This window comes from Phyllobacterium myrsinacearum (assembly GCF_002980555.1).
In the GTDB taxonomy this organism is placed as follows: Bacteria; Pseudomonadota; Alphaproteobacteria; order Rhizobiales; family Rhizobiaceae; genus Phyllobacterium; species Phyllobacterium myrsinacearum.
In genome coordinates this window covers 399107-456777 of record NZ_PVBT01000001.1, presented here as the reverse complement: position 1 = coordinate 456777, position 57671 = coordinate 399107, and the positions used below count along the sequence as shown (strand labels likewise).

Genomic DNA, 57671 nt, shown 5'->3' with positions numbered 1-57671 from the left:
CGCCGAGCAGACCGACCCTGCGGTTTTCAGCGTGGAAAGCCTGGTGGAAACGCCGCCGCCGGTCTGGCTGCGCAACAGCGGCCGGAAATTGACCATCGGCTTCGACCCGTGGCTACACACCATTGCCGAGACCAAGGCATTGCGCGAAGCGCTGGAAGCCAATGGCGGCACGCTGGTTGCAGTTAAGGACAATCTGGTCGATCTGGTCTGGGAGGACCAGCCGGCCCCGCCGCTCGAAGCCGTGACGATCCAGCCGGAAAAATATGCCGGGAAACTCGCCAGCGACAAGCTGAAGGAACTGGCCGAAGCGGTGGAAAAGGCCAAGGCCGACGCAACGGTCCTGACCGATCCCTCCTCCATCGCCTGGGCCTTCAACATTCGCGGCAATGATGTCAGCAACACGCCGCTGCCGCTGTCCTTTGCCATCATCCCCGTATCGGGCGAACCGCTGCTCTTCATCGACAAGCGCAAGCTGCCCATCGAGACGGAGGCCTATCTCACCCAGCTTTCGGCGTTGCGCCCGCCATCCGCCCTTGAAGCGGACGTCGCCAGCCTCGGCGCACAGGGCAAGGCCGTGATGCTCGATCCCGCGCTGGCGGCGGAAAAACTGCGGCTCGTGGTTGAAGCTGCCGGCGGCAGGGTTGTTGAAGGTACGGACCCCGCCCGCCTGCCCCGCGCCCTGAAAAACGCGGCGGAGCTTGCGGGCGCGCGCAAATCGCACGAACGCGATGGCGTTGCCATGGTGTCGTTCCTGGCATGGGTCGACGCGCAGGCACCCGGCACCATCGACGAGATCGATGCGGCAAAGAAGCTGGAGGAAACCCGCCGCACCGTGGCCGAAGGGTTCCAGATGCCGCTCGAAAACCTCTCCTTCGACAGCATTTCCGGCGCAGGCCCGAATGGCGCTTTCGCCCATTACCGCGTCAACACCCAGTCCAACCGCAAATTGCAGGATGGCGAGCTCTATCTCATCGACAGTGGCGGCCAGTACCGTGACGGCACGACCGATATCACCCGCACCCTGCCCGTCGGCAAGCCGACCGAGGACATGAAGCGCAAATTCACCCTTGTGCTCAAGGGCGTGATTGCCATCACCACCGCGCGTTTCCCCAAGGGCACGCGCGGCATGGACATCGATGTGCTCGCCCGCATCGCCCTGTGGAAGCAGGGCTATGATTATGGCCACGGCACCGGCCATGGCGTCGGCTCGTTCCTGTCCGTGCATGAGGGGCCGCAAAGCATTTCCAGGCGCGGCACGCATGAATTGCTGCCGGGAATGATCCTGTCCAACGAACCCGGTTACTATAAGCCGGGCGGTTACGGCATCCGTACGGAAAACCTGCTCATCGTTACGGAACCGGCCGTGCCAGAAGGCGGCGATATCCCGATGATGGGTTTCGAGACCATCACGCTGTGTCCCATCGACAAGCGGCTGATCGATACCAGCCTGCTCATCCGGGAAGAACTGGTATGGCTTGATGCCTACCACGCACAGGTGCGCGCGGCCTTGCTGCCGCACACCGTTGCTGCCGACCGCGACTGGCTGATCAAGGCAACCGAACCGCTTGGATGATTCAGATGGGGAGCTGGCGCAGCAGGATGATCATGGCTGCGCCGGCGAGGAACATTGTCAGCGCGTTGAACCGCAGGGACACCAGCCCGGCAAACACCAGCGCGACGACGCCGCGCCAGTCCGCCGTGGCGATGGCGGGGGCCACCAGCGTCGTCAGAACCGCGGCCGGCACGGCATTGAGCGCCACCTCCACGCGCGGGTGAACGCGGTCGAAGCGTGACAGGACGAGATGACCGCCGATACGGGTCAGGAATGTCAGCACGGCGCCGGCAAGGATGATCCAGAAGATTGTCGACATCTCAGTTCTCCCCCGCCGTTTTGTCCGGTTTTGCCACGATCACGGCGGTCAGGATACCGGCGAGCGCGCCGATGCTGACATGCCAGGGCGAACCGATGGTCTTGGCCGCGACAATCGACGCGATGCCGCTGGCAATGACGATGGGCGCCCAGTTGGAGCGTTTGCGGAAGCCCATGACCAGCCCGAGGAAGTAGATGGGCAGCAGCATATCGATCCCCAGCGCGTGCGGGTCCTTGATCAGATTGCCGAAAAGCCCGCCGATCCACGCCTCCACCACCCACATCACATAGATCGGCGTGGCGACGCCGAGATACCATGCAAAGGTGACGCGCGCGCCGGATTCCGCCCGCTTTTCAGTCTCGGCATATTGCGGATCGGTCAGCAGGAAATAACTCAACAGGCTTTCGGGAATAGTAAAATGGCCGATGCGGCGGCCGACGGCCGCCGAATACAGCACGTGGCGGAAATTGACCGCAAAAATCGAAAAGACGATCAGCCACGCCGGAATATTGTGGCCGAACAGCTCGATGCCGACCATCTGGCTGGCGCCGCCAAAAATCGCCGCGCTCATCAGCACCGCCTCGAACACGGTAAAGCCGTTGTCGATGGCAAGCGCGCCGAACAGCAGGCCGAAAGGCGCCGAGGCAATCATGACGGGAAGCCCGCGACGGAACCCCTGCCAGAATTCCACGCCAAAGCCTGCCCGCCGCGCAACGGTGGTTTCATCTTGATATGTTTGTTCGCTCATGATGAGCGTGGTCTAAGGCAGGTTGGCCAGCCTGTCACGTGAGAATTGTTGATCGCTATCATCAATGTTGCTGCAGCGTCGAACGGCCTGGCCAACTGCGTCGATGATGTGCGTGTTCCGACACGCACACCAGACCCGGCAATCAACCGGGCTCAGAACTTCTGGGTCAGCGAAATGCGGAAGCTGCGGCCAACCTCGGCGTAGCGGTCGCTGACCGCTAGATTGATATTGTTCGGGACATCCGTCGCATTCCAGTATTTCTTGTCGAAGACATTGAAGACACCGGCCTGGATTTTCATGCCCTTGGCAAATTTCGGTTCCCAATAGGCTGTCGTATCGACGATGCCATAGCCGGGAGCAACGAAACCGCCGCCGCTGACCTTGTCGCGCGCTGCGGCCATGGTCAGCGAAACATCGGCACCCCAGCTGTCGGCGTTATAGCCAAGGCCGACAATCGCGCGGATCGGCGGGATGGAGTTGAGATACTCCTGGGTTTCGGTGTTTTTGCCCTGCGAGACGGCAACCGATGCCCATGTCACCCAGTTCTCGGCGAAATTGATGCGGCCATTGAGTTCGGCGCCGTAAATCTGCACGCGATTGAGATTGGCATAGCCGGTAATGCCGCCAACCGGATATTCGCCGCCGGGCGGTGCGATGGTCACGGTGTCGATGAAGTTGCGGTAGTAGTTGTTGAAGACGCTGGCCGACAGCGCATATTTGTCGCTCTCATACTTGGCGCCAACCTCAAAACCGTTGCTGGTCTCGGCCTTCAGGCCGGGATTGCCGACGCGGGCATAGGAACCGGGAGCGCCGTAATTCTGGAACAGCTCCATGGCCGAAGGCGCACGGAAGCCCTGGGCCCATTGCACGTAGAAATCGAGTTCGCTGGTGGCGTGATAGGTCGCCCGCAGCTTCGGCGTAAAGCGCGAATCGCTGTTGGATGCCGGCAGAGAACCGTTGAAGTTGGGGCCATGCTCATAGGCCGCCGTCATCTGCGGGTTATGCTCGTACCAGTCGAAACGCCCGCCCGGCGTCAGGGTCAGGCGGCCATTCAGAAGCTCGATGTCGTCCTCGGCATAGATGCCGAATCCGGTCGACTGCACGTCGGGCATGTCGGAGCTGTTGGCATGCAGCATGCGGCAGGTCTGCGGGCCGAAGGGCTGGGGCAATTTGCTCCAGTCGACATTCGGACAGTTATCAACACCCGCTGCATACTGATGCATGTTCTGCCGGTAGATTTCGCCGCCAATGCGGAACTTGTGCTTGATGCCGCCGATGTCAGCTTCCTTGACCACATAGCCGGTCAAACCATAGGCATCAAGGTTCAGCTCGCTGTCGCGTTTATACACACCTGAAGGGAAGCCATAGCGGAAAGGGTCGCCGCGGATGATGCGCGCCCTGGCATCGGGCAAGCGGATGGCATCGGTCGTTTTGTTGAGGGTCTGCTGTGTCCAGTAGACCGTAGCGTGCGCCTCATCGACCCAGCCTCCTTTGTCAGGGGCAATGTAATCGTAGCTGCCGGAAATGCGCTTGCGTTCATAAGTCTCGCCGGACTTGAAGCTGTCGGGCACATAGGCGGACGACGTTCCAATGAAATCGTCCGAATCGGAATCCTTCTTGAAGATTTCACCGGTCAGGCCGAAACGATGACCGCCCTCGACATTCTGGTAGAGTTTTACCAGCACATTGCCCTGATCGTAATCAAGCGGGTTGGCCTCGGTGCGTCCGGTGCCGTAACCGCCGATATCACCGGGTGTATCTTTTTCATGCCCCTGACGATAACCGCCCTGCACGAGGAATTCCGTGTTGCCTGCGCGGGCCGCCACTGCCGCATTGGTGCGCCAGCTTTTGTCGCCGCTGTCATAGGTGCCCTTGGTCAGAACGCCCCAGTTGCGGCCCTCGCCGATAACATCGGACGGGTCGAGCGTGCGCAGCTGGATGACGCCGCCCAGCGCACCCGAACCGTAACGGCTGGAGTCCGTGCCCTTGGTGATGTCAATCTTGGAGAGCCCGTCGAAATCGAAGCCGTCAAGGCCACCCTGCGTCCCGCGCGGATCGGAAATCCACGGCACGCGAATGCCATCGATGGTCGTCAGCACCCGGTCCTGGTCGAGACCGCGCAGATTGACGCTTTTCGACGTCGAGTTGACGTTCACGCCCGCATCAACGCGGCGGCCCAGATCCTGGAAATTGTCGACCATCCGTTTCTGGATGGTTTCCCGCTCGGTCGTCGTCGTCAGCGGCGTCGCCTCGGTGCCGCTCTGATTGCGCTTGAGGACAATCGGCGCCAGCTCGATCGTTTCGCCCGTTGCCGGTGCACTTTGCGCAAATGCCGCGCCCGTGCCCAACCCCACAACCAGCAAGGTACCCGCGCTACCACACATCAGGCGCGCAAGCATGTTCCGTGTCAAAACCATATCCAAACCCCCGAGAGAATGCTTGGCTGGCTTAACGTTGAGCGCGAAGACCGCGCCGTGTTCATGGCTTGCTGAGCGGAAATTGTCTGCGTGTATTCACGCTGTACATTTGTTCAGTACAAAAACATGACTATAAAAGTCAATATTAAATACACCGATTATTTCAGGCCGATTTATTGGCGGGACCGGTGTTGCCGCGACACCACATCTGCCCGGCCGCACTTCAGGAAACCAGCGTTCCCTCGATCTTTTTTCCCCAGTCGATGAGCGGCTTGGCCTTCAATGCAAAGTCGAAGAGTTCGTCGGCAAGCGCGGGCGACGTGATGCCGTCCGGATCAATGGGGTGGCGCACGACGAAATGCCGGTTACGCAGGGCTTCGATGAGATCGGGATCGGTGACCGTTTCGAAGCCGCGCGGCGTGCGCTTCAGGCGGTCGTAATCGCTTAAGGTCAGTCCGCCCTTTTTCAATGCGGCCACCATGGCGCGGTAGTTCTCCGGCTTGTCGACGATGGCCTTGCGCATGGCTGCGAGAAGCTCCGGTTTCTGCTGCCACCAGGCGACGGCGGCATAGCAGCCCTTGTAGTCCTCCAAGCCGATGCAGACGTAGAAACAGCCTGATTCGGCCCATTTGCTGCCGTCGGCCGAAAGCAGTGCGGAGAGATGCCGGTTGTAGGGGCTCTTGTCCTTGGCAAAACGCGTATCCCGCTTGATGCGGAACTGCGATTTCTTGCGGTCTCCCCTGAACGGCAGCCCGGCCTTGTCGAACCGGGCGATGAGATCGTCGATCAGGTCGCCGAGCGGCTCGAGCAGATGGGCTTCGAACAGGTCCTTGTTCTCAACGAACCACTCGCGGTTCTGGTGAAAATCCAGTGCCTTGAGGAAGGGCAGCGCCTTGTCGCCAAATCCCTTGAAAACCGTCTCGCTCATGCGCCCACCAAAGTAAACCAGGCATCTTCATCGATGACTTCGATGCCGAGGGACTGTGCCTGCGTCAGCTTGGAACCAGCCCCCGGTCCGGCCACCACCAGATCGGTCTTTTTCGAAACCGACCCAGCCGTCTTGGCACCGTAGCGCTCGGCCATGGCTTTCGCCTCATCACGGGACATGCGCTCCAGCGAACCGGTGAAGACGATGGTCTTGCCCACAACCGGCGAATTGCTGACGGTGCGCACCTCCTCGTCCAGCGGCGTGACTTCATCAAGCAGGGCAGACAGCGCCGTCCGGTTGTGCTCTTCCGCATAGAAATCGACCAGGGCTTCCGCCACGATGCTGCCGATGCCATCGACCTCGTTGAGCTCGCGCCAGGCGTCATTGCCCTTGTCGGATTTGTCCGCTGGCAGGGTTGCCGCCTGCGCAACGGCTGCAAGTGCCTCGTAGGAGCGATAGGCCTTGGCCAGCCGCTTGGCGTTGACCTCGCCGACATGGCGAATGCCCAGACCGTAGATGAAGCGGCTCAGCGCCACCTGCCGCCGGTCATCAATCGCGTCATAGAGTTTCTTCACCGACACCGCGCCGAACCCGTCGATATTTTCCAGCTTGGCCAGCGAGGCCGCCTGCCGTTTCTTCAGGGTGAAAATATCCGCCGGCGTACCGATATGCAGGGCCGGATCGTCGGATTTGAAAAAGAACTCGACCTGCTTTTCGCCAAGCCCTTCGATGTCGAAGGCATTGCGCGAAACGAAATGCCGGATGCGCTCCACCGCCTGCGCCGGGCAGATCAATCCGCCGGTGCAGCGCCGCACCACTTCCCCCTCCTCGCGCACCGCATGCGAGCCGCAGGCCGGGCAGGTATCCGGGAAGATATAGGCAGACGGGCCGCGCGGCTTGTCCGCGACGATATCGACGATCTGCGGAATGACGTCGCCCGCCCGCTGCACCACCACCGTGTCGCCAACGCGCAGGTCACGCCCCTCGCGGACCGGCAGGCCGTTCTGGCCGATGCCTTTAATATAGTCCTCGTTGTGCAACGTCACATTGGTGACGACGACACCGCCCACGGTGACCGGTTCAAGCCGGGCGACAGGGGTCAGCGCGCCGGTCCGCCCGACCTGAATGTCGATGCCGCGCAGGATGGTGATCGCCTGTTCCGCCGGGAACTTGTGGGCAATGGCCCAGCGCGGGCTGCGGGAGACAAAGCCCAGCCGCTGCTGCAGAGCAAGATCGTCGACCTTGTAGACAACACCGTCGATATCATAGCCCAGCGTCGCGCGCTGTTCCTCGATCTGGTGATAATGCGCAACCAGGCCTTCCACCGTCTCGAATTTCTGCATCAGCGGGTTGACGCGGAAACCGTAGGACTTGAATGCCTCCACCATACCCATCTGCGTTGCCGCAGGCATGGCGCTGACCTCACCCCAGGCATAGGCGAAAAACTGCAGCGGCCGCGATGCGGTGATCGTCGCGTCGAGCTGGCGCAGGGAACCAGCGGCAGCATTGCGCGGATTGGCGAAGACCGGCTTGCCATCCTGCGTCTGGCGCTCGTTCAGCGCGGCAAAATCCGCATGGCTCATATAGACTTCGCCGCGCACCTCCAGCACCTCGGGCGGATTGCCGTTCAACACATTCGGGATGCTCGCCACCGTGCGGGCGTTGAGCGTGACGTTCTCGCCGGTCGTGCCGTCGCCGCGGGTGGCGGCGGTGACCAGGCGGCCCATCTCATAGCGCAGCGACAGGGACAGCCCGTCGATCTTCGGTTCGGCGGTGATTTCAACCGGCGCGCTGGCGCCCAGCTTGAGGAAGCGGCGGATGCGGTCGACAAAATCCTGCACGTCCTGATCGGAAAAGGCATTGTCCAGCGACAGCATCGGAATGGAATGCGTGACCTTGCCGAATTTTTCCGAGACCGTCGCCCCGACCTTGTTCGAGGGTGAATCCTCGCGCTTCAGGTGCGGGAAACGCTGCTCGATGGCAAGGTTGCGCCGCCGCAGGGCGTCATACTCACCATCGGATATGGTCGGCGCATCTTCCGTGTTGTAGCGGTAGTCATGCTGGGCAATCTCCGCCGCCAGGCGGCCGAGTTCCTCCGCCGCTTCTGCTTCGCTCAATTCTTCTACGGGAATGTCTGCCATGGCCTGTCCGACGCTGAAAATACGGATTCGGCGGGAGATTAACTGAAGCGGCGCGCAAATGCACCGTTCAAAATCGGCGGGGTCTGCAGGTTGCGGCCAGCTCCTGCCATGCGCTGCACTCAGGAGGCGGCAGCGCTGTTTTCGCGCAGAAGCCGCACCGCGGCGGCACGTGCTTCGTCCGTGACGCTGGCACCGGCCAGCATCCGGGCAATTTCTTCCTGGCGGTCGCCGGTTTCCATGGCATGGATGGACGTGGCAACACGGTCATCCCCCCTGGCGGATTTGGCGATGAGAAAATGCGTCTGCGCCCGTGCCGCCACCTGCGGCGCGTGGGTGACCGACAGCACCTGCACCCGGTCCGACAGGCGGCGCAGCCGCTGGCCGATGGCATCGGCCACGGCACCGCCAACCCCCGTGTCGATTTCGTCGAACACCAGTGTCGGCGCCGAACCGCGATCGGCCAGCGCCACCTTCAACGCCAGCAGGAAACGCGACAGCTCGCCGCCCGACGCCACCTTCATCATCGGCCCTGCCCGCGTGCCGGGATTGGTCCGCACCCAGTACTCGACCGTATCGATGCCTTCCGGCAGGCGGTTTTCAGGGTCCGCCGCCATCTCGACGATGAATTCGGCCCGCTCCAGTTTCAACGCGGGAAGCTCGGCCATGACGGCCGCCTTGAGGTGGCCGGCGGTTTCGTGCCGTTCCTTTGACAGGATCGCCGCGGCCTCATCATAGGCCGCCCGCGCCGCCACAGCTTCCTTTTCCAGCGCGGCAAGCCGTTCGGCACCCGCATCGATATCCGCAAGATCGGCGTCCATCTTGTCGCGCAGACCGGCAAGGTCGTCCACCGGCACGGAATATTTGCGCGCGGCGCCGCGCAGGGCAAAGAGCCGCTCTTCCGTCTGCTCAAGAACACGCGGATCGAAATCGATGGCGCGGATCGCCTGTTCAATGCCATTCTGCGCTTCGGTCAGGGCGTTGAGCGCCTCGTCGATGGCCTTGACCACCGGCTCCAACAGCTGCGGCGCTTCCGGCACCTTGCGCTCCAGCCGCCGCACAAGGCTTGCCAGCGACGGCACCGGCGAACCGGAGCCCGACAGCACCTCATTGGCATCGTTGACATCGCCCGCAATCTTTTCCGAGCGCATCATTTCGGTGCGCCTGATGGCCAGTGCCTCTTCTTCCTGCGGTTCCGGATCAAGCTTTGTCAGCTCATCGACGGAGGCACGCAGGTAATCCGCCTCGCGCGTCGCCGCCTCAACCTTGGCGCGGTGCCGCACCAGCGTGTTCTCCGCATCCCGCCAGGTCTTGTGCAGCGAGCGGACCGTTGCCGCCTTGGTTTCCAGGGACCCGAAAGCGTCGAGGAGCGAGCGGTGAATGTCGATATCGATCAGGGCGCGGTCATCGTGCTGGCCGTGGATTTCAACCAGTCTGCGGCCGAGCTCTTTCAACAGCGTGACGCTGGCGGCCTGATCGTTGATGAAGACGCGGCTGCGGCCATCCGATGTCTGCACGCGGCGCAGGATGATATCGCCGTCATCGCTGATGTCGTTGTCGCGCAGGAGTGCGCGTGCGGGATGGGCACCGGCCACGTCGAACACGGCCGTCACCTGCCCCTGCTCCGCGCCATGGCGCACCAGCGAGGCATCGCCGCGCGCACCGAGCGCCAGCGACAGGGCATCGAGAAGGATGGATTTGCCTGCGCCGGTCTCGCCGGTGAGCACCGACAAGCCGTCGCGAAACTCAATGTCGAGCCGTTCAATCAGAACAATATCGCGGATCGACAGGTGCGAAAGCATGAATCGCTCAGCTTAAAAGTGGGTCAGGCGCCATTTTTCTTGCCGCCCACAATCGTCTGGGCAGCCTGTGACAGCCAGGAACCGGCATTCTGGCGCGGCTCAAGACCGCCGCTCTGCAGCAGCTTGTAGCTGTCCTTGTACCACTGGCTGTCCGGGTAATTCTGTCCGAGCACCGCTGCAGCCGACTGTGCCTCGCTGGTCAGACCCAGCGCATAATAGGCCTCGGTCAGACGCGCCAGCGCTTCTTCGACATGGCGGGTGTTGGAATACTGTTCGACAACACCGCGGAAGCGCTTGATCGACGCCAGATATTCCTTGCGTTCCAGATAGTAGCGGCCGACCTGCATTTCCTTGCCGGCGAGCTGGTCGCGGCCGAAGCGGATCTTTTCCTTGGAATCGTCGACATATTCCGACTGCGGGAAACGCTCGACGACTTCATTGAAGGCAGCGATGGAGCGGCGTGTCATGCTCTGTTCGCGCGTCACGTCGGGAATCTGGCGGTAATAGCAAAGACCGGTGATGTAATAGGCGTAGGCGGCCTCCGGCTGGGTCGGATACAGCGCGATGTAGCGCTTGGTCATGGCGAGCGAGTCGTCATACTTGCCGGCGCGGTAGTTGGCGAAAGCGCCCATCACCAGCGCCTTGCGGGCGAATTCGGAATAGGGATGCTGGCGGTCGACGGCATCGAACTTCTTGGCAGCCTCATCGAGACGCCCGGCATTCAGATTGGCGAGCGCCTGGTTGTAGAGTACGTCGGCGGGCTCGATCGTATCGACATAGGCCGACAGGTCGAGGTCCTTATCGTTCGAAGCACAACCGGAAATGGCAGTTGCACCGGCAACGGACGCCATAAGAAGGGCCAAACGGGCCTTGCTGCCAAACCCTGCACTCATCGACATTCTGCAACTCGCCATTCTGTCTTAGGCCCCATTCAAGAAATTAGAGCATTCTGCGCAAATCCGATATCACGTTTGCGCATCATGCTCTAGATACAGTCAAACTCACCGTCAGTTGCGCGTTCTTAAACCACAAGCCAACAGAATCAGCAATCTTATTGCCATCTAATCGTCCAAATTTGTGGCGGAGGCAGAAATGAGCTGTGAAAAGAACATATTCCCTTATTTGGGCAGCGACATATGCCCCACCCGGTACATCTGGGCTGCCTCTTCACCCTGCTCCGGCGCATCTGGCCCCCACAACCGGAACCGCACCACTGTCCAGCTATAGGGCTCAAAACCCGCCACAGACGCGAGAATGCGCTTGTGCTCTCCATCGCGCAGCACCCGTTCGCTTTCCTGCTTCCGCCGTTCGCCCAGGGGCACGGTTGTATCTGCCGGCAGGACCTCGCGCGTTGCAAACGCCGCCTGCGACACATCGGGCGACACGAATGCCTGCCAGACGAACCAGGACTTCACCTGCGGCCGGCCGAACGCGTCCGACACGCCGGCAAACCCTTCCCCGCCGAGAAAATTGTTCAAGCCCTCCACATCGTCCCAGAGATAAAACGGTGCGTAGAGGTTGTCGCGGCTGCGGGTTGCATCCGTGCGGCGGGCCGACAGATAGGCCTTGAAGCGCAGATGCGGGTAGTTGTCGAGCAGATGCCCCTTCTCTGCGATCCGCCGGTCGATGATCGCCATGTCATAGTCGGCCGGTAGGATGAAACTGTATTGCATGGCAATCATGATCGTTCTCCTTGTCGTTCCGGTGGTTCAGGCAACCTCGAACATCTGCATGCCGCCATTGCTGAAGGACCATTCATCGCGTGCGGACGTGCTGATGATGATCATGACATCCTCGGGCCGCACGCCGGGAGAAAGTGCCAGCTTCTCGACAAGGCGCTCATAGAAGGCCTTCTTTGTCGCGGTGTCGCGCGGCTTGCCGATAGCGATGGCAAAGATGATGAAATCATCCGAACGTGGCCCGCCGAGATAGTGACGGTCGAAGATGAACTCGTTCGGGCGGTGCTGGTGGATGACCTGGAAGAGATCATTCTGCGGAACATTGAACGTCTCGATCATCGCCTGATACAGGCTGTCCGACACAGCCTTCAGATAATCATCGGACTTGCCCTCCATGAGGGAGATGCGGGCGAACGGCATGGAACGATCCTCCTGTCTGGCGCCCGGCACAGGGTGCGAAGCGCAATTGAACTTGACGGAATGGTTGTAGCACCGCACAATCATCCCGATAATCAGAAAGTATTGGATCGATGATCCTAAAAAAGTGGATTAATGACCATGCGCCGGACCATATTCGACCTGGATGTTCTGCGAACCTTCACGACCGGCGTCGACCTCGGCAGCTTTGCCAGGGCGGCCGACAGACTAGGCCGCTCGACCTCAGCGGTCAGCGCCCAGTTGAAAAAGCTGGAACAGCAGGCGGGAACGCCGATCTTCCAGAAATCCGGGCGCGGCCTTGCCCTGACCGATGCGGGCGAGACGATGCTCGCCTATGCGAGGCGGCTGCTCGATCTCAACGACGAAGCGGCAAGCGCCATTCACGGCATCGAGCTGGAAGGCTGGGTGCGCCTCGGCCTGCAGGAGGATTTCGGCGAAACCCTGCTTCCCAGAATTCTCGGGCAGTTCGCGCGGGCCCACCCGAAGGTGCGCATCGAAGCACGCGTGGCCCGCAATTCGGAACTGCTCGAGCGCGTCACGTCCGGCCGCCTCGATCTTGCGCTGGCCTGGAACAACAGCGTGCTTCTGCCCAACAGCGAGCGCGTCATGGAAATCCCGATGTCATGGGTTGGTCCCGTCAATCCCGACATGGTCTGGCGGATATCCGGCGGCGAGCCCCTGCCGCTGGCTGCGCTCGAGGCGCCCTGCCTGATGCGCACTGCCGCCATCAACGCACTGGATCGCGCCGGCATCGCCTGGCGCCTTGCCTTCATCAGCCCGAGCCTGGGCGGCCTGTGGGCCGCAACCGCGGCAGGGCTCGGCCTCACCATCCGCACGCCGATCGGCTTGCCTGGAACGGTGCGGGCGATCATGCCGGGCGAAAACGGCCTGCCCGTACTGCCAATACTGGGACTGGACCTGCACCGGGCCGATGCGGAGCCGTCGCCGGTCACGGCCCGGCTGGCATCGATCATCCTGCAGGCATTGCAGGATTTGTCGCCCATGGGGGCGAAGGCCGCTTAGGTGGGTTATTGCAGGATTAGCTATACCGCCCAGGGCGCAAAGGCTGGTGCGGGAACGGCTACAAGTGATGCGCCAGACCCCGGGACACCAGCCATTTCGACGATCTCGAACGCGGAATGATCGGACAGGAGTGCCCGCAGCGCCATGGCATTCAGGCGGTGGCCGCCGCGATAGGAGCGGAAGCAGCCGATGAATGGCGCACCTGCCAGGGCAAGATCACCGACGGCATCCAGCGTCTTGTGGCGCACGAACTCATCGGGAAAGCGCAGGCCGCCCGGATTGATGACCGTATGATCGTCGCCGATGACAAGCGAATTATCGAGCGACGAACCGAGTGCCAGTCCTGCCGCCCAGAGCTTTTCCACATCGCGCATGAACCCGAAAGTGCGGGCGGAGGCAATCTCGTCGCGGAACACCGCCGCGCTCATATCCGCGGCAAAGACCTGCCTGCCGATGACGGGCGTGTCGAAATCGATCTCCACCTCGTAGCGCGTGCCATCATGGGGGACGAACTCCGCCCAGGACGCACCGGCCTCGATACGCGATGGCTTGAGCACACGGATATAGCGCCGCCGGGCTGTCTGCTGGTCGAGCCCCGCCGCATCAAAAGCGGCAAGAAAGGCGGCCGAGGTGCCATCGACAATCGGCACTTCCGGCGCGTCGATCTCGATGATCAGATTGTCGATCCCTGCCCCGGATATCGCCGCCATCACATGTTCAACGGTGCTGACGGTCACGCCATTCCGCTTGCCCAGCGTGGTGCTGAGATCCGTCGTGCCGACTTCCGAGATCAGCGCCTTGATGGCATGGCTGCGCCCTTCGCCATCCCGCCGGTGAAAGACGATACCCGTATCGGCGGCGGACGGCACAAAGGTCATGGTGACGGGTGCGCCGCTATGGACGCCGACGCCGGACAGCGAGATGCGTTCTGCAATCGTCGTTTGATAGTCGCGCAACTGAGACCCCATGCCCTGCTCTGTTCCCATGCCCTGCTTTGACCATGTCATCGTAAAATCAATCTGTGCCGTTCTGCCAGAATCAAGGTGAACCGCGGCTCTTTTGCGCCGGACGATACAATCGGCGCGGCGTCAGGCAAAATCACGGTTTCGGCAGTCCCACAACGGTCCTGCACGGACAAGAACTAGGTCGTTCCCAAGGTTTTTCAATAGTTTGAATGAAAAAACCCGCCATTGGGACAATGGCGGGTTTCATATTTCTTAACAATACGTGATCGGATCAGTTGGCCTGGCGGCGCAGGAACGCCGGGATTTCCAGCTGATCGTCTTCCGACGACTGGCGCGACTGGGGCTGAACGCGGCCCTGTTCATCGAGCTGTCCGCGGCGCGGTGCATAGATCGATGCATCCTGCGACAGCGGGCGGCGCGGCTCTGCCGGGCGCATGGCCGGTTCGCGCGGCTGCGCCGGTTCAAGCCGGGCAGTGTCATCTTCGCGGCGGGTCAGGCCAGCGGTCAGGCGCTTCAGCAGGCCCATCGGACCACGGTCTTCGTGGCTGTCATAGGATGCCTGGTCACGGCCGTGATCACGGGCGTTGAGTTCCGCCTGCACAACCGGCGGGAAGTCCGCAACGTTGGGCATGCGTGGTGCCGGTGCAGGCTGGGCGACAGGCGCCGCCTGCATCTGAACCTGCGGCTGGGGCGCCGGCTGATGGACAGGCTGCTGCGGTGCTGCGGCAACCGGTGCATCAAAGACTTCCGGTGCAGGCGCCTGGAAAATGCGGCTCTGCGGACGGAATTCCTGTTCGGCGGGCTGCGGTGCGCGCTGCGGCATTTCCATTTCGGCGGCGCGGATAGCGTCGGCGACAGGATCGGCAAGGCGGGCGGCTGGCTGCTGCACGGCAGGGCGCGGTGCAACGGTCTCAACCCGCGCAGCTGGCTGCGCAACCGGCTTGGCAATCGGCTTCATCGGCTGGCGAAATTCGATCGGCGCAGGGGCCGACTCTCCCAGCTGCTTGTCGATACCCGTTGCCACGACCGAAACGCGGATGATGCCTTCGAGGCTTTCGTCGAAGGTTGCACCAAGGATGATGTTGGCATCCTGGTCGACTTCTTCGCGAATGCGCGTTGCCGCTTCGTCGACTTCGAACAGCGTCATGTCACGCCCGCCGGTGATCGAGATCAGCAGGCCCTTGGCGCCGCGCATCGAGGTTTCGTCGAGCAGCGGGTTGGCAATGGCAGCTTCGGCAGCGGCCATGGCGCGGCCGTCGCCGGATGCCTCGCCGGTGCCCATCATCGCCTTGCCCATCTCGCGCATCACCGAACGCACGTCGGCGAAGTCGAGGTTGATCAGGCCTTCCTTGACCATCAGGTCGGTGATGCAGGCAACACCGGAGTAGAGAACCTGGTCGGCCATGGCGAAGGCATCGGCAAAGGTCGTCTTGTCATTGGCGATGCGGAAGAGGTTCTGGTTCGGAATGACGATCAGTGTATCGACATTCTTCTGCAGATCCTCAATGCCCATATCGGCGGTGCGCATGCGGCGCTGGCCTTCGAAATGGAAAGGCTTGGTGACGACACCCACGGTCAGGATGCCCTTTTCCCGTGCGGCGCGGGCAACAACGGGCGCAGCGCCGGTACCGGTGCCGCCGCCCATGCCTGCCGTGACGAAGCACATGTGCGTGCCCTGCAGGTGGTCGTTGATTTCATCGATGCATTCTTCAGCGGCAGCGCGGCCGACTTCCGGCTGCGAACCGGCGCCGAGACCTTCGGTTACCGCAGCACCGAGCTGAATGAGACGTTCAGCCTTCGACTGCGACAGCGCCTGCGCGTCTGTATTGGCCACAACAAACTCAACACCGCGCAAACCGGCATTGATCATGTTATTGACCGCGTTGCCACCGCCGCCGCCAACACCAAAGACGGTGATCCGGGGCTTAAGCTCGGTAATGTCCGGCTTTTGCAGATTGATGCTCATTTGTTTGTTCCTTTTTCCTTTACCGCTTCGCCGCCGCGGTATCTTTTTTGGGTTTCCCCGGATTGATCAAAAACTCTCTTTCAGCCACTGGCCGATACGCTGAAAACGCCCACCCGTACCCGTCATCAGCGATGATGAACCGGCCTTTACAGAACGCTCTTCAATTCCTGCCACCTGCGGATAGATCAACAGACCGACCGCTGCGGAGAAAGCTGGCCCCTTGGCTGCTTCGGGAAGCCCCGTCACACCCAGAGGACGGCCAATACGTACGTTGCGGGCCAGAATACGGCGCGCCACTTCAGGCAAACCCGCCAGCTGGCTGGCCCCGCCTGTCAGGACAACACGCTTGCCGACAATCTGGCCGTAGCCGGATTGATTGAGGCGGTCGCGTGCCAATTCCAGTGTTTCTTCAACGCGCGCCCGGATGATGCGTGTGAGCACCGCGCGCGGATATTGGTTGGGAACGTCGCGGCCGTCATTGCCGAGCGGCGAGACGCTGATGAGATCGCGGTCATCGGCAGCGCTTGGCAGGGCCGAGCCGTGCATGACCTTCAGCCGCTCCGCATCGTCCATATGGGCGGAAAGACCGCGCGCCACGTCCATCGTCACGTGATTGCCGCCGATGGCGATGGCATCGGCATGGATGAACTTGCCTTCGGAGAACACGGAAATCGTCGTGGTGCCGCCGCCCATGTCGATGCAGGCCGCGCCCATTTCCGCCTCGTCGTCGACAAGGGCCGAAAGGCCGCTGGCATAGGGCGTTGCAATCATCGCCTCGACCGAGAGGTGGCAACGGTTGACGCAGAGTTCCAGATTGCGCAGCGGCGCCGCATCGGCGGTCAGCACATGCATCTCGACCCCAAGCGTATCGCCGATCATCCCGAGCGGATCGCGGATACCCTTCTCGCCATCGAGCGCATAACCGATGGGCAGCGAATGCACGAGGTGACGTTCCGTCGCCAGCGCCTGCTTGGCACCGGCGGCCAGCACGCGGCGGATATCGGACTGGTCGACTTCATGGCCGCCCAGATTGATGCTGGCGGAAAAGCTTTCGCTCTTCAGGCGTCCGGCGGAAATGTTGACGATCATCGAATCGACGGTAAGGCCGGCCATACGCTCGGCCGCATCGACCGCCAGGCGAATGGCCTGTTCAGCCGCATCGAGATTGACGATGACGCCGGACTTGATGCCGCGCGATTTCTGATGGCCGATGCCGAGCACCTCGATGCGATGGGTGCGGCCGGGCAGATGCGCGCTCTCTTCGCGCGGACGCAGCCGGGCGATGATGCAGCACACCTTGCTTGAACCGATGTCAAGAACCGTCAAAGACCGCGTCCGTTTTGCGGAAGCAGCTCCAGCCGACGTGCTCTTTCCGTTCAGAATACTCATATACGCTTCTCCGAACGCTTAGGCGCCTTGTCTCGCGCCTTCAAAAACTCTACGCGCTGCACCATCGCATCTGGTGTCAGCTTCAAAACAACCCGGTCGGCAAGCCGCATGTCGACCGACGAGATCGCCCGGGACAACAACCCGTCCTTCCGGTCCATCTTCACAATATCGGCCAGCGCCTGATCGATCCGGAATTCCGGTAGCATCACCGTCACGCCGTTCTTCAGGATCAGATCCCAGCGCCGGTCGCCGATGCGGGCATAGGCCCGGACCTGCGAAACGACATCCGGAAATGCCGCAATCTGGGCGAACAGCATTTTCGCCTGCTTGTCGGCGCCCGCGCCCATGATCAGCGGCAGCGCCGAATGGCGGCCGGACGAATAGGGCACGATCACGCGGCCGTCCTCATCGATGATCGAAAGATCATCGCCGTTCTGCCAGACAGCCAGGGCGGAGCGCTCATGAATCGAAATCTGGATCGTGTTCGGATAGACCTTGAACACATCGACGGATTCAACCCATGGCAGGGTTGCCACGGCCTTCTGCGCATCGGCGGCACTCAGGCCGACCAGCGAGGTTTCGCCATCAAGGCCCAGTGCGCCGAGCACGTCGATCTCGGACGTTTCCTTGTTGCCAACCACCTTCACGTCTTCGATGGCGAAACCGAAGGTCGAGGTGGTCACCTTGACAACCTCGGGGGCATGGCCGCCAAGAATGGCACCGTAGGCGCCGGTCAGGGCCAGAAAGACGACGGCACCGAGGGTTCCCGTATGGTTGGGGATATGAACCTCCCCTTCAACCATGCGGGTGAAGACGCGCACAGGCTTGCGCAGGAATTTCGGCAGGACGAAGCGGAAACGGCCAAAAGCCGCCATTCTGTCCGAAGACACTGGCGCCACACCCCGGGGGCGTCCTTTTTTGCCCTTCAACGCAAACACGATGCGTCCTCCACCATCCAACTCAACAATTCACCGAAGGTATGCCCCGCGGCTTTGGCGATATCAGGTACAAGAGATGTTGGAGTCATGCCCGGCTGGGTGTTTATCTCCAGCCAAATCAGTTCGCCATCTTCGGAAAAACGGTCGTCGTAACGGAAGTCCGACCGGCTAATCCCTTTACATCCAATTGCCTGATGCGCCTTGAGTGCTAGTGTTTGTATTTTTTGGTAAATTTTTAGTGAAATTTTAGCCGGACACACATGATTTGATCCGCCTGCAACATATTTTGAATCATAATCGTAGAACTGATGACCCACGGGGATGATTTCACACACCCCGATGGCCACATCGCCCATCACGGCGCATGTCAGTTCGCGCCCATGGATGTAGCGCTCGACCATGACGGTGTTGCCATATTTCCATTCCGCCGAGGTGATCACCTGCGGCGGATGCGACTGATCCTCCTTGACGATGACGACACCGAAGCTCGATCCCTCATTGACCGGCTTGACCACATAGGGCGGCTTCATCGGATGCTTCGTGGTGAAATCGAAACGGTTCATCACCCTGGCTTCGGCCACGGGAATACCGGCAGCCTTGGCAATGGTTTTCGCCTGCTCCTTGTCCATGGCCAGCGCCGACGCGAGCACGCCGGAATGGGTATAGGGAATTTCCAGATATTCGAGGATACCCTGGATCGTGCCGTCCTCGCCGAAAGGACCATGCAGCGCATTGAACACCACATCGGGGCGCAACTCAGCCAGCACGCTGGCAATGTCACGGGTCACGTCGACACGGGTGACCGGATAGCCCTCGGCCTCCAAAGCATCGGCGCAGGCATTGCCGGAGGAGAGACTCACCGGACGCTCCGATGAAAACCCGCCCATCAGCACCGCAACATGCTTTTTCGCCATGGAGGCAACCCCTTATACACATCCCCATCAAAGCCGAAAAAAGACATGAGTCTCCGCAAGCCCGGCGATCAGGACCGCAGGCACCAGAGGCTGATTGAAATCAGCCGACTCAAATCAGTTAACGCTTGCCCCTAAAGAATCAGAGAGTTGATTCCGTGACAAGTCCCCTTTGATTCAACAATGAAATTTGGCGTAAAAAAAAGTGTTCCCGATTCGATTTCAGAAACAAAATCAGAGGCAAACGCGCCCCTGATTCATCGTAAAAAAATTTCGGCTTTTGCTATAAAAGCTGCCCCATATACTCCTGCACTTCCTGGCCAGGCCGGAAAAGTCCCAGACGCTTGATTTCCCAGTGCAGATGGATGCCGGAATTTTGCAGCACGAGCGAGCGGATCGTCTCGCCCAGCGTTTCCAGATCGTAGCCCGTGGCCGTGCCGGTATTGATCATGAAATTGCAGTGCATGGGCGACATCTGCGCGCCGCCGATCATCAGGCCGCGACCGCCCGCAGCGTCTATTTCCTTCCACGCGGAGGTGCCTTCCGGGTTCTTGAACGTGGAGCCGCCGGTCTTTTCGCGGATCGGCTGCACGGTTTCGCGGTGCTGCTGCACCGCCTGCATCGCCGCCTGTATCGCATGGGTCTCGCCCGGTGTTCCCTCCAGCAGCGCCGAGGTGAAGATCAGGTCCTTGGCCGCGCCGCAATGGCGGTAGGCATAACCCATGTCCGCATTGGTGAGGACATGCACATTGCCCCTGCGGTCCAGCGCCCGCACCTCGACCACCCGCTCGCGCGTTTCGACCCCATTGGCACCCGCGTTCATGCGCAGCGCGCCGCCCAGCCCGCCGGGAATACCATGGTAGAAATGGAAACCGGCGATCTTCGCCTCGAGCGCCGCTGCGGCAAGCCGTTTGTCGGGGGTGGCGGCACCCGCCCGCAATTGCGTATCGCCGACGCGCTCGACATCGCCAAAGCCCTTGGCGGAGAGGCGCACGACAAAACCGGGGACGCCGCCGTCACGCACCAGAAGGTTGGAGCCGATGCCGACGACAAGGATGGGATATTCCTCGGGAACGGCCTGCAGGAAGGCTGCAAGGTCTTCCTCGTCGGCGGGCTGGAACATGACTTCCGCCGGGCCGCCGGCGCGGAACCAGGTCACTTTTTCCATGCCCATATTGGGCGTCAGCCGCCCGCGCAGCCCCGAGAAACGATCCCCCAGCTTGCCAAGCAGGGCCTCGCCGTCAATCCTTGAAGACATGATATCCTTCCAGCAGTTTTGGCGTCCGGCTATCGAACCGGACGCAACCGCAAAATCTAAAGCGCAGCCAGCTCCTTTGGCAAGGCATAAGCCCACTGGGTGATGTTGCCTGCACCCAGGAAAACCACGAAATCGTCAGGCTTGGCGATGGTGGCGATCAAGGGCGCAATGTCCTGCGGACCCGTGATATACCGCGCGTCACGATGTGCCGCCGTCTTGATGCGGGACACCAGCGCTTCCGAGGTAACGCCCTCGATCGGGTCTTCGCCTGCGGTATAGACCGGCGCGACGATCACGGTATCAGCATCGTTGAAGCACGCCGCAAACTCGTCAAAGAGGCTCGCCAGACGGGTAAAGCGATGCGGCTGGACAATGGCGATGACCCGGCCCTTGGCAGAATCGCGCGCCGCCTTCAGCACGGCCTTGATCTCGACCGGATGATGGCCGTAATCGTCGAACACATCGACACCCTTCCACGAACCGGTATGGGTAAAGCGCCGCTTCACCCCGCCAAAGGAGGACAGGCCCTTCTTGATGTCCTCGGCCGAAATGCCGAGTTCATGCGCCACGGCGATCGCCGCTGTCGCGTTCGACACGTTGTGCCGGCCGGGCATCGGCAGCCGCAGGCCCTTGATCTCGGTGGTCTCACCGGTCTTGCGCTTGGCAATCTGCACGTCGAACTGCGATGCCGGACCATCGACCACGAGATTGACGAAGCGCACATCGGCCTGCGGGTTTTCACCATAGGTGATGACGCGGCGGTCCTCGATGCGCGAGACCAGCGACTGCACTTCCGGATGATCGAGGCACATGACGCCAAAGCCGTAGAACGGCACGTTCTCGACGAACTGGCGGAAGGCTTCGCGCACCCGGTCGAACGTGCCGTAGTGATCGAGATGTTCCGGATCGATATTGGTGACCACGGCGATATCGGCAGGCAGCTTCAGGAAGGTGCCGTCGCTCTCGTCGGCTTCCACCACCATCCATTCGCCCGCGCCCATGCGCGCATTGGTGCCATAGGCATTGATGATACCGCCATTGATGACGGTCGGATCGAGATTGCCCGCATCGAGCAGCGTGGCCACCATCGACGTGGTCGTGGTCTTGCCATGCGTGCCGCCAATGGCGACCGCCTGGCGGAAACGCATCAGTTCGGCCAGCATTTCCGCGCGGCGCACGATGGGCAGCAACTTTTCGCGGGCAGCGACGAGTTCCGGATTGGTCTTCCTGATCGCCGTCGACACCACGATAACCTCGGCGTCGCCAAGATTATCCGCATTGTGTCCGACAAAGACCTCGATGCCCTTGTCACGCAGACGCTGCACATTGGCGCTGTCCGCCTGATCGGAACCCTGGACCTTGTAGCCGAGATTATGCAGGACTTCGGCAATGCCGCTCATGCCGATACCGCCGATACCGATGAAATGAACAAGACCGATGTTGAGCGGCATCTTCATGGACGCACTCCTTTTTTGAAAACTTCAGAAGGAGACGAGGTCATAGCGAACTCATCTCACCGTAAGGGATTGGCCGGATGCAATAGCCTCTGTGAGGTCTGCAAGCAACCGTGCGGCGTCCCGCTTGCCCGTCGAGCGGGCTTTTTCCGCAATAAATGCCAGCCGGGTCGGTTCGTGCATGGCGCTGGACAGGATATCTGCGATCCGCTCCGGCGACAGTTCCGACTGCTTGATCACATCGGCGCCGCCTGCCGCCTGCAGCGCCGCCGCATTGGCCGCCTGGTCATGGTCGAGCGCATGCGGGAAGGGAACCAGAATGGCCGGGCGGCCGATGGCGGCGATTTCCGACACGGTCGAGGCGCCGGAGCGCGACATGACGAAATGCGCATCGGAAATGCGCCGCGGCATATCCTTGAAGAACGGCGCAACCTCGGCCTTCACGCCCATCGCCTGATAGACGGCGCGCACCTGCGCCTCGTCTTCGGCACGCGCCTGCTGGGTGACGACGAGACGCGCCCGGTCCTCCGGCGACAGAAGCTGGATGGCAGCGGGAATGGCTGTTGAAAAGTATGATGCGCCCTGACTGCCGCCAAACACCAGAAAATGAAACGGCTGGTGCGCCTGCGACGCCTTGTAGGCCTTGCCGACTTCCGCCAGCACAGCCGGACGGACGGGATTGCCCGTCACCACGATCTTGCCGGCGTAGGGCCCCTCGCCCTGCGGCAGGAACCCGCCGGCAATGGCATTGACGCGGGCAGCCAGCGCCTTGTTGGCGCGTCCCATCACGGCATTCTGTTCGTGGATGAGCGTCGGGATTTTCAGCGCCGTCGCCGCATAGAGCGGCGGCAGCGTCGGATAGCCGCCGAAGCCCGCCACCAGTTTCGGCTTCAGGCGGCGGAACAGTTTGCGCGAATCGAGATTGCCCTGCCAGAGCGTCCAGAACGTGCGCGCCAGGGAGATCGGGTTGCGCCCGCCAATGGTGGCCGAGCGCACCACATGAATCTCCTTGGCCGGAAAGCTTCCGGCGAACCGTTCGGCGCGGTCGTCGGTTGCCAGATGGATATCCCATCCGCGCCCGATCAGCTCATGCGCCAGCGCTTCCGCCGGAAACAGGTGTCCGCCCGTGCCCCCGGCACACAGAAAAATAGTCCCCTTCGACATCAGTTCCTCAGATAGCGTTGGCCAGTGACGGCGTTTTCGTGTTTGCCAGCGTCGCCGACCGCCTGCCCTCGGGTCTGCGCCTTGTCAGCGCCAGCAGCAGTCCCGTCGAAATGGCCACCGAGATGAGCGACGAGCCGCCATAGGAGATGAACGGCAGCGTCATGCCCTTTGCGGGCATCAGGTGCAGGTTCACCGAAATATTGATGATCGACTGGAAGCCGAACAGGATGACGAGGCCGGAGACGGCAAGGCGGGTGAAATCGTCCCGCTCCTTCAGCGCGATCGACAGGCCGCGAATGACGATGAAGGCGAAGATCAGCACGATCAGCAGGCAGAGCGCAATGCCGTACTCCTCGGCGGTCACCGAGAAGATGAAGTCGGTGTGGCTGTCAGGGATGATGCGCTTGATGGTGCCTTCGCCAGGGCCCTGCCCGAGCCAGCCGCCGCGGATGATCGCCTCGCGCCCCGCATCCACCTGGAATGTATCGCCTTCGCCGGTCATGAAGCGGTCGATACGTCCGGCCACGTGCGGAAAGATCGTGTAGGCACCGAAGAAACCGGCAACGCCGAGAACGCCAAGGCTGATGATCCACAGCCACGGCACACCGGCCATGAAGAACATGGCGCCCCAGGTGATGGCGGTCAGGATGGTCTGGCCAAGATCCGGCTGGGCCACCAGCAATGCCGCGACAACGCCGAACAGCACCATGGAGAAGAAGTTGCCGGGGATATCCTTGCGCCGCTCATTCTCGGAAAACAGCCAGGCGCAGACAATGACGAAAGCCGGTTTCATGAACTCGGACGGCTGGATGGAGATGCCCGCCAGCGACACCCAGCGCCGTGCACCCTTGACTTCGATGCCGAAGAACAGCGCGCCAACCATCGCCAGCATGGAAAGACCGAGCAAGATGATGGCAAAGCGCCGGATGGTGCGCGGTGCCATGAACGACACGGCGAACATCACGAACACCGCAGGCACCATGAACATCGACTGGTGCTTGACGAAGTAAAAGCTCTCAAGACCGATGCGCTCGGCAACGGCAGGGCTTGCGGCGAAGGAAAGCAGGATGCCCAGCCCCATCAGGCTGAGACAGGCAGCCAAAAGGAAACGGTCAATCGTCCACCACCAGTCGGCGACGGGTCCACGGTCAATGCGGCTTACCATCAGTTTGCCCCTTCAATCGGTGAAGCGCCTGCGAGCGCCAATACGGCGGAGCGGAATGCCTCGCCGCGTTTCTCGAAATTCTGAAACTGGTCGAAACTGGCACAGGCGGGCGACAGCAGAACCACAGCTTCCTGCGATCCGTCGCTGGCCGCATCGCGCGCGGCGTGTTCCACCGCGGCGGCGATCGTGCCTGAAATTTCGTAAGGTGCCGCCTCTCCCAGCGTTGCCGCGAATTGCGGTGCCGCCTCGCCGATCAGATAGGCCTTGGCGATACGCGGGAAAAAGCCCGATAGCGAGGCAATGCCGCCTTCCTTGGGCAGACCGCCGGCAATCCAGTAGATACGCGGGAAGGATGACAGCGCGGGAGCAGCCGCATCCGCGTTGGTCGCCTTGGAATCATTGACGAACAGCGTCCTGCCCTGCCGCGCCACCTGCTCCATGCGGTGCGCAAGGCCAGGAAAGGTTTTGAGGCCCGCATTGATCTCATCCGCCGAGAGACCGGCCGATCGGCAGGCGGCAAAGGCTGCCAGCGCGTTCTGCGCATTGTGTTCGCCGCGCAGCGACCCGATGCCCTGCAGCGAGGCGACGGCGGTTCTCGTGCCGTTTTCGGCGAGGTACAACGTTGCCCCTTCGGCGAAATAGCCATTCGGGATCGGCAGGCGTTTCGAGATGCGGATGACCGGTTTGCCCGCACGTTCCAGCCGGTCGGCAATCGCCGCGCAGAAACTGTCGTCGACACCGACAATCGCCGTCTCGCTGCCCGCCACCAGCCGCTCCTTGATCTCGGCATAGTGTTGCATGGTCCCGTGCCGGTCGAGATGATCCGGCGTGAGGTTCAGAAGGATACCGGCGGTCGGATTGATCGACGGTGCCAGATCGATCTGGTAGGACGAGCATTCCACGACATAGTGGCGGCCATCCGCCGGTGGCTCCAGCGTCATGACGGCGGTGCCGATATTGCCGCCCAGCTGCATGTCGCGGCCCGACGCCCGGATGATATGGGCGATCAGCGCCGTCGTCGTCGACTTGCCGTTGGTGCCGGTAATGGCGATGAACGGGCTGTTTTTTCCTGCCAGATTGCGCTCGCGCACGAAGAGTTCGACATCGCCGATGATTTCAACACCTGCGGCGCGGGCGATATCCACCGTCCAGTGCGGACGCGGATGCGTCAGCGGCACGCCGGGCGACAGGACGAAGGAGGAGAACTGCTTCCAGTCGGCCAGCCGCAGATCACTGGTTTCGATGCCGGCGCCTTGCGCCCGTGCAACGCTCTCGGGATTGTCATCCCAGGCAATGACCCGTGCCCCGCCGGCGGCAATCGCCTTTGCCGTCGCAATGCCCGAACCGCCGAGCCCGAAGAGCGCGACGGTCTTGTCCTGCATGGAATGGGCTGCGATCATGCAACTGGCCTTATCTGAGCTTGAGTGTGGAAAGGCCGATCAGCGCGAGAATGACGGCGATGATCCAGAAGCGGATCACGACCTGGCTCTCGGTCCAGCCCTTCTTTTCGAAATGATGGTGGATCGGTGCCATCAGGAACACGCGTTTTCCCGTCAGCTTGAACGAGGTGACCTGGATGATCACCGACATGGCTTCCATGACAAAAACGCCGCCGATGATGGCCAGAACGATTTCGTGCTTGGTGGCAACGGCAACGGCACCGATGAGACCGCCCAGCGCCAGCGACCCGGTGTCGCCCATGAAAATGGCGGCGGGCGGCGCATTGAACCAGAGGAAGCCGAGACCCGCGCCGATGACAGCGCCGAGAACCACGGCGAGTTCACCCGTGCCCGGCGTGAAATGGATCTGCAGGTAATCGGCAAAGATCGCATTACCCGCGAGATAGGCAATCACTCCGAACGAGGCGGCGGCGATCATCACCGGAACGGTGGCAAGACCATCGAGACCGTCGGTGAAATTGACGGCATTGCCCGCGCCAACCATGACAAAGGCGGCAAAGGGAACGAAGAAAATGCCGAGATTGAGGATCAACTGCTTGGCAAAGGGGAAGGTCAAGGACGAAGAGAACGGTTCCTGCCCCGCCCACATGATGGCAAGACCGGCCAGCGCAGCGACCAGAAACTCGATACCAAGGCGCGCGCGGGCGGAAAAGCCCTTGAACGACTGTTTGCTGACCTTGAGATAATCATCGTAGAAGCCGATGGCTCCGAAGCTCACGGCAACCAGAAGCACGACCCAGACATAGATGTTGGACCAGTTGGCCCACAGCAGCGACGAGATCAGGATACCGGTCATGATCATCAGGCCGCCCATGGTCGGGGTCCCGGCCTTCTTGAAGTGGGTCTGCGGGCCGTCCGCACGGATCGGCTGGCCGCGCCCCTGACGGACACGCAGGGAGTCGATGATGCGGGGACCGAAGAGAAACACGATCAGCGCCGAGGTGATCAGCGCGCCGCCGGTCCTGAACGTGATGTAGCGGAACACGTTCAGAAATTGGATATGTTCCGCCAGACCGGCCAGATAATAAAGCATAGACTATGTCCCCATCCCCGTAAGCTCACTCGGCAGGACCGGCGGGCTCCACGGCGTTGTACTTCTGTAGGATTGCCTTGACGATCCGGACAAAACCGATTCCTTTCGATGATTTGATCATGATCACATCACCGGCCCTGATCGTGTTCAGCAGATTTGACTGCAATTCGTCGACGCTCTGCCCGTATTCGGCGTGAAATTCAACCGGCAAGGCAGCTTTCAACGCCGCCATTTCGGGTCCGCCAAGAAAAACCATGTTGATATGATTGGCCGTGATGACCGGCGCGAGGTCCGCATGCAGCTTCGGCGCCTGTTTGCCGAGTTCGAGCATGTCGCCGAGCACGGCAATGCGGCGCCCCTTGCCCGTGGGCACGGCAGCGGCAAGAAGCTCTATCGACGCGCGCACCGATGCCGGATTGGCATTGTAGCTCTCATCGATCAGCGTGAACGTGCCATTGCCGATTTCGAGCAGGTGGCGTGCACCGCGCCCGCTCTCCGGCCGCAGCGATGCCAGCGCCAGCGTCACCTTGGTCATGTCGGCGCCGGTCAGATGCGCCGCGCCGAGCACCGCGAGAACGTTCTGCACGATGTGCCTGCCCGGAGCGCCGACCTTGACGACGGCTTCGGAACCGGCAAGCCGCACGGTCATGCAGGAGCAGGCATCATGCAACTTGAGCGCACGCAGACGATAATCCGCCCGGGCATTTTCACCAAAGCTCTTGATGTGTTCGACACCGGCATTGCGCGCCAGCGTTTCCAGGAGCTTGTAGTGCTTGTCGTCGCGATTGAGCAGGGCATAGCCGCCGGGCACAAGCCCTTCAAAAATCTCGGCTTTTGCCGTCGCGATTTCCTGCAGGTTCTTGAAGTGGCCAAGATGCGCCGGAGCGATCAGCGTGACGATCGCCACATGCGGGCGCACCATCTTCACCAGCGGGCGGATTTCGTCCGCATGGTTCATGCCGATTTCGAAAACCCCGTAATCCGTATCCTCGGGCATGCGCGCAAGCGTCAGCGGCACACCCCAGTGGTTGTTGAACGAGGCAACTGATGCATGCACCTTGCCCGAATCCGCCAGGACATGCCGCAGCGCTTCCTTGGTGGTCGTCTTGCCGACGGAACCGGTCACGGCGATGATCTGGGCATGGGAGCGTTCGCGCGCCGCAAGGCCGAGCCGCGTCATGGCCGCGAGCACGTCATCGACCACGATCATCGGGGTCTTGAGCTTGCCGAGCGCAGGCAGCTTCACTTCCGCAACGACGAGCAGCGCTGCACCGGCGGCCACCGCCGCCGTGGCAAAATCATGCCCGTCGAGCGCGTCGCCCTTGATGGCAAAGAACGCCTCGCCCTTGCGCAGGGTGCGCGTATCGATGGAAATGCCGGTAATGCCCTCCGGCAATGCACCGACCGGGCGGCCGTTCATGGCCGCAATCATGTCTTCCGAGGTCCAGAGCAAACTCATGGATTGCGCTCCCGGGCCAGACGGTCCTTCAGGGCCTGGGCGACTTCCGTGTGATCGGAGAACGGCAGCACGACAGTGCCGACGGTCTGGCCTTCTTCGTGGCCTTTGCCCGCGACAATCAGCGTATCGCCGGATTTCATCATGGCAACAGCCACGCGGATCGCCTCATGCCGGTCGCCGATCTCCTGCGCGCCGGGAGCGGCAGCGAGAATTTCAGCGCGGATGGTGGCGGGAACTTCCGAGCGCGGATTGTCATCGGTGACGATGACGACATCGGCAAGCCGCGTGGCGATTTCGCCCATCATCGGCCGCTTGCCCTTGTCGCGGTCGCCGCCGCAGCCGAACACCACGATCACCCGCCCCGTCGTGAACGGACGGACCGAGGTGAGCACATTTTCCAGCGCGTCGGGCTTGTGGGCGTAATCGACATAGGCGGGAGCGCCCTCTTCCGTCGCACCGACAAGATCGAGCCGCCCGGGCGCGCCCTTCAGCCGCTCAAGGCCGCGCATGGCGGCGGCAGCGGGAACCCCGGTGGCAATGGCAAGCCCTGCGGCCACCAGACCATTGGCCACCTGAAAATCGCCCGCCAGCGGTAGCGTGATCTCAAAGATCTCGCCGGCGATCTGCACTTCGACGTGCTGGCGGAACCGCTCATGCTCGACACGCTTCAGCGTGATGAACTCACCCTTGCGGCCAACGGTCAGCACCTTGCAGCCAGCCTCGGCGGCCGCAGCGATGGTCGGCTTGGAAAAGGGATCGTCGGCGAAAATGACGGCGGGCGCGCCCTTGGGCAGCAGTTCCCTGAACAGACGCAGTTTGGCGGCGTGATATTCCTCGACCGTCGCATGATAATCCATGTGGTCGCGTCCGAGATTGGTGAAGGCACCCGCCGCCAGCTTCACACCATCGAGGCGGCGCTGGTCAAGGCCGTGCGACGATGCCTCCATGGCGGCGTGGGTAACACCTTCCTCAACCAGCTCGCTCAGGAGCTTGTGCAGTTCGACCGGATCGGGCGTGGTGAGTGAACCGTAATCATTGCGTGCCGGCGAAACCACGCCTGTCGTGCCGATGCTGGCCGAGGCGAAACCGGCATTGGCCCAGATCTGCCGGGTGAAGGACGCCACGGATGTCTTGCCGCTGGTGCCGGTGATGGCCACCATGACATCGGGTTGCACCCGGTAGAAGCTGGCAGCCGCAAGCGCGAGCGCGCGGCGCGGATCGTCCACATAGATGATCGGGGCAGAGACATTGCTCAGCTTGGAAGCGCTGGCGGCGACGATGATCGCAGCACCGCGTTTTGCCGCGTCCGCAGCATAAACACTGCCATCCGCCTTCGATCCCTTCAGCGCCGCAAAGAGGAAGCCGGGTTTGACCTGACGCGAATCCGACGTCAGTCCATTGATCGTCGTTTCCCCGAATTCGGAGATCGCCAGGGCAGGTATGCCGTTCAATTCTTTCAGTTTCATGACCGAATCTGCTTTACTCATCACTGTCGTAGGAAACCTGCAATGGCGCGACTTGTTGGCCGAAATCGGGCTTTACCCCGAGAAACGATGCGGATCTGCGGATAATTTCCGCCACCATGGGCGCTGCATTGTAGGCCGCGATACCGCTGCTCTGCCCCTCGGCAGGCTTTGGTTCATCGATAATCGTCAGCACGACATATTCCGGCTTTTCGATCGGGAAGGCCGCCACGAAGGCGTTGAACCGCAGGTCCTTGGCATAGCGGCCATTGACAACCTTGTCCGCCGTTCCGGTCTTGCCGCCGACGCGGTAGCCCTTGACGTTGGCGTTGCGGCCCGAACCGGTATCGCCGTTGAGCTTGTAGAGATAGCGCATGTCATCGCTGGTCTTCGGCTTGATGACCTGCTCGGCAACGGCTTTGGCCTCTTCCAGCGTGCGCGGCAGGAAGGTCGGTTCGATCAGCTTGCCGCCATTGACCAGCGCCGCGGCGCCAACAGCCGTCTGCAGCGGTGTCGTCGCCATGCCGTGACCGAAGGAGATCGTGATCGAATTCACCTTCTTCCACACTTTCGGCGAATAGGGCTTGGCGACCTCCGGCAGTTCCGTCTTCATCGGATCGAGCAGGCCGAGACGGGTCAGGAACGCCCGGTGATTTTCGATGCCCACCGCATCGGCTTCCCGTGCCGAGCCGATGTTGGAGGAGAAGACGAAGACTTCCGGCAGTGTCAGCACACGCGCCTTGCCGTGGAAATCGTGGATGGTCTGACGGCCGATGGTGATCGGGCGCGTCGCGTCATAGGTGGTGTTCAGCGTCGCCCCGTGATCGAGCGACATGGCCGTGGTAAAGCTCTTGATCGTCGAGCCCATCTCGTAGAGGCCAGCCGACATGCGGTTGAGATGGTCCTTGTCCAGCGCATTGAACGGGTTGTTCGGATCGAAATCCGGCGCCGAGGCCATGGCCATCACTTCGCCAGTGTTGACGTTGAGAACAACGGCACCGGCCGCGATGGCGCGGTATTTCTGCATCGCATTGACCACGACGTCGCGCACCACATGCTGGACGCGCAGGTCGATCGACAGGCGCACCGGCGCCAGCGAACGCCCGTCGGCAAGGCCGACATCGCGCAGGTCCGACAGGCCCTGCGAGTCGATATATTTCTCCATACCGGCAATGCCCTGATTGTCGATATTGACGAGACCAAGGATATGCGACGCCGTTGGGCCGCCGGGATAGAAGCGTGATTTCTCCGTGCGGAAGCCGATGCCCGGAATGCCCAGCGCCATGATCTGGCTCTTCTGCTGCGGTGTCAGGCCGCGCTTGAGCCAGGCAAAGCCTGCGCCGCTCTTCAGACGGCTATAGGTCTGTTCGAAGTTGAGATCCGGCAGGACGGTCGACAGCAGCTCATAGGCCTCATCGGGATCGATGATCTTGCGCGGCTCGGCATAAAGCGATGCGGTCTTGATATCGGTTGCCAGCACTTCGCCATTGCGGTCGAGAATATCCGGCCGCGAGGCAAGAACGGTACCGGTCGGGCCGTTATAGCCGGTGGTATCTTCCTGCATGCCGTAGAAAATCAGGCGTCCGCTGATGACGCTGTAAATGCCGACAAAGCAGATGATGGCCATCATCACGCGGTTGCGTGCGCGATTGCCTGTCTTCTTCTTGCGCGCATCCATTTCGAATGCCGGTGCCGTCCCGTTTTCCAGCTGCGCTGTCTTCCGCTTGATCCAGATGCCCATCTTAATGCGCAGCCCCCTTCGGTTTCGCGCCGGGGACGGCCGCAACGGTGGCCCTGCGCACGCTGCCGGTCTTCATCGTATCGGTCTTTTTCACGGCTGGTCCCGCATCGGCCTCGGTGATGAGGTTGGCGACATCGTCGATCTTTTCGGCGGCGGGCTTGGCTTTCGGAATCTCGTTGATATTGGCGATCTGCTGCGCCTCAACCGGCTGCAGGTTGAGCTGGCCCTGGAAGGAGGAAACCAGCTTTTGCAGACGGTTGGGCTGTGTCAGCAGGCTCCAGTCGGCCTTGAGCAGGTCAATCGTATCCTTCTCGTCGGCGATCATGCGCTGGATCTTGTGCACTTCCGTCATCTGCTTTTCAGCATCGTGCTTGATTTTATAGGTGATGCCGGCCGCTGCGATCATCAGCCCGATCAATATGATGTCGAAGGTGCGCAGCATGGATCAGCTCCTCGCCGTTTCATGAAAATGCGGAAGATTGGGCAGGCCGTAGATCGCATGATCCTCGGCCAGCGGCGGGTTTTCGGTGCGGATGGCAGCACGCAGCTTGGCCGAACGGGCGCGTGGATTGCTTTCTGTCTCCGCTTCGGTCGGCGCAACCACGCCTTTGCCGATGGGGGTGAAGCTTGCCAGGCGCACCTGCACCTGCGGCAGATGACGCGAACCGCCGCTCGAACCGGCGCGGTCGTTGAAAAAGCGCTTGACGATGCGGTCCTCGAGCGAATGGAAGGTCACCACAACCAGGCGGCCGCCCGGCTTGAGTGCCCGCTCGGCCGCATGCAGCGCGCGGACAAGTTCGCCGAGTTCGTCATTGACGAAAATGCGCAGCGCCTGGAACACCCGCGTCGCCGGATGGATCGGAATCTTCGGATTGCGTCCGACCAGCGCCTCGATGGCATTGGCGAGGTCGCGCGTGCGGTGAAATGGCTCGCTGGCGCGGCGCTTTTCGATCATGCGCGCGATGCGGCCGGCATGACGCTCTTCGCCGAGGAAATTGAAAATGCGGGCGAGATCGCCCGTCTTGAGGCGGTTGACCACGTCGGCGGCGCTTGGCCCTGAACTTGACATGCGCATGTCGAGCGGACCGTCCTTCTGGAAGGAAAAGCCGCGCTCGGCCTCATCGATCTGCATGGAGGACACGCCGATGTCGAGCACAATGCCGTCGGGCGCGCCCTGCAATGCAACCTGATCCAGTGTCGAGAAAGTGCCCTGCACCAGCGTGAGGCGGCCCGCATGGGCCTTTTCCAGCGCCCGCCCGGCTTCGATGGCCGAGGGATCGCGGTCAATCGCGGTAACCGATGCACCGGTATCAAGGATACGGCGGGTATAGCCGCCCGCGCCGAATGTGCCGTCAATGATGTGCTGGCCGGGACCAGGCTTCAGCGCGGCAATGACTTCATCGAGCAGGACGGGTATGTGGCGCGTTTCATCCTGACCGCCCGCACCTGCCATCACCTGTTTCCTGTCTGATTGTCCAGATTTTCCAGCCGCCGCCGCTCCATCAGGCGTTGGCGTACCTTTGCCCGATGCGCTTCGAACTGCTCCGGCTGCCACATCTGAAAATGCGTGTTCGCCCCCGCAAAGGTCACATCGTCCGTGATTCCCGTATGCTCGCGCAGGAAATCCGTCACCGTGATGCGGCCATCCGCGTCCAGCTTGAGAAAGCCGCCATCCGCATGCAGGTAGAAAGACATATCGTCTGCCATTTCGGCGAAGGGATCCTCGCTCTCCAGCCGCTTGTCGAAGCGCGTCAGCAGATCCGGTCCGCCCGCATCGAGGGCAGGAAGATGCAGGGAGCGCAGCGCGTACAGTTCCGTGTGGCCGGCCTGCTGGATGATCGAACGGAAATGCGCCGGCACGGAAACCCGTCCCTTCGCATCGATCTTGTTCGTCACATGTCCGAGGAACCGGTTCAAAACGCAACACCGCCGTTTCCGCCACGAAGGCCTGTTTCATTTCTACCCCTGCTCCACCCCTGGGAGCCCCATCAATAGCCGCGGAAGCATTGGCCGAACGGGCCGAATGCAAGCCCTGGCATGCCAAATCCAATGTCGGGAAACACCGTGTCGACTGAACGCTACTGATGAAACCAATCGATATCATGGGGCACTATGGGCGTCAATGGGATTAGAGAACACATGGTGGGAGCGCGCCTGCAATCAAGCACACTTCCGGCGATTCTGAATTTATGGCTCATTAAGCTTAATGAACGGTTAGGAAATGTGGTTCGGTGAATTCACCATGCGGGAGGTGGGTTGGCCGCAAGATGGAGCGCAGCTGATCGCCCCTTGGTCAGCAACTGTGTTTAAGTTTGGATTGTGATTTGCCAACCTAGCCCTTTTTGATCATCGCGTTCAGCGTGAAGATGAGGCTGCGCACGACGGCGAAGATAGCCGGTTTGAAACGCTGTCCCCTTGCTCAGACCTTGGTATGGAAAGCGGCCGACGACTTTAACAAACACAGCTAATGCAACCTGTACCAACAGAAATTACAGGACGAATGTCGTGAATCTCGTGGATATTTGAGAGCGCGGAGAGACGTGACGTACCCCTCCCCGAAAGCGTTGGGGACCCGCAGCGCAGGTAGTTTTGGCGGCCGCATCTTTACGACAACGAGTTTACCTCTTGTCTATCTGACTTCCCTGCAAACCTCTAAGCCCGATAACCACCAATAGACCTAGAAGCATCAAGGCAGCAGCGACAAAAAAAGGAAGACCAGGCATGTTGAGTCCGATTTCAGGATTAACACCGATTGCAAAGAGTTTAGCAAAAAGTCCAGGCCCTAGAAGGCCGGCTAAAGCGAGGACGCTAGAGTTCGCTCCCTGTAGTCGCCCCTGCTCCGCTGCATCGACTTCCTTCGTCATTAGCGCATAAATTGATGGCTGGGCCAGACTCCAGAACTCCATGATAGGAATTGCGGCAAGAAATATAACTCCGGCGCTCGCGACCCCGTAGATCCACAACCCAATTGTACCGGCCAAAAACCCCACTATCGCGAGTGTTTTCTCGGACACTCTATTCGACAAGGGGCGCATGACGCCGCTCTGGATTGCGATATAAACCGCCCCAACATATGCGAGGGCCATCCCAATCTGTGTCACTTGCCACTGGTAGCGATAGGTCATGTAAAGAACGGCACAAGCGGGCAGTACTTGCTGGGCCATCTGCATGATAAAACTTAGAAAACCCAGACGCGACAACTGGTTGCTGCGTCGGAACAACCGCAACGAAACCAAGGGATTGGCTACTTGCAATGAAAAAGGTACGCGCAAACCGGCCGCCAACGATTCCGGTAGAATGATTAAGCCGTAAATGAAATTTGCCAATCCCAACAATGCAGCCACAAGAAAAGGAAGCCGAATATCATATTGCCCCAAAAATCCGCCGATAGCAGGTCCGACAACAAAGCCAAGTCCGAAAGCCGTACTTAGCACAGCAAACGAGCCCGCTCGTTTGTCACCGGGGGTGACATCGGAAATGTAGGCATAAGCAGTGGAGACCGTAGCAGAACATATCCCCGATAATGCTCGGCCGATGAAGAGCACCCATAAGGCAGGTGCAAACGCCATTAAGAAATGATCCATTGCAAGGGTAAGATTGGATAATAAAATAATGGGCCGCCGACCAAAATGATCTGACAATCCTCCGACGACAGGAGAGGCGATAAAGTGTGAAAAAGCCCAGACGGAAATAAAAACGCCAAGCAGATCGGCAGCGCGCGAGAAATCGTTTCCCAGAAAACCCAATACTAATTGGGGCAAGACAGGAACGACCACCCCCATCGAAACCACATCCAACAAAACCGTTATGAAAATGAATATCAGGGCAGGCCGTCGAATGGATAGGACCGCTAAAGTGCCCACAAAAATCACCGTGCGTTAAAGAGATAATTGCTGCTTCGGGGAAACCACGTTTACTGCGCTCTCTTATTCAAAGCATTAAACAAATCCCTCTCGATTTCCTTCTTGAGATTAGAGAGCGATTGCTTGTCGTTCTCCCGCAACGCACGAAAATCACCAGATCTGCTTTTCACGATATCGTTGAAGTCGTTCCACAAGGCTTCAACAATGGGGTGTTTGAATTTCCAGAAATACTCCCCCTCGATCATATCTCCGAGAAGCCCTTGATTTTTCAACCCGACAGCAATCGGTGTTCCGGGTAGAACCTGGAGTCTCGACAGGAAATCCTCCTCGGCATATGTCGAGAAATTTGCAGCAAAGAACTCTATATTCTTCTTGATTTCTGATGGAGTCGTTGTGGGTGAGAATATTATCATTCCTGGTATCGCTTCAATTCCGAGGCGGGACAGAAGTGTCAACGTACTCTCGTATATCTCCATTTTTTGATCTTTTCTGTAATCAAGAAGCATCGAGTTTTCCGCAGCTTCAAAGCCAATGTATACGCGATAAAGGCCGACGTCTCTCAGTGTTGCGAACAGTTCCTCACTCACCGAGTCAGCACGACAATCGAACATGAACTTAACATCTAGCCTTTGTGCTTTTAGCAATCTGGCGAACTCGACCGCTCGTTTGCGCGCAAACTTGTTTGGGAGAAAGTGCTCGTCGGAGAAAGTGAACAGCCGATCCCCATTGTCATAGTGGAACTGAATCTCATCTGTGATGCTTCGAGCAGATCTGTAGTTCCATGGTCTCTCGATTGAGTTTTGAGAATAGACATGGGGGACACAAAAGGCACAACGATAAGGACAACCGCGCGAACTCGAAATCCCAACGGCCTTATATCCAAACTCTTGCGCGGTCCGGAGATACTTGCGGTCTGGCCACTCGAGATCATCGAGTGCAGCATAATGCACGAGTGCCGTACCCTTCGCTGTCCTCTTTTCCGCTGAGGGTCCATACCGCCATAAAATGTAACTTCTTCCGTGTATCTGTCGCCCCGCCCCTTCAAGCAGGTCAAGGATTGCCAGCTCGCCATCTCCTATACAGATCCCATCAACTGACGGGAGCCATTCAAGAACCAATTTCGCATTGATGGAGGGGTATTGCCCACCGATGATTATCTTCGCATGAGGGAGATGGGCGCGTACGCTATCGGTTATTTGTCTCACAATGCTTACATAGGGATAACGAAGCAATATGCCGACAATGCGTGGTGATCTCCCTACAATCACCGATATCGTCTGTTCGATGGACAACTCTTCGAAGTACGCATCTAAATAGTGGACGGTGAAACCGCGCGAGCGGGACGTCGACGCGATTGATGCAATACCCAACGTCTCACCAATCATGCTCTGAAATGAATAGTTCGTGAACTTGACAGGTGGGAATCCTGTTGGAGGCTTGACCAGTGTCAAGTCAACTTCTTTCGGACCGGCAAGATTAGATACAGGAAAGCAATCCATCAGCCCTCCATAGGCAAAAGTCGTTACGCTGATTTCAGTGATCTGAAGGGGTGCAATCGATCAGTACGCAAACTGATCATAGAATTGATGCTCAAATACAATTCGTAGGAATACCGATAGGCCACAATTGAAGTGTCATGGCATCACCTCGCCGAAGACACTGGCTACGTCCAACGTTTGCAACAGCGATTGGAAACTCAACGAGTCGACAGCCATGCCAGGAAACCGAACGCGTCCGACCCCGGCGCCCCTCATGGTGAGCTTCCTGAGCTTGTCGAACCACGCACCACGCAAAAGCGCAGGCATGCCGCGGCAGAAGGGGAATGAAGTGTCAGCTGGCCTGTAAGCCGGGTTCTGTATGGCCGGACTTGCGTCCGGCGCGGCAGCCATTCATCTTGGACGGATGTTGCCATCCGCCTCCTGCAACCTACCCGGACGACTGACCGGAAACTGATCGCCAGGCTTTCGCCTGACACGCCGTCCCTATTCGGTTTTGCTCCCGGTGGGGTTTACCTTGCCGTTCCTGTTACCAGCAACGCGGTGGGCTCTTACCCCACCCTTTCACCCTTACCCCGTCATTCCTTGCGCCCAACCGGCGATGATCCGGCGCAACGAAAGACGGGGCGGTTTCCTTTCTGTGGCACTTTCCCTGGGGTCGCCCCCGCCGGACGTTATCCGGCACCGTGTTTCCCTGGAGCCCGGACTTTCCTCACATGCCGCCTTTCGGCTTCTGACATGCGCGGCTGCCCGGCCAGCTGACGAAGCGTATAAAAGGGTTTCGTCGCCAAAACGCAAATGAAAAAGGCCGGATTGGTTATCCGGCCTTCATCTTTGTGCAGGTTGCCAACTGTTTAGTTGGAAGCCATTTCCATTTTCACCTTGGCGCAGTAGTTGGCCGAGACCGGATTCATGCGCGTTGCGCCATGGCCGGCATTGTAGCGCAGGATGGTGCCGCAGGTCGTGCCGTTGCCGAGCTTGTGTGCGCCGGCAAGATATTTCATGCCCCAGCGGATATTGGTTTCGGGATTGTAGAGCGCCTGGCGGCTACCGGTATAGCCAAGGCCGCGCGCTGTTTCGAGTTTGATCTGCATCAGGCCGATTTCACCGGCGCTTCCGGTCATGTCGGCACGGTAGTTGCTTTCCACCCGGACCACCGCATTGGCGAGGGAAGCCGGGACGCCGTAGGACGCGGCGTAGGAATTGATGATCGTCGTGTATTTCATCGAACCGGCGGCGGAGGGGATGCTGCCCGTTGTCATCGTGTCGACATTGGCGAGATTGCGGTGGCGGACCTTGGTCTTGAGCCGTACCCTGGTTTCAACAACCGGCCGCTTGGAGGATGCCAGGCTCTTGCCGTGTGTCCGGGCCTTCACCACGGCCTTTTTGCCCTTGCTTTTGGCCTGGACGGTCTTGGCGGATTTCCCGCCTTCTTTTTCCTTTTCCGCTGCGGCCCGTTTGGCCTTGAGGTAGTCCATCAGGTTTGTCGGCTCTGCCGGACTGCTGTATGCTGAATTTGCGCCAAAGAAGGCCGTCGCCCCAACCAGGGCGAGAATCATACCAAATTTTTTTGTCATCGTTTTCCGTCTAAATCGCTTGGGCAATACGAGCGCACTGCCGGACCCCGTTCCGCGCCAAAAATCTAAAAGGGCGTTACCGGAACAATGTCCAAGGATGTGACGGTCCAATGCAGCCGAATATGGGTCGGCCAAATAGCAAAGTGTAACACATTGAAATATATAGGTTGCAGTGCACAAATAAACGCCGGGAAAGCGTTTTTTTACAGAGAGTTAAGCATGAAGCGCGGGAAGTGCAGAAAGCACCTTATGCAGGGTTTCAATGGTTGACATGTCGGCGACTCCGTCGACTTTTTCTGGGCGAAAATGGCGCTGGAACGCTAAAATGCCTAATTCTGTCGACCTTCCGAACACACTGTCGATAGGCACATCATAGCCGTAGAGCGCCAGCATGCTCTGCAAAGCCTCGACCGGCTGACCCCGGTCGCCGAGGGAAAAGAACCGCCCGCCCCGGATGGGCGATGGCGCCACCCAGTGGCCCACACCGGAATTGTAGAGAACCGGCCACGGGAATTTTTCGCCCGGATCGATCTTGCGCGCAGGCGCAATGTCGGAATGGGCGAGCACGTTCTCCGGACGCATCTTGTGGCGCGACACGATCCCCTTGCACAGATCGATCACCGCATCGATCTGCGTATCGCTGAAATCGGGAAAATTGAGCAGCGGTCCGCCATTGACGATCTCGATGCCGATGGAGCAGGAATTGATGTCCGTCTCGCCCTTCCAGTGGCTTTGCCCGGCATGCCAGGCACGCTGGCTTTCGGGAACGAGCTGAACAATGCGCCCATCCTCATGCACGACATAGTGGGCGGAGACTTCACTCTGCGGGTTGGTCAGCCAACCCTCGGCCGCCTCTCCCGTTTCCATGCCGGTATAATGCAGGACGAGATAGGACGGATGCTTGCCGTCCTTGCGTGGGCCAAAATTCGGTGAGGGATGCACTTCCGCGCGTAAATGGTCCGGTTTAAACGCGTTCATATGCCTTCAAATCTTTTTCAACTTTTTCCCAGGCCGCATTGATAGCGGCAATGCGCTGATTGGCAATGGCGACAAATTCCTCGGGCACGCCGCGTGCGATCAGCATGTCCGGATGATTTTCACGCACAAGCGCCCTGTAGCGCTTGCGGGCGTCTTCGAAACTGACATCCCGCGCCAGACCGAGAACCACGAACGGGTCCGCCTGCCCCCGGCCGACATGCCGCGCCAGAATGCTGTCGAACTGTTCTTCGTCGAGCGCGAAAATCTCGGCGACGGTGCCCAGAAAGATCAGTTCCTTGTCATGCAGCGAGCCGTCGGCCTTGGCAATGTGGAACAGGCCGTCGAGGATATCCTCCAGCATCTTGCAGTTCGGCTTGCCCGTGCCGCACAGGGAAGCCAGCTGCGCCGCATAGGTCTCGTAACCCGCCACATCCTGCTTGGCGAGATTGTAGAGCCGGGTCACCTGATCCTGATAGCGGGGCGGAACGTGAAAAATCTCGTGAAATGCCTTGACCTCGACTTCGGTGACAACACCGTCGGCCTTGGCCATCTTGGCGGAAAGGGCAATCATGGCGATGGAGAATGCAACGCGCCGCCGGGTCTCGGGGTCTCCCTCGAAGGCTGTACGCACGGCCTCGATGATGCTGGAGAAAGCATCGATGGCAGTCGTGGTAATGAAGTCGCTGATACGGCGCCAGATTGACATGGTATTGTTTTATTCAAATTCTTTCGCAATTGCGAGAGCGATCTGGCATGCCGGCGGCAGACCGGTTGACGCACCCGTCAAAAATAAAATGGCCAGCACGAAGCTGGCCATTTTCATCAGGGATAGCGGCTCTTACTGAACGCCGAGCGCATCCTTGATAACTTTTTCCGCCGCATCGGCAGAGGCCTTGATCTGGTCGGCCGTCTGGCCGGCAGCCTTGGCCGCATCTTCCGCAGCCTTGCGCGCGGTCGCAATGGCGGCCTGCTTCTGTTCTGCCGTCATGGTTGCGGCCTGCTCTTTCAGCTTCTGCAACGTGTCCGCCGCATTCATCGGCGCTGCCGGAGCGGCGGGCGCCTGCGTCGTGGACGGTGTTGCGGGAGCAGCGGGCTTGGCCGGGGTGGCAGCAGGCTGCTCGGTCGCTGCCGGAGCCTTCTTTTCCTCTTCCTTCTTGCCGCATGCGGTCAGTGCAAGAAGCGAAACCATGCCGAGTGAAATAAGTAGTTTGCTGTTCATGGGTATACCCTCTCCGTTTCAACCAAATACGTCCCTCACGTTGTTATCTTACCTGAATTGAGGCAAAGTTGGGTCTTGTTTTAAAGTTCGGTTAACTTTTCATCGAATAACCGCATAAACGCAGGCAAACCGGCCATTTTCCGGCGGTTGTGCCAAGCCGGTTCTTTTGCAAGACTGGCCCCTCCGATCCCACGCCAGCAGAGTGCCCCGCATGTCCCCTTCCCCCTTGATTCGCGTCCTGACAGCGCAAGATGCCGCCGCCTTTCAGTCCCTGCGCCTGCATGGCCTTCAAAACACACCGGAAAGTTTCGGCTCCAGTTACGAGGATGAGGCCGGCCGCACGCCAACCGAGATTGAACGGATGCTTGACGCCAGACCCAATGCCGTGTTCGGCGCCTTTGCCGGGAGCGAACTGGTCGGCATGGCGGGTTTCGCGACGACGGCCAAGGCCAAACAGAAGCACAAGGGCCTGCTGTGGGGCGTTTTCGTTCATGCGGACTGGCGCGGCCACGATCTTGGCCGGAAGCTCACCCTGGCGGTCATCGATCATGCCCGCGCGCATGTCGACACGCTGCACGCAACGGTCATGGCAGCCAACCTGCCCGCCCGCACCCTCTATCTCGGATTGGGCTTCACGGTGTTTGGTTTTGAAAGGGATGCCCTGCGCATCAACGGCCAATCCTACGATGATGAATTGCTGCGGCTCGATTTGCGTTGAGGCGGCCGGCAAAAATCGTCATGCCATCTTGAAAATCGGGCGGATTGCGGTTATATCGCCAGATAATGATTAGCGTGCTACTTATTGTCTGGCTATGATATGAACCCGATGACGCCCCGCGACACCTATATTGACGAGCTTTCGAAAGTCAGCCGCAAGATCCGCACATTGTTCGATGCACGGGTCAAGCAGCGCGGGCTGACCTTTGCCCGCGCCCGGACCATGATGCTGCTCGACCGCATGGAAATCCTCAGCCAGAAGGACCTGGCCGAAGAGCTGGAGATCGAAACGCCCACCATGGTGCGGCTGCTCGACGGGCTGGAAAAGCAGGGCTTTATCGAACGGCGCTCCGTGGACGGCGACCGCCGGGCCAAGCAGATCGTCATGACGCCTCTGGGCGCGGAACTGGCCAGCGAGGTCAATCAGCTGGCGCAGGAATTGCGGGCCGAATTTCTGAAAGGCGTCGACGAGAAGGCACTTGTCGCCGGGCTTGAGGTGATGCGTGCCATCAACCGCAACATTGGCGATATGGACAAGGATCCGGCCGGATGATCCCCGAGGCAGAATTTGTCGGGTATGACCCGCTGAAACTGCAGCCGGAACCACCGGAGGGTGAGGTGCTGCCGGCCCCGCCGCCGGCCATGAGCCCATACTGGTCAGGCATTTATATCGCGGCCTCGACGCTGCTCTCCCTGACGCAAGGCTTGGGGATGAACCTCATCGCCACCAATGTGGCGCAGATTCAGGGGTATCTCGGCGCGACCAACACCGAAACGACGTGGCTGATTGCCGCCTATATGGCACCCAATGTCAGCCTGTCCGTTGCCCTGGTCAAAATCCGCAGCCAGTATGGCCTGCGAAACTTTGCCGAGCTCAGCATCGCCGGATTTGTCCTCATCTCGCTCATGCATCTTTTCGTCACGGACCTGCAATCGGCCATCGTCATCCGCTTTTTCAGCGGCATCGCGGCCTCGCCCATGTCGACCCTTGCTTTTCTTTATATGCTCGAAGCATTTCCGCCCGCGCGCAAATTGACCGTCGCGGTTTGTCTCGTGCTGACCAATATATCTATGGCATCGCCGCTTGCGCGGTTTCTGTCGCCATCATTGCTCGAGTTTGGCCAATGGCGCGGCCTCTACATGTTTGAGGTTTCGCTGGCCTTCATTGCCCTTGCGATCATCTATCTCTTGCCGCTGACACCGCCACCGCGCGCCAAGGTCATCGAAAAACTTGATATTCTGAGCTATCTGCTGATCGCGATCGGCTTTGGCTGTACCGCTGTCGTTCTCGTCATGGGGCGCCTCTATTGGTGGACCGAGGTACCCTGGCTCGGCATTCTTCTCGCCATTGCCGTCATCACGGTCACCACGGCGGTAGTCATCGACCTCAACCGGACAAAGCCGCTGCTAGATATTCGCTGGATCGTCAGCAGGGAGATACTGCATCTGGCAGGGACCATCCTGTTGTTTCGGCTGATCGTTTCCGAGCAGGCCACCGTTGCCACCAACTTCTTCCAGAATCTCGGTCTGCTCAACGAACAGATCGCCGCGCTCTATGTGGTGATGATGGTATCGATGGTCGTCGCGGGCCTCTGCTGCGCCGCGGTGATGAAGCCGGAACGCGCGCCAGCCATCCATGTGGTCGCCCTGATCTTCCTGATCGTCGGTTCCTATATGGACAGCCAGGCAACGAACCTGACCCGCCCGGAGAACATGTATGTCAGCCAGGCACTGATCGCCGCGGCAACTGTGATCTTCCTGCCGCCCGCCATGTCGGCCGGCCTGACATCCGCCCTGAAACGCGGTCCGGTCTATATCGTCAATTTCTTCGTCGTGTTTCTGGCAACACAAAGCCTCGGCGGTCTGCTCGGCACCGCCGTCTTCGGCAGTTTCATCACCATCCGCGAGAAATTCCATTCCAACGTACTGGCGGAACACATCGTCCTGTCCGACCCGCTCGTCGCCCAGCGTGTGGCGCAACTGGCCAGCGGCTATGGCCGTGTCATCACCGACAAGGCATTGCTCAACGCCGAAGGGATCGCGCTCCTGTCGCAGCAGACCACGCGCGAAGCCAATATCCTTGCCTATAACGACGCATTCTTCCTGATTGCGGCGATCTCGTTCTTTGCTCTCGTCGCCCTTCTCACCCATCTCGGCTTTCGCTATGCCGCCGGAAAATTCATGGCTCCGCGCGTGACCGGCGGATTGGCCCAACCAAGTTCATAAGATCATGTCCACATTGCTCCGCAACACCGCCACCCTCATCGCCATTCTTCTCGGCCTTCTCGGCCTTGTGCTGGTTCTCTATGCGTGGCGGCTGCCGCCGTTCAACAGCAATGTCGAGATCACCGAGAACGCCTATGTCAAAGGCTATGTGACACTCATCAGCCCGCAGCTCAGCGGATACGTGGTCGAAGTCCCGGTGCAGGACTACCAGCAGGTCAAGGAAGGGCAGCTGCTGGTGCGGATCGATGACCGGATCTATGCGCAGAAGCTCGAACAGGCGAAGGCAACGCTGGCGAGCCAGCAGGCGGCTCTCAACAACTCGACCCAGCAGGAACGGGCGGCGGAAGCGCGTATCGGTTCGAGCCAGGCACAGCTCGACAGTGCCAATTCGGGCCTGCGGCGCACGCAGGCCAACTGGGCCCGCATTGAACCGCTCACCATCAAGGGTGTCATGACCAAGAGCGATTCCGATCAGGCCGAAACCGCGCTTGAACAGGCGCAGTCGGCGGTAACCCAGGCGCAGGCGGCGCTGGAAGTTTCCAGGCAGGACCTGGAGACCATCAAGGTGAGCCGCGGCTCGCTCGAAGCTGCTGTCGCCGGCGCTGTGGCTGCCGTCAATCTCGCCGAAATCGACATGACCAACACAAAGGTCCTTGCCCCGCGCGACGGTACGGTGGGCGAAGTGGGCGCGAAACTCGGGCAGTACGTAACCGCCGGAACGCAGCTGATGGCCGTCGTGCCGCCTGATGTCTGGATCATCGCCAACTTCAAGGAAACCCAGCTCAGCGATATCAGGATCGGCCAGCACGTGACGTTCACGGTGGACGCGCTGAACCGCAAGCGCCTGAACGGCCATGTCGAGCGCTTTGCGCCGGCCGCCGGCTCGGAATTCAGCGTGCTCAAGCCCGACAATGCAACCGGTAATTTCACCAAGGTTGCTCAGCGCATTTCCGTGCGCATCTCTGTCGATCCCGGTCAGGAGCTGGCACAATATCTCGCGCCCGGCATGTCGGTCGTGGTGCGAACCGAACTGGAAAAATAAGCGCGCACCGTGTTTTTTTCTGGAGCCGCAGAGGCTTAGCCGCGTAACCTGAATCAGTCCGGCAAGGACTTGATTCAAAACCGTCACGGCTTTGTTACATCGAAATGTTAGGCGGAGAGGAATTTCCAACAAAGGGGATTCGATCCGATGCCGTTTGCGAAACAGCCCGACAGCGCCACCGCGCCGCGGCACGAAAAAGTTCAAAACGCCGTACGCCAGAACAGGCTTCTGTCAAAAGCCGGACTTTCCGAACGGCTGTTTGCCCACGTCTTCAAGGGCCTCGTCTATCCGCAGATATGGGAAGACCCCGAGGTCGACATGGAGGCGCTGCAGATCCATTCCGGCCACCGGATTGTCACCATTGCATCAGGCGGCTGCAACGCCATGTCGTACCTCACGGCCGATCCCGCCAGCGTCGAGGCGGTCGATCTCAATACGGCCCACGTGGCCTTCAACCGCCTGAAGCTCGCCGCCGTTACCCGCCTGCCCAATTACGATGCCTTCTACCGTTTCTATGGAACGGCGGACGACAAGGCGAACCTTGCCGCCTATGAACGCTTCATCCAGCCGCATCTCGATGCCACCAGCCGCGCCTATTGGGAAAAGCGGATGCTGTCCGGACGCCGCCGCATCACCATCTTTTCGCGCGACCTTTACCGGCATGGCCTGCTTGGCCTGTTCATCGGCATGGGCCACCGTGTCGCCAGGCTCTATGGCATCGATCCGCGCGACATTCTCAAGGCCGCGACAATCGAAGAGCAGCGCGCCTATTTCGATCGCGCCCTTGCTCCGCTTTTCGACAAGCGCATGGTGCGCTGGGCAACGAAGCGCAAATCCTCGCTGTTTGGCCTCGGTATCCCGCCACAGCAATATGATGCACTGGCGACAGCGGGCGACGGCAACATGGCACTGGTGCTGCGCCGCCGCCTGGAAAAACTCGCCTGCGGCTTCCCCCTCTCCGAAAACTATTTCGCCTGGCAGGCTTTTGGGCGCGGTTACAGCGACAACGCCGAAACCGGCCCGCTGCCGCCCTATCTCTCGCGCAACAATTTCGAGAACGTGCGCGACCGCGCCGAACGCATGAGCGTCGTCAATGCATCGTTGACGGAGTTTCTCGCAGCAAAACCCGCTGGTTCCGTCGACCGCTTCATCCTCCTCGATGCGCAGGACTGGATGAACGACAAGCAGTTGAATGAACTCTGGCACGAGATCACCCGCACCGCCGCGCCCGGCGCGCGTGTCATTTTCCGCACGGCGGCTGAACCCACCATCCTGCCGGGCCGTATCGACGACGCCCTGCTGGAGCGCTGGGATTACCGGGAGGAACAGTCTCTCGACCTGCATGCCCGCGACCGGTCGTCCATCTATGGCGGCTTCCATCTCTACCTGCTCAAGGATTGATACCGATGTTTGCCAAGATCGACCATGGGCCGCTGATGGATCGTGTCTACCGGCACCAGCGCCATTTCTACGATGCCACGCGCAAATATTACCTGCTCGGGCGCGATCCGATGATCGCGGGCCTCATGCCGCCGGCCAATGGCAGCATCCTGGAGATCGGTTGCGGTACCGGCCGCAATCTGGTCATGGCCGGAGCGGCATACCCGACGACGAAGCTCTACGGCATCGACATTTCCAACGAAATGCTGACGACAGCCCGCAAGAAGGTGACAGCTGCCGGTCTGGGCGAGCGCACCGAACTTGCCTATGCCGATGCGGCAAAATTCGACCCATCTGCCCTGTTCGGCCGCGCCCGGTTTGACCGGATTTTCATCTCCTACGCGGTGTCGATGATCCCGCAATGGGAAAGCGTCATGCGCGAGGCGGTCAACCATCTGGCTCCCGGCGGCCAGTTGCATATCGTCGATTTCGGCGATCTGAAGGACTTGCCTGGCGCTGCAAAAGCCGCGCTCTACAAATGGCTCGAATGGTATCACGTCACCCCGCGCAACAACCTGTTCGCGGTGGCGCAGGATATTGCCGCGGCAACGGGCGCGCACGCCGAAGCGCAAAGGCTCTACCGCGGCTTTGCCTGGATTTCGATCATCAGCCGCCCGGGCTGAGACGTTCCCGCGCCTATTTGCAGAGATCGCCCTTGGCGACAACCGAGCTTGGTGCTGCAAGGCAATAGAGCTTGGTGATATTGGCAATCGTGCGCTCGCCGAGCGGATTGGCGTCCAGTTCGTCGCCGCTTTCCGATTGCTGCAGCTCGCAATCCTTGCGCAGCAGGCACATGACCGGGATACGCGCCATCGCCGTTGCCGTCTTGAACATGCCACGCCGGCCATCCATGGCACCGGTGTTGTGCACGCGATACCACTGGTGTGTGCGGGAAATGCGGAAGAACGCGCGCGGGTTTGACAGGATGGCAAGCCGCGACATCAGGTCGTTATCGGCAAAGAGATCGACAACCTGCCCGTCATAGGGCTCGGTCAGCCGGAAATTGTTCGACACGAACGTGGAATTGAAGACAATTGCCGCCGTGCATGGAAACGCCGCAGCCATGTGCCGGGCAAGGCCGCCGCCCAGTTCATGCCCGACAGTGATGTAATCGATGGGCAGGCCGTCCGAGTTCTTCTGCGCGTCCGCCCTGATCTTGGCAAACTCCTGGCGCGCCGTGCGGTACTGATCCCATGGGTTGAGGATCTGGGTGAAATAGCTGAGCTCGCTGACAAACCCCGGAATGCTCGCCAGGCCATTGGCGCCGCGGAACACGATCATGAACGACATGCGGTCCGAACTGCGGCGCCGATAGACTTCCGCATAAAACCCGCCAGCCCTGGCGATGGGTTCGCCAAACGGCTCCCAGCCGAAATATTCGGTCTTCAGATCAAAATGATGCCGTGCAATCGGCTTGTACACATTCGACGCATAGGCGGCGTAGACGCCGAAATAATCCGCAATCAGTTCATTGTTGTAGCCGGGATAACCGCGATAATTGCGCCAGAAGCTCGGCACGGTGGGACGAACGCAGTGCTCCGCATGGCTGTTGCCGATGCCCAGCTCCGGGCGGTCGATCGTCACCCATGCAGCCACTGTCGCATTGGCAAGGCCAATGACGCAGATCACAAGTACAGCCCAGCCGATTTTCCTGATCATACGCTTCCCCGGACCGGTCACATGGCCGTGCTGCCAGAACGTTTGCCGCCTGTTATATCAAACACGAAGATGTGACCCATCATACCCCGCAACTCTCATACAGATATCACATTGAAAAATCATGACAAAGGAAAGGCATACTGCCATCAACCATAATCTCCGCCGGTCATGATCTGTTAAGCATAATGCCGCATGAGTGGAAACATAGGAAATGCCCCTCCACGATTCGAGTACGGACCGCCATTGATGAAGCGACTTGCTGCTGGATTACTGACCCTTCTTCTCGCCGGTTGCACAACGGTCGACTACGATTTTTCCGACGCAAAAAAGCGAGGGCCCTCCGCCCCTCTGCAGCAGATCGCAGCCCCCGCAGGCAAGGTCAACGCCCCCCGCTTCAACGACAGCAATCCGCATGACTGGAAAGGCAGAACGCCCTGGCACTATCCCGTGCACGGGACGGACGTCTCGAAATACCAGTCCGCCATCGACTGGTCGACCGTGCGCGGCAACCGCATCTCGTTTGTCTTCATCAAGGCCACCGAAGGCGCCGACCGGGTCGATGACCGTCTCGCCGACAACTGGCAGGGCGCACGTGCCGCTGGCATTCCGCGCGGTGCCTATCATTTCTATTATTTCTGCCGGACTGCCAAGGAACAGGCGCAATGGTTCATCCGCAACGTGCCGAACGATCCTGGTGCCCTGCCGCCCGTCCTCGATATGGAATGGAACGCCGCATCGCCGACCTGCAAGCTGCGCCCCAATGCGGCGGTGGTGCGCAGCGAAATGCGCGTGTTCATCGACATTCTCGAGCGCCATTACGGCAAACGGCCGATCATCTACACCACAGTCGACTTCTTCGACGACAACGACCTGAGGCAACTGGCCGGCTATCCGTTCTGGTTGCGCTCGGTTGCCGGTCATCCCGATGAAAAATACGGACCGCATCCCTGGACGTTCTGGCAGTACACCGGAACCGGCGCCATTCCCGGCATTCGCGGCGATGCGGATATCAACGTGTTCGCAGGCGACGAAGCGGCCTGGAAGCAGTGGCTTGTGCGCAACAAGGTGCGATAAAGTCACACTGGGTCTCTTCTCGCAATTCTGTGACTTCACGAGGGGGACATAATCGTGCATTAGCAGGACAAGCTCGCGCGCCTGCTGGCGCCCCCTGTTACCAACGAGATTTCCCTGATGAACAAACTATCGATTGCTCTTGCCGCCGCAGTTCTTTCTGCGACAAGTTCTGCTTATGCACTGGACCAGATCAACCACCAGCAACCGGCAGCTGTGAAGCCAGCCTGCGGCGGCGAGATGGAACCCTGGTTCAACGGCCTCATCGCCGAAGCAAGAGCGGCAGGCGTGACCGACAAGGGCCTTGGTGAACTGCTCAAGGCATCGCTCGATGACAAGGTTCTGCAGCGTGACCGCGCGCAGGGCGTATTCAGCCAGACATTCCTGACATTCTCGACCCGCATGGTGTCGGATTACCGCCTCAAGCAGGGCGCAGCCAATCTGAAGAAATATGCCGACACCTTTGCCAGGGCAGAATCCGAATACGGGGTGCCGGGTCCGGTGATTGCCGCATTCTGGGGACTGGAAACCGATTTCGGCGCCGTCCAGGGCGATTTCGACACGCTGAACGCGCTGCTTACCCTCTCCTTCGATTGCCGCCGTCCGGAGCTGTTCCGGCCGCAGCTGATCGCCCTGCTCAAGCTGTTCGACAAGGGCGTCGTCGATTCCAAGACCACCGGCGCATGGGCTGGTGAAATCGGCCAGATGCAGATGCTGCCGACCGATTATCTGGAGCGCGGCGTCGATGGCGACGGTGACGGCAAGGTCGACCTCAAGAACAGTGCGCCGGACGCCATCATGACGGCTGCGCGCGTCCTGCGCGATCTCGGCTGGCGCAAGGGCGAGCCCTGGCTGGAGGAAGTCAAGCTGACGCGGGACCTGCCTTGGGAAAATGCCCTGCGGACGAACCGCCTCCCCCATTCCAAATGGTCCGAATGGGGCGTGATGGGCATGAAGGGGCCGCTGGGTCCCGACAATGGCGATGCATCCCTCCTGCTGCCGATGGGCCGCAAGGGACCGGCATTCCTGTCCTACGCCAATTTCGACGTTTTCGTCGAATGGAACAAATCCATCATCTACGCGACAACGGCTGCCTATTTCGCGGCACGTCTTGCCGGTGCGGGTCCGCTTGAGCCGACCACGCCCGAAACGGGCCTCACGCAGGAACAGATGAAGGAACTGCAGACCAAGCTCGCCGCGCGCGGCCACGACATGGGTCCGAAAATCGACGGCGTGTTCGGCATCTTGACCCGCGATGCGGTGCGCGACGAGCAAATCCGCCTGGGCCTTCCGGCAGATTCCTGGCCAACCCCGGAACTACTCAGTAAGCTTTAAAACGCGTTTTTAAGCCAGATGCAGCACCCGTCGACCAAGACCTGTCAATCCTGGTCGACGTCTCTATCTCTTGTCGGAGCTCTTGCACCGATATGGTCTGCAAACTGATCACCTGAGAACCCAAATGTGTAACTGGCATCGGTTTCGGATAACATGCTTGCGTTCCAGGCTCTCCATTCGCTAAGAATTTTCTTATATGTATCGCTGTTGCGAGTTTTCAAATTTGTCCTCTCCAAAGGATCGTGGACGACATTGAAGAGAAAAGTGTTATCAAGAATTTTCAAATACTTATCATCGCCGATACGCGCCGCTCGCTGCTTGTTTCCCTTGTAGCGCCAAAACAGCTTGCGTTCCTTTACCGGGGTCGCGCCTGTCAGAACCGGTAGCAGCGATATGCCGTCCGGCGGAAAAGCTGGATCTGGCGTTGTTCCGGCAGCCTCCAGCAAGGTGGGCAACCAATCCATACTGATCGCCACCTGATTGGTTGCTCTACCCGCTGCAATTTTCCCCGTCCAGCGAATGAGAGCAGGAATCCGCAGGCCGCCTTCCAGCAGCTCAGATTTTTTGCCGGAGAAAGGCCATGTATTGGAAAAACGCTCGCCGCCATTATCACTGGTAAAGATAACTATCGTATCGTCTGCAACACCATTATCCTTCAGCGCCTCTAGAACGCGACCGATCTGGTAATCCAAACGTTCGACAATCCGCCGGTATATTTCTTGCGAACCAGCATCGAATGTCGCCAAACTAAGCGACTGCCTTGCAATACGCTCCGACTCCTTTTTCCCTTCCTCACCTGGTACTTCCCACGGCCAATGCGGTGCGCTGAAATGCAGGCTGATTAAAAATGGCTTGTTGGCTTTGACATTGCTGCTGATCGTTTCTACTGCTCTGTCGCCGAGCAGGTCGGTAAGGTAGCCAACCTTCTCGATAGCAACATCATCGTCCCAAAAATCATTCTTCTTGTTGGAATCATGGGAATAGTAATCAACGGCGCCTCCGCGAAACCCGTAAAAATGCTCGTAACCGCTTTGAAGCGGCCCAAATTTCGGCAAGCTTCCCATATGCCATTTACCGATCAACGTCGTTTGATATCCAGCCTTCTTTAACAAGGAAGGCAAGGTTGGATGCTCCGGCGGAAGTCCTACATCCGCGCCCGCCAATGGCTCTTCCAACCCAAGTGGCAAGCGATATTGGTAACGCCCCGTGATAAGCGCCGTTCGCGTCGCGGAACAGACAGCGGAATTTGAGTAAGCCTGAAGAAACCGGGTTCCATTTTGGCCAAGTGAATCAATATGGGGGGTCTTGATCGTAGGATGCCCGTAACTGGATAAATCCGCATAGCCGAGATCATCGGCGAGAATAAACAGAATATTGGGCTTCCTGGCTGAATTTGCGGGTGAACTTTGGCTACCTGCCGTCGCCAAAACAGTACTGATTGCGGCGCCCTGCAACAACGTTCGTCTTGTAACAACCTTGCGATACATTCTTTAAATACCCCTTGAAAATACAGGGGTAAATATGAGCATCCAACCTAAAACGGTCGAGGCAATACCTCGTCTTGCAAGCTTTGATTTTGGAAAATTATACTAATAATTAGATCATCCAGATGGTGACATCGTTTCCAGCGAAGCAAAGCCCTCCGGCCGCTCGCCCTCGTCGAACGGGGTTTCCACCTCGACGAACGTATCGGGGTAGAACCCGTTGAAACGGGTGCGCAGCGACAGGGAATAGGCGCCGATATTGCCGATTTCGATCCAGTCCCCGGTTGCCACCGTCTCCGGCAGCCAGAACGGCCGTGACAGGATATCGACGGAATCGCAGGTCGCGCCGCAGACGCGGAACGGCACGATCTCCCGGACATTGCCGCTGCGATGCTTGTGCGCCGGGTCGGGTATGAACCGCGCCGGCAGGGTGATCTTGCCGGTCCAAGAGTCCGACAGCGATGCCCAGATGCCGTCATTGATATAAAGCCGCCTGCCCTTGCGCAGGAGCACGCGCACGATCAGCGAAAAGGCCCGCGCCACGATCACCCGGCCGGGTTCCGCCACCAGCGGCAGATCATCAAAACCCCATTCCTTGATGTCGCCGCGCAAACGCGACATCAATTGCCCGAGCGAGGGCATCTCCACATGCTTGCGCTTGGGATCATGGCCATATTCGGCCGGAAATCCGCCGCCGACGTCGAGCCCGGCCAGCGGCACGCCCGCACGGTTGCGCACCCAGTCGGCTGACCGCAGGGCGCGTTCATAGGTATCGGGGTCCTCGATCTGGCTGCCGACGTGGAAGCAGATGCCGACCTTGTAGCCGATCTTGTGTAGCCGCTGCAGAAGCTCGACCGCATGGGCCGGTGTTGCGCCGAATTTCTTCGACAGCTCATAGGCCGCATGGCCCTTGGTCTGCAGCCGCACGTAAAGGGTGATGCTGCCCGGATCGATATCGAGCGCGCGTACGATGCGTGTTATCTTGGCGATCTCGTCCTCATGGTCGACGGCCAGAATGCGGATGCCGTAGGTTTCAAGCGCAAGCCGGATATCCGACTGGGCCTTGATGGGGTGCATGTAGAGCATATGCGCGTTCGGGGCGACCTTGCGCACCGCAGCGAACTCGCCCGGCGATGCCACGTCGAACGTGTTGATGCCGTTGCGCGCCAGTGTTTCCAGGACGAGATTTTCGCCGTTGGTCTTGACCGCATAGGCGGTTTCGCCGGGGAACATCTGCATGAACTGGTGCGCGTCCTCGACCAGCACATCCGGCCGAAAACAATAAACGGGTTGATCGGGCCGCAGGGTAAGTGCTGCATCGCGGGCCGAGGCGAATCGTTGCATCTTGATCGTCTGCTCCATGCATAACTCTTAGCAAGAGCAGATGACGGACGAAAGTCGCTTTCTCCATGCAGGAAACGGGTGGCAATTTACCGGCGTTCACCTAGAAATATCCGGCACAGCGCCAGATTCGGGGGATTTCCAGTGGCCGTAAACCAGACAACACAGCCCAACCCGCTCGCCATGACCGGTTTTGTCTGGCTGCAACTGCTGCTGCTGGGCGCCATATGGGGCGGTTCGTTCTTCTTCGCCAAAATCGCCGTGCACGTCATTCCGCCACTGACGCTGGTGCTGTTTCGCGTCGCCATCGCCGCCCTCGCCCTGCACATCTATCTCCTCGCCCGCGGCATCCGGTTCTGGGACTATCGCCAGCACGCCCTCGGTTTTTCCGGACTGGGGCTCCTGAACAACGTCATTCCCTTCTCGCTGCTGTTCATCGGCCAGACCGCGCTCGGTGCCGGGCTGGAATCCATCCTCAACGCCACGACGCCGATCTGGACAGTGATCATCGCCACATTCCTCACCGTCGATGAAAAGATCAGCGCCAACAAGATCGCCGGCATCCTGCTCGGTGTCTTCGGCACGGTGGTGATGATCGGGCCCGGCGTCCTCTCCGGCCTAGGCGGGCCGCTGTGGGCGGAAATCGCCGTGCTCGCCGCCACACTCTCCTATGCCTTCGCCAGCATTCTCGCCAAGCGTTTCAAGGGCATTCCGCCAACGGTGACCGCGACCGGCCAGATGACCGCTTCGACGCTGATCATGATCCCCGTCGTCCTGCTTTCCGGCGGCATGCCGGATTTTGCCGCGCCCGATCAGGGCGTCTGGGCCGCCGTGTTCAGCCTCGGGCTGCTCTCCACTGCCTTCGCCTACATCCTGTTCTTTTCCATCGTCCGGGCCGGCGGCGCCACCAATGCCTCGCTGGTCACGCTGGTGGTTCCCGTCAGCGCGATCCTGCTTGGAACAGTTTTTCTCGGGGAGGAACTGGGCTTGAAGGATTTTGCCGGCATGGCGCTCATCGCCCTTGGCCTTCTGACCATCGACGGCAGGCTACTCGCAGCGTTGCAAAAACCGCAAAAAAGATAGAGTTTTCAACAAATCCTAACGGGTACGGCTCGGTATTTCCGGGCTGGATTGCGGCGCAATTGTGTCACAAACCGGTGAAAAAACACCTGCATTGCATCTTGGTGCAATGCAAAAATAAACCAAATTCCCGGTCATTTTATCGTGAATTGACGATTTTTCATTCCAGTAAATGCGTTTCATTTCAGAAACTTACCGTTGAAGAGCAAAAAATTTCTACAGATCATGTCACATCGCGGTAACATTTCCGCTTTTTCTGTGGCAATTTTCCGCTATGCTAAGACGGTTAACTGCAGGAGACAAACAATGGGACTTACACGTTCGATGAACGTCCTCATGATCTGTGCAGCGTTCGCATTTATCGGTGCAATGGTCGTAGGACTCATACCCTGATTGAGAAAAAGAGCGCCGTGGAGATGGTCTCTGACCGTTAAGAAGGTGACAGACAAATTTGGATGGCCCGGTTGCAACAACCGGGCCATTTCCAATTTAACGCTACTGCCGGATATCAGGCGGCGCCGGCCAAGGCCGGTTCCAGCGGTGCGCTGGCAGGGCGGATGCCGATGAGGTGGCAGATGGCGAAGGCAAGATCGGCCCGGTTCATCGTGTAGAAATGGAAATCCTGAACGCCGCGCTCGACCAGATCGAGAACCTGCTCGGCAGCCACCGCCGATGAGACCAGCGCATGGGTCTGCGGATCGTTTTCCAGCCCCTCGAACCGCTCGGCCAGCCATGCCGGAATATGGGTCCCGGCCTTCGAGCAGAAATTGGTGACCTGCGTGAAATTATGGATCGGCAGGATGCCCGGCAGGATCGGGATATAGATACCGGCGCGGCGGACCTTCTCGACATAACGCTCGTAGAGATCGTTCTCGAAGAAGAACTGCGTGATCGCCCGCGTCGCGCCATTGTCGACCTTGCGCTTGAGCATGTCGATATCGGTGGCGAAATCCGGGCTTTCCGGGTGCTTTTCCGGATAGGCGGAAACGGAAATGTCGAAATCGGCAAAGGCCTTCAGCCCGGCGACGAGATCGGCACCGTTTTCATAACCGCCGGGTGTCGGCTTGTAATGGGCACCGACGCCGCCGGCCGGATCGCCGCGCAGGGCGACGAAGCGCTTCACACCCATGGCCGCAAACTCGCGCACCACGGTATCGACCTCTTCCTTGGTCGCATCGACGCAGGTCAGGTGCGCGGCGGCATTCACATCCGTTTCGGTCAGGATGCGCTTGATGGTGCGCGCCGTGCGTTCACGGGTGGAACCGCCCGCACCGTAGGTCACCGACACGAATTCGGGATTGAGCGGCGCAAGGCGCGTCACGGTTTCCCACAGGCGCTCTTCCATCACCTCGGTCTTCGGCGGGAAGAATTCAAAGGAAACCCGGATATTGGTTCCAAGGTCGGCACGGCGGGATTGGCGGAAAAAGCTCATCAGACACTCTCCGTTACGCGGGAGGTTAAAGCGGGATCAGCAATCAGCAGGCGCGGGTCGCGTGCCAACCACAGTTTGACGGTCAGTTTGTCTTTGTCTTTTGGTTCGAGCTCGATGCTGTTTTCCAGCGCCAGCCCTGCCTCGGTCAGCCAGTCGCGCATCTGGTTGTCGTTGAAGCCAAGCCGTATATGCGCATGGCTGTCCCGCAGGAATTCAAGATCGTGCGGGGCAAAATCAACGATCAGCATGCGCCCGCCTGCGCGAAGGGCGCGGGCCGCCTCGCGAATGGCTTCGGCAGGATTGTCAAGGAAATGCAGCACCTGATGAATGGTCACCAGATCGAAGGATTCCCGGTCCACCGGCAGCGAATAGACGTCACCCTGGCGGACCTGCGCATTGGTGATGCCGGACCGGTCGAGATTGGAGCGGGCAATGGTCAGCATGTCGCGATTGATATCGATGCCCACACCGCGCACGTAAAGCGGGGCAAACAGTTCGAGAAGGCGGCCGGTGCCGGTGCCCACATCAAGCATCGCCTGGAACGGCGTGCGCCCGATGATCTTCGTCAGCGCGGCTTCCACTGCCCCATCCGGCACATGCAGCGAACGGATCGCGTCCCAGCTCGTGGCATTGGCACTGAAATAGGCGGCGGCCCGCTCGCGGCGCTGCAGCTTCACCGAGCCGAGCCGCTCGATATCGCGCTCCAGCAACGGATCGGACACATCAAGACGATCGAGCAGGATCCGGGCGATATCGCCAACCACCAGGGATTCAGCCAGGCGGAAATAGGCCCAGGAGCCCTCCTGATAGCGGTTGATCAGATTGGCTTCGAACAGCAGCTTGAGATGGCGGGAGACGCGCGGCTGCGACTGCCCGAGGATGGAGGTCAGATCGGAAACCGTCAGATCGCCGCGGGACAACAGCGCCAGAATGCGCAGGCGGCTAGGCTCCGCCGCTGCTTTCAGCGTATCGACCATCAGGTCAAGATTGAGATCACGTTTGTCCATCAAGACACCTTCAAAAGATATAAAGATATGTTTATGTGAGAAATACAGATTTGGCAAGGAGTGTTTTTCCGTTGACGGCAAATTTTGTCGCGTCTGAAATAGGCTGGTATATCGGGCGCGAATCGGCGGGAAGACAATGCAATGAGTTCAGGAACCAACCGCCAAAGGGCTATCGGCAAGGCACTGACGCTGCTTTTGCCGGCTGTGCCCTATTCGGATTCCGAGCCCATACGCGCCGCCGCCACGGCACCGCACATGAAAAGCCTGCCGCCGCCCATTGCGGTGTGGCTGGCCACGGTCGCCCATGTCCGCCATCAGCATACGGACTACGATGCGCTGCGCGACGAGGGCTACGACAAGGAGTCGGCCCGCTTCTTCGTGCTTGAGGCCATCAACCGGAAACTGACGGAATGGCGGGCAACGCGGCTGCTCGATCCGGACGAGGACGATCCGAGCTGATCCCGGCATGTTCTGCCCACTGATCTTCATAGATGAGCTGGTCCAGCGGCAACCGTTCCCGCCAGCCGCGCTTCTGAAGTTCCGGCTGATCATAGAGCTGGTCGACATAACCGATGCAGAGATAGGCGATGATCTCGACATGATCGGGGATGGCCAGAATGCGGCGCATGTCCTGGTCGTGATAGATGCTGACCCAGCCGACGCCGATGCCTTCCGCCCTTGCCGCCAGCCACAGGTTCTGCACGGCACAGACGGTGCTGTAGACGTCCATCTGCCGGTTATGGGTCCGCCCCAGAACGACATCGCCGCCGCGTGTCCGGTCGCAGGTGATGCACAGATTGACCGGCGCCTTCACGATGCCCTCAAGCTTCAGCGACGCGTAGAGCGCCTGGCGCTCGTCGGTGAACATGGCCTTTGCTTCGGCATTGGCGCGGGTAAAGGCCTGATGCACCTCGGCCTTGCGTGCCGCATCGCGGATGAGAATGAAATTCCACGGCTGCATGAACCCCACCGACGGCGCGTGATGGGCGGCATCGAGCAGCCGCAGCAGCACATCGTCGTCGACGGGCCTTGGCAGGAACTGGTCGCGCACATCGCGGCGGGTATGGATGGCTTTGTAGACGGCGGCGCGCTCGTCCGCGGAAAAATCGGCGGCGGCAACGGGACCACAGACAGAATCGTGCATCGTTTGCTCCCAACAATGCGAGGGCCAGATTACCCCGGCCCCAGACACCTCCCCGCTGTCCGTGCGGTTTCGGCTATCCGGTCCGGCCGGTCTTCTGACTGAGGTTCACCTGAACCGCGCGCCTTCCGGGTTTCCCCGTGGCAAACTGCG

50 protein-coding genes, 1 other RNA gene and 1 riboswitch (2 of these 52 running past the window's edge) are annotated in these 57671 nt (G+C 59.9%); of the genes, 12 read left to right on the top strand and 39 right to left on the bottom strand.

The features are described from left to right. Nucleotides 1–1573 carry the 3' portion of an aminopeptidase P family protein gene (locus C5750_RS02135; protein ID WP_105732212.1) on the top strand. Its footprint begins 254 nt before the window's first position, so 1573 of the gene's 1827 nt are visible here — the last part of the coding sequence; its start codon lies beyond the left edge, outside the window; its stop codon occupies nt 1571–1573. Nucleotide 1574: 1 nt separating this feature from the next. On the opposite strand, the gene C5750_RS02130 is transcribed toward C5750_RS02135, so the two are convergent. The 9 genes from C5750_RS02130 to C5750_RS02090 all read right to left on the bottom strand — a co-directional run bounded on the left by C5750_RS02130 (nt 1575) and on the right by C5750_RS02090 (nt 12003). Beyond that, on the bottom strand, nt 1575–1871 hold the full coding sequence (locus C5750_RS02130) for an AzlD family protein (RefSeq protein WP_105732211.1): 297 nt from the start codon (nt 1869–1871) through the stop codon (nt 1575–1577). Nucleotide 1872: 1 nt separating this feature from the next. Beyond that, on the bottom strand, nt 1873–2619 hold the full coding sequence (locus C5750_RS02125) for an AzlC family ABC transporter permease (RefSeq protein ID WP_105732210.1): 747 nt from the start codon (nt 2617–2619) through the stop codon (nt 1873–1875). A 152-nt stretch (nt 2620–2771) separates the two neighbouring features. Continuing rightward, entirely contained in the window at nt 2772–5036 is a 2265-nt protein-coding gene (locus C5750_RS02120) for a TonB-dependent hemoglobin/transferrin/lactoferrin family receptor (RefSeq protein ID WP_105732209.1), read from the bottom strand. 223 nt (nt 5037–5259) lie between these two features. Further along, on the bottom strand, nt 5260–5964 hold the full coding sequence (locus C5750_RS02115) for a DUF2461 domain-containing protein (protein WP_105732208.1): 705 nt from the start codon (nt 5962–5964) through the stop codon (nt 5260–5262). Beyond that, entirely contained in the window at nt 5961–8105 is a 2145-nt protein-coding gene (ligA, locus tag C5750_RS02110) for an NAD-dependent DNA ligase LigA (protein ID WP_105732207.1), read from the bottom strand. The genes C5750_RS02115 and ligA overlap by 4 nt, the downstream gene beginning before the upstream one ends. 119 nt (nt 8106–8224) lie before the next feature. Continuing rightward, nucleotides 8225–9904, bottom strand: a complete 1680-nt coding sequence (gene recN, locus C5750_RS02105) for a DNA repair protein RecN (protein ID WP_105732206.1) — start codon at nt 9902–9904, stop codon at nt 8225–8227. Nucleotides 9905–9927: 23 nt separating this feature from the next. Next, nucleotides 9928–10797: an outer membrane protein assembly factor BamD gene (locus tag C5750_RS02100; protein ID WP_105732205.1), complete on the bottom strand. Its 870-nt coding sequence runs from the start codon at nt 10795–10797 to the stop codon at nt 9928–9930. A 225-nt stretch (nt 10798–11022) separates the two neighbouring features. Continuing rightward, on the bottom strand, nt 11023–11586 hold the full coding sequence (locus C5750_RS02095) for a DUF4865 family protein (RefSeq protein ID WP_105732204.1): 564 nt from the start codon (nt 11584–11586) through the stop codon (nt 11023–11025). 27 nt (nt 11587–11613) lie between these two features. Then, the gene (locus C5750_RS02090) at nt 11614–12003 is read right to left on the bottom strand and encodes a tautomerase family protein (RefSeq protein WP_105733065.1); all 390 of its coding nucleotides are present in this window, start codon (nt 12001–12003) and stop codon (nt 11614–11616) included. Between the two features lie 138 nt (nt 12004–12141). Here C5750_RS02090 and C5750_RS02085 point away from each other — a divergent pair, with 138 nt between their 5' ends. Next, a complete protein-coding gene (locus tag C5750_RS02085) occupies nt 12142–13044 on the top strand; it encodes a LysR substrate-binding domain-containing protein (RefSeq protein WP_105733064.1) in 903 nt (300 codons plus the stop codon). Nucleotides 13045–13064: 20 nt separating this feature from the next. Here the strand turns inward: C5750_RS02085 and lpxC are convergent, their stop codons facing one another. The 24 genes from lpxC to C5750_RS26730 form a co-directional block, all read right to left on the bottom strand. Then, nucleotides 13065–14012 (bottom strand): UDP-3-O-acyl-N-acetylglucosamine deacetylase, encoded by a 948-nt coding sequence (gene lpxC / locus C5750_RS02080; protein ID WP_105732203.1) that lies wholly within the window; start codon nt 14010–14012, stop codon nt 13065–13067. A 268-nt stretch (nt 14013–14280) separates the two neighbouring features. After that, entirely contained in the window at nt 14281–15975 is a 1695-nt protein-coding gene (gene ftsZ / locus C5750_RS02075) for a cell division protein FtsZ (RefSeq protein ID WP_105732202.1), read from the bottom strand. A 66-nt stretch (nt 15976–16041) separates the two neighbouring features. Beyond that, nucleotides 16042–17364 (bottom strand): cell division protein FtsA, encoded by a 1323-nt coding sequence (gene ftsA / locus C5750_RS02070; protein WP_105732201.1) that lies wholly within the window; start codon nt 17362–17364, stop codon nt 16042–16044. Then, complete coding sequence (locus C5750_RS02065) at nt 17361–18302, bottom strand: cell division protein FtsQ/DivIB (RefSeq protein ID WP_105732200.1); 942 nt, start codon at nt 18300–18302, stop codon at nt 17361–17363. The genes ftsA and C5750_RS02065 overlap by 4 nt, the downstream gene beginning before the upstream one ends. Then, nucleotides 18290–19216, bottom strand: a complete 927-nt coding sequence (locus C5750_RS02060) for a D-alanine--D-alanine ligase (RefSeq protein WP_105732199.1) — start codon at nt 19214–19216, stop codon at nt 18290–18292. Before C5750_RS02060 ends, C5750_RS02065 begins: the two co-directional genes overlap by 13 nt. A gap of 280 nt (nt 19217–19496) precedes the next feature. Beyond that, nucleotides 19497–20471: a UDP-N-acetylmuramate dehydrogenase gene (murB, locus tag C5750_RS02055; protein WP_105732198.1), complete on the bottom strand. Its 975-nt coding sequence runs from the start codon at nt 20469–20471 to the stop codon at nt 19497–19499. 56 nt (nt 20472–20527) lie between these two features. Next, nucleotides 20528–21928 carry a UDP-N-acetylmuramate--L-alanine ligase gene (gene murC / locus C5750_RS02050; RefSeq protein WP_105732197.1) on the bottom strand — a complete coding sequence of 467 codons (1401 nt, stop codon included), beginning with the start codon at nt 21926–21928 and terminating at the stop codon, nt 20528–20530. A 51-nt stretch (nt 21929–21979) separates the two neighbouring features. Next, complete coding sequence (gene murG, locus C5750_RS02045; RefSeq protein ID WP_105732196.1) at nt 21980–23089, bottom strand: undecaprenyldiphospho-muramoylpentapeptide beta-N-acetylglucosaminyltransferase; 1110 nt, start codon at nt 23087–23089, stop codon at nt 21980–21982. Between the two features lie 7 nt (nt 23090–23096). Continuing rightward, the gene (gene ftsW / locus C5750_RS02040) at nt 23097–24254 is read right to left on the bottom strand and encodes a putative lipid II flippase FtsW (protein ID WP_105732195.1); all 1158 of its coding nucleotides are present in this window, start codon (nt 24252–24254) and stop codon (nt 23097–23099) included. Beyond that, complete coding sequence (gene murD / locus C5750_RS02035; RefSeq protein WP_105732194.1) at nt 24254–25654, bottom strand: UDP-N-acetylmuramoyl-L-alanine--D-glutamate ligase; 1401 nt, start codon at nt 25652–25654, stop codon at nt 24254–24256. The genes ftsW and murD overlap by 1 nt, the downstream gene beginning before the upstream one ends. A gap of 10 nt (nt 25655–25664) precedes the next feature. Beyond that, nucleotides 25665–26747 carry a phospho-N-acetylmuramoyl-pentapeptide-transferase gene (gene mraY, locus C5750_RS02030; protein ID WP_105732193.1) on the bottom strand — a complete coding sequence of 361 codons (1083 nt, stop codon included), beginning with the start codon at nt 26745–26747 and terminating at the stop codon, nt 25665–25667. Nucleotides 26748–26772: 25 nt separating this feature from the next. Next, nucleotides 26773–28206 carry a UDP-N-acetylmuramoylalanyl-D-glutamyl-2,6-diaminopimelate--D-alanyl-D-alanine ligase gene (locus tag C5750_RS02025; protein WP_105732192.1) on the bottom strand — a complete coding sequence of 478 codons (1434 nt, stop codon included), beginning with the start codon at nt 28204–28206 and terminating at the stop codon, nt 26773–26775. Further along, nucleotides 28203–29672, bottom strand: coding sequence for a UDP-N-acetylmuramoyl-L-alanyl-D-glutamate--2,6-diaminopimelate ligase (locus C5750_RS02020; RefSeq protein WP_105732191.1), 1470 nt, complete (start codon nt 29670–29672; stop codon nt 28203–28205). Before C5750_RS02020 ends, C5750_RS02025 begins: the two co-directional genes overlap by 4 nt. Nucleotides 29673–29685: 13 nt before the next feature. Next, the gene (locus tag C5750_RS02015; RefSeq protein ID WP_245421003.1) at nt 29686–31347 is read right to left on the bottom strand and encodes a peptidoglycan D,D-transpeptidase FtsI family protein; all 1662 of its coding nucleotides are present in this window, start codon (nt 31345–31347) and stop codon (nt 29686–29688) included. Nucleotides 31348–31411: 64 nt separating this feature from the next. Next, nucleotides 31412–31852, bottom strand: a complete 441-nt coding sequence (gene ftsL / locus C5750_RS02010) for a cell division protein FtsL (protein ID WP_105732189.1) — start codon at nt 31850–31852, stop codon at nt 31412–31414. A 3-nt stretch (nt 31853–31855) separates the two neighbouring features. Then, complete coding sequence (gene rsmH / locus C5750_RS02005; protein ID WP_105732188.1) at nt 31856–32863, bottom strand: 16S rRNA (cytosine(1402)-N(4))-methyltransferase RsmH; 1008 nt, start codon at nt 32861–32863, stop codon at nt 31856–31858. Next, nucleotides 32863–33327, bottom strand: a complete 465-nt coding sequence (gene mraZ, locus C5750_RS02000) for a division/cell wall cluster transcriptional repressor MraZ (protein WP_105732187.1) — start codon at nt 33325–33327, stop codon at nt 32863–32865. Before mraZ ends, rsmH begins: the two co-directional genes overlap by 1 nt. A gap of 701 nt (nt 33328–34028) precedes the next feature. Further along, complete coding sequence (locus tag C5750_RS01995) at nt 34029–35273, bottom strand: MFS transporter (protein WP_280952383.1); 1245 nt, start codon at nt 35271–35273, stop codon at nt 34029–34031. Nucleotides 35274–35323: 50 nt separating this feature from the next. Next, on the bottom strand, nt 35324–36724 hold the full coding sequence (locus C5750_RS01990) for a B12-binding domain-containing radical SAM protein (RefSeq protein WP_158531232.1): 1401 nt from the start codon (nt 36722–36724) through the stop codon (nt 35324–35326). A 375-nt stretch (nt 36725–37099) separates the two neighbouring features. Beyond that, an RNA gene (rnpB, locus tag C5750_RS01985) (RNase P RNA component class A) lies at nt 37100–37531 on the bottom strand. Between the two features lie 92 nt (nt 37532–37623). Further along, nucleotides 37624–38346, bottom strand: a complete 723-nt coding sequence (locus tag C5750_RS01980; protein ID WP_105732184.1) for a lytic transglycosylase domain-containing protein — start codon at nt 38344–38346, stop codon at nt 37624–37626. 213 nt (nt 38347–38559) lie between these two features. After that, nucleotides 38560–39324, bottom strand: a complete 765-nt coding sequence (locus tag C5750_RS01975; RefSeq protein WP_105732183.1) for an N-acetylmuramoyl-L-alanine amidase — start codon at nt 39322–39324, stop codon at nt 38560–38562. Further along, a complete protein-coding gene (locus C5750_RS01970) occupies nt 39311–40030 on the bottom strand; it encodes a J domain-containing protein (protein WP_105732182.1) in 720 nt (239 codons plus the stop codon). The genes C5750_RS01975 and C5750_RS01970 overlap by 14 nt, the downstream gene beginning before the upstream one ends. Nucleotides 40031–40162: 132 nt before the next feature. Continuing rightward, nucleotides 40163–40543, bottom strand: a complete 381-nt coding sequence (locus C5750_RS26730) for a hypothetical protein (RefSeq protein ID WP_199537956.1) — start codon at nt 40541–40543, stop codon at nt 40163–40165. A 211-nt stretch (nt 40544–40754) separates the two neighbouring features. Between C5750_RS26730 and C5750_RS01960 the strand changes: the two genes are divergently transcribed. From C5750_RS01960 to C5750_RS01935, 6 genes are all read left to right on the top strand, one after another. After that, nucleotides 40755–41261, top strand: coding sequence for a GNAT family N-acetyltransferase (locus C5750_RS01960; RefSeq protein WP_105732181.1), 507 nt, complete (start codon nt 40755–40757; stop codon nt 41259–41261). A gap of 108 nt (nt 41262–41369) precedes the next feature. Then, complete coding sequence (locus C5750_RS01955; RefSeq protein ID WP_245420954.1) at nt 41370–41813, top strand: MarR family winged helix-turn-helix transcriptional regulator; 444 nt, start codon at nt 41370–41372, stop codon at nt 41811–41813. An 89-nt stretch (nt 41814–41902) separates the two neighbouring features. Beyond that, on the top strand, nt 41903–43486 hold the full coding sequence (locus tag C5750_RS01950; RefSeq protein WP_245421002.1) for an MFS transporter: 1584 nt from the start codon (nt 41903–41905) through the stop codon (nt 43484–43486). A 4-nt stretch (nt 43487–43490) separates the two neighbouring features. Continuing rightward, the gene (locus C5750_RS01945; protein ID WP_105732178.1) at nt 43491–44528 is read left to right on the top strand and encodes an HlyD family secretion protein; all 1038 of its coding nucleotides are present in this window, start codon (nt 43491–43493) and stop codon (nt 44526–44528) included. A 147-nt stretch (nt 44529–44675) separates the two neighbouring features. Next, complete coding sequence (locus C5750_RS01940; protein ID WP_105732177.1) at nt 44676–45929, top strand: BtaA family protein; 1254 nt, start codon at nt 44676–44678, stop codon at nt 45927–45929. A gap of 5 nt (nt 45930–45934) precedes the next feature. After that, nucleotides 45935–46591, top strand: coding sequence for a class I SAM-dependent methyltransferase (locus C5750_RS01935; RefSeq protein ID WP_105732176.1), 657 nt, complete (start codon nt 45935–45937; stop codon nt 46589–46591). 13 nt (nt 46592–46604) lie between these two features. Here the strand turns inward: C5750_RS01935 and C5750_RS01930 are convergent, their stop codons facing one another. Then, the gene (locus C5750_RS01930; protein WP_105732175.1) at nt 46605–47627 is read right to left on the bottom strand and encodes a Tle-like phospholipase domain-containing protein; all 1023 of its coding nucleotides are present in this window, start codon (nt 47625–47627) and stop codon (nt 46605–46607) included. A 246-nt stretch (nt 47628–47873) separates the two neighbouring features. On the opposite strand from C5750_RS01930, the gene C5750_RS01925 reads away from it, so the two are divergent. Both C5750_RS01925 and C5750_RS01920 read left to right on the top strand, forming a co-directional pair. Beyond that, nucleotides 47874–48701, top strand: a complete 828-nt coding sequence (locus tag C5750_RS01925) for a glycoside hydrolase family 25 protein (protein ID WP_105732174.1) — start codon at nt 47874–47876, stop codon at nt 48699–48701. Nucleotides 48702–48938: 237 nt separating this feature from the next. After that, entirely contained in the window at nt 48939–50033 is a 1095-nt protein-coding gene (locus C5750_RS01920) for a lytic murein transglycosylase (protein ID WP_425350418.1), read from the top strand. Between the two features lie 44 nt (nt 50034–50077). On the opposite strand, the gene C5750_RS01915 is transcribed toward C5750_RS01920, so the two are convergent. Further along, nucleotides 50078–51520, bottom strand: a complete 1443-nt coding sequence (locus tag C5750_RS01915) for a sulfatase family protein (RefSeq protein ID WP_105732172.1) — start codon at nt 51518–51520, stop codon at nt 50078–50080. Between the two features lie 114 nt (nt 51521–51634). Then, complete coding sequence (locus C5750_RS01910; RefSeq protein WP_105733063.1) at nt 51635–52861, bottom strand: alanine racemase; 1227 nt, start codon at nt 52859–52861, stop codon at nt 51635–51637. 141 nt (nt 52862–53002) lie between these two features. Between C5750_RS01910 and C5750_RS01905 the strand changes: the two genes are divergently transcribed. Next, nucleotides 53003–53941: a DMT family transporter gene (locus tag C5750_RS01905; RefSeq protein WP_162800189.1), complete on the top strand. Its 939-nt coding sequence runs from the start codon at nt 53003–53005 to the stop codon at nt 53939–53941. A 505-nt stretch (nt 53942–54446) separates the two neighbouring features. Here C5750_RS01905 and metF read toward each other — a convergent pair. Together metF and C5750_RS01895 are read right to left on the bottom strand one after the other, a co-directional pair. Further along, the gene (gene metF, locus C5750_RS01900) at nt 54447–55370 is read right to left on the bottom strand and encodes a methylenetetrahydrofolate reductase [NAD(P)H] (protein WP_105732171.1); all 924 of its coding nucleotides are present in this window, start codon (nt 55368–55370) and stop codon (nt 54447–54449) included. After that, the gene (locus C5750_RS01895; protein ID WP_105732170.1) at nt 55370–56377 is read right to left on the bottom strand and encodes an ArsR/SmtB family transcription factor; all 1008 of its coding nucleotides are present in this window, start codon (nt 56375–56377) and stop codon (nt 55370–55372) included. Before C5750_RS01895 ends, metF begins: the two co-directional genes overlap by 1 nt. A 141-nt stretch (nt 56378–56518) precedes the next feature. Here C5750_RS01895 and C5750_RS01890 point away from each other — a divergent pair, with 141 nt between their 5' ends. After that, entirely contained in the window at nt 56519–56836 is a 318-nt protein-coding gene (locus C5750_RS01890; RefSeq protein ID WP_105732169.1) for a DUF2293 domain-containing protein, read from the top strand. On the opposite strand, the gene bluB is transcribed toward C5750_RS01890, so the two are convergent. After that, nucleotides 56769–57521: a 5,6-dimethylbenzimidazole synthase gene (gene bluB, locus C5750_RS01885; RefSeq protein WP_105732168.1), complete on the bottom strand. Its 753-nt coding sequence runs from the start codon at nt 57519–57521 to the stop codon at nt 56769–56771. The genes C5750_RS01890 and bluB overlap by 68 nt on opposite strands. Nucleotides 57522–57588: 67 nt before the next feature. Continuing rightward, a riboswitch (cobalamin riboswitch) is annotated at nt 57589–57671 on the bottom strand (it continues 93 nt past the right edge of the window).

Bases quoted from the DNA above. Each gene is read 5' to 3' on its own strand.
- C5750_RS01980 (WP_105732184.1), bottom strand. From the start codon at position 38,346: ATGACAAAAAAATTTGGTATGATTCTCGCCCTGGTTGGGGCGACGGCC.
- C5750_RS01940 (WP_105732177.1), top strand. From the start codon at position 44,676: ATGCCGTTTGCGAAACAGCCCGACAGCGCCACCGCGCCGCGGCACGAA.
- C5750_RS02125 (WP_105732210.1), bottom strand. From the start codon at position 2,619: ATGAGCGAACAAACATATCAAGATGAAACCACCGTTGCGCGGCGGGCA.
- mraY (WP_105732193.1), bottom strand. From the start codon at position 26,747: ATGCTTTATTATCTGGCCGGTCTGGCGGAACATATCCAATTTCTGAAC.
- ftsZ (WP_105732202.1), bottom strand. From the start codon at position 15,975: ATGAGCATCAATCTGCAAAAGCCGGACATTACCGAGCTTAAGCCCCGG.
- murC (WP_105732197.1), bottom strand. From the start codon at position 21,928: ATGAAGATGCCGCTCAACATCGGTCTTGTTCATTTCATCGGTATCGGC.
- C5750_RS02025 (WP_105732192.1), bottom strand. From the start codon at position 28,206: ATGAGTTTGCTCTGGACCTCGGAAGACATGATTGCGGCCATGAACGGC.
- C5750_RS02120 (WP_105732209.1), bottom strand. From the start codon at position 5,036: ATGGTTTTGACACGGAACATGCTTGCGCGCCTGATGTGTGGTAGCGCG.
- C5750_RS02085 (WP_105733064.1), top strand. From the start codon at position 12,142: ATGCGCCGGACCATATTCGACCTGGATGTTCTGCGAACCTTCACGACC.
- C5750_RS01915 (WP_105732172.1), bottom strand. From the start codon at position 51,520: ATGTATCGCAAGGTTGTTACAAGACGAACGTTGTTGCAGGGCGCCGCA.
- C5750_RS01890 (WP_105732169.1), top strand. From the start codon at position 56,519: ATGAGTTCAGGAACCAACCGCCAAAGGGCTATCGGCAAGGCACTGACG.
- C5750_RS01955 (WP_245420954.1), top strand. From the start codon at position 41,370: ATGACGCCCCGCGACACCTATATTGACGAGCTTTCGAAAGTCAGCCGC.
- C5750_RS01920 (WP_425350418.1), top strand. From the start codon at position 48,939: ATGGAACCCTGGTTCAACGGCCTCATCGCCGAAGCAAGAGCGGCAGGC.
- murD (WP_105732194.1), bottom strand. From the start codon at position 25,654: ATGATCGCAGCCCATTCCATGCAGGACAAGACCGTCGCGCTCTTCGGG.
- C5750_RS02015 (WP_245421003.1), bottom strand. From the start codon at position 31,347: ATGGATGCGCGCAAGAAGAAGACAGGCAATCGCGCACGCAACCGCGTG.
- C5750_RS01925 (WP_105732174.1), top strand. From the start codon at position 47,874: ATGAAGCGACTTGCTGCTGGATTACTGACCCTTCTTCTCGCCGGTTGC.
- C5750_RS02100 (WP_105732205.1), bottom strand. From the start codon at position 10,797: ATGAGTGCAGGGTTTGGCAGCAAGGCCCGTTTGGCCCTTCTTATGGCG.
- murG (WP_105732196.1), bottom strand. From the start codon at position 23,089: ATGTCGAAGGGGACTATTTTTCTGTGTGCCGGGGGCACGGGCGGACAC.
- C5750_RS01950 (WP_245421002.1), top strand. From the start codon at position 41,903: ATGAGCCCATACTGGTCAGGCATTTATATCGCGGCCTCGACGCTGCTC.
- C5750_RS02090 (WP_105733065.1), bottom strand. From the start codon at position 12,003: ATGCCGTTCGCCCGCATCTCCCTCATGGAGGGCAAGTCCGATGATTAT.
- recN (WP_105732206.1), bottom strand. From the start codon at position 9,904: ATGCTTTCGCACCTGTCGATCCGCGATATTGTTCTGATTGAACGGCTC.
- C5750_RS01935 (WP_105732176.1), top strand. From the start codon at position 45,935: ATGTTTGCCAAGATCGACCATGGGCCGCTGATGGATCGTGTCTACCGG.
- ligA (WP_105732207.1), bottom strand. From the start codon at position 8,105: ATGGCAGACATTCCCGTAGAAGAATTGAGCGAAGCAGAAGCGGCGGAG.
- ftsL (WP_105732189.1), bottom strand. From the start codon at position 31,852: ATGCTGCGCACCTTCGACATCATATTGATCGGGCTGATGATCGCAGCG.
- C5750_RS02115 (WP_105732208.1), bottom strand. From the start codon at position 5,964: ATGAGCGAGACGGTTTTCAAGGGATTTGGCGACAAGGCGCTGCCCTTC.
- bluB (WP_105732168.1), bottom strand. From the start codon at position 57,521: ATGCACGATTCTGTCTGTGGTCCCGTTGCCGCCGCCGATTTTTCCGCG.
- C5750_RS02130 (WP_105732211.1), bottom strand. From the start codon at position 1,871: ATGTCGACAATCTTCTGGATCATCCTTGCCGGCGCCGTGCTGACATTC.
- C5750_RS01895 (WP_105732170.1), bottom strand. From the start codon at position 56,377: ATGGACAAACGTGATCTCAATCTTGACCTGATGGTCGATACGCTGAAA.
- murB (WP_105732198.1), bottom strand. From the start codon at position 20,471: ATGTCTTCAAGGATTGACGGCGAGGCCCTGCTTGGCAAGCTGGGGGAT.
- C5750_RS01930 (WP_105732175.1), bottom strand. From the start codon at position 47,627: ATGATCAGGAAAATCGGCTGGGCTGTACTTGTGATCTGCGTCATTGGC.
- C5750_RS02020 (WP_105732191.1), bottom strand. From the start codon at position 29,672: ATGAAACTGAAAGAATTGAACGGCATACCTGCCCTGGCGATCTCCGAA.
- C5750_RS02095 (WP_105732204.1), bottom strand. From the start codon at position 11,586: ATGATTGCCATGCAATACAGTTTCATCCTACCGGCCGACTATGACATG.
- C5750_RS01975 (WP_105732183.1), bottom strand. From the start codon at position 39,324: ATGAACGCGTTTAAACCGGACCATTTACGCGCGGAAGTGCATCCCTCA.
- C5750_RS01945 (WP_105732178.1), top strand. From the start codon at position 43,491: ATGTCCACATTGCTCCGCAACACCGCCACCCTCATCGCCATTCTTCTC.
- C5750_RS01970 (WP_105732182.1), bottom strand. From the start codon at position 40,030: ATGTCAATCTGGCGCCGTATCAGCGACTTCATTACCACGACTGCCATC.
- ftsA (WP_105732201.1), bottom strand. From the start codon at position 17,364: ATGAGTATTCTGAACGGAAAGAGCACGTCGGCTGGAGCTGCTTCCGCA.
- rsmH (WP_105732188.1), bottom strand. From the start codon at position 32,863: ATGGCAGGTGCGGGCGGTCAGGATGAAACGCGCCACATACCCGTCCTG.
- ftsW (WP_105732195.1), bottom strand. From the start codon at position 24,254: ATGGTAAGCCGCATTGACCGTGGACCCGTCGCCGACTGGTGGTGGACG.
- C5750_RS01960 (WP_105732181.1), top strand. From the start codon at position 40,755: ATGTCCCCTTCCCCCTTGATTCGCGTCCTGACAGCGCAAGATGCCGCC.
- metF (WP_105732171.1), bottom strand. From the start codon at position 55,370: ATGAGCTTTTTCCGCCAATCCCGCCGTGCCGACCTTGGAACCAATATC.
- C5750_RS01910 (WP_105733063.1), bottom strand. From the start codon at position 52,861: ATGCAACGATTCGCCTCGGCCCGCGATGCAGCACTTACCCTGCGGCCC.
- C5750_RS02060 (WP_105732199.1), bottom strand. From the start codon at position 19,216: ATGGCGAAAAAGCATGTTGCGGTGCTGATGGGCGGGTTTTCATCGGAG.
- lpxC (WP_105732203.1), bottom strand. From the start codon at position 14,012: ATGGGGTCTCAGTTGCGCGACTATCAAACGACGATTGCAGAACGCATC.
- C5750_RS26730 (WP_199537956.1), bottom strand. From the start codon at position 40,543: ATGAACAGCAAACTACTTATTTCACTCGGCATGGTTTCGCTTCTTGCA.